The 57,671-nt window shown below is 65.6% G+C and carries 40 protein-coding genes and 2 tRNA genes (1 of these 42 running past the window's edge); 18 read left to right on the top strand and 24 right to left on the bottom strand.

Features of this window, described 5'->3' with window-relative positions; all coding sequences use genetic code 11:
• Positions 1-1,312 carry the 5' portion of a PD-(D/E)XK nuclease family protein gene (locus tag BMX57_RS18600; protein WP_092370909.1) on the bottom strand. 1,280 nt of this gene lie to the left of the window's left edge, so the window shows 1,312 of its 2,592 coding nt (coding positions 1-1,312); its start codon is at positions 1,310-1,312; the stop codon falls past the left edge of the window.
• A 72-nt stretch (positions 1,313-1,384) separates the two neighbouring features.
• On the bottom strand, positions 1,385-2,380 hold the full coding sequence (locus BMX57_RS18595; RefSeq protein WP_092370906.1) for a helix-turn-helix transcriptional regulator: 996 nt from the start codon (positions 2,378-2,380) through the stop codon (positions 1,385-1,387).
• 115 nt (positions 2,381-2,495) lie between these two features.
• Here BMX57_RS18595 and BMX57_RS18590 point away from each other — a divergent pair, with 115 nt between their 5' ends.
• The 5 genes from BMX57_RS18590 to BMX57_RS18565 all read left to right on the top strand — a co-directional run bounded on the left by BMX57_RS18590 (position 2,496) and on the right by BMX57_RS18565 (position 16,525).
• Positions 2,496-3,188 (top strand): hypothetical protein, encoded by a 693-nt coding sequence (locus tag BMX57_RS18590; RefSeq protein WP_143057951.1) that lies wholly within the window; start codon positions 2,496-2,498, stop codon positions 3,186-3,188.
• A gap of 716 nt (positions 3,189-3,904) precedes the next feature.
• Positions 3,905-8,983 (top strand): DEAD/DEAH box helicase, encoded by a 5,079-nt coding sequence (locus tag BMX57_RS18580; RefSeq protein ID WP_092370897.1) that lies wholly within the window; start codon positions 3,905-3,907, stop codon positions 8,981-8,983.
• Positions 8,980-11,745 (top strand): helicase-related protein, encoded by a 2,766-nt coding sequence (locus BMX57_RS18575; RefSeq protein WP_092370894.1) that lies wholly within the window; start codon positions 8,980-8,982, stop codon positions 11,743-11,745. The genes BMX57_RS18580 and BMX57_RS18575 overlap by 4 nt, the downstream gene beginning before the upstream one ends.
• The gene (locus BMX57_RS18570) at positions 11,745-15,722 is read left to right on the top strand and encodes an Eco57I restriction-modification methylase domain-containing protein (RefSeq protein ID WP_218142439.1); all 3,978 of its coding nucleotides are present in this window, start codon (positions 11,745-11,747) and stop codon (positions 15,720-15,722) included. Before BMX57_RS18575 ends, BMX57_RS18570 begins: the two co-directional genes overlap by 1 nt.
• Positions 15,719-16,525 (top strand): HNH endonuclease, encoded by an 807-nt coding sequence (locus BMX57_RS18565; RefSeq protein WP_229724291.1) that lies wholly within the window; start codon positions 15,719-15,721, stop codon positions 16,523-16,525. The genes BMX57_RS18570 and BMX57_RS18565 overlap by 4 nt, the downstream gene beginning before the upstream one ends.
• Positions 16,526-16,601: 76 nt before the next feature.
• On the opposite strand, the gene BMX57_RS18560 is transcribed toward BMX57_RS18565, so the two are convergent.
• Positions 16,602-17,204, bottom strand: a complete 603-nt coding sequence (locus BMX57_RS18560; RefSeq protein WP_092370891.1) for a kinetochore Spc7 family protein — start codon at positions 17,202-17,204, stop codon at positions 16,602-16,604.
• Between the two features lie 120 nt (positions 17,205-17,324).
• A complete protein-coding gene (locus BMX57_RS18555) occupies positions 17,325-19,502 on the bottom strand; it encodes a DEAD/DEAH box helicase family protein (RefSeq protein ID WP_092370888.1) in 2,178 nt (725 codons plus the stop codon).
• A 214-nt stretch (positions 19,503-19,716) separates the two neighbouring features.
• Between BMX57_RS18555 and BMX57_RS18550 the strand changes: the two genes are divergently transcribed.
• The 5 genes from BMX57_RS18550 to BMX57_RS18530 all read left to right on the top strand — a co-directional run bounded on the left by BMX57_RS18550 (position 19,717) and on the right by BMX57_RS18530 (position 25,009).
• Positions 19,717-20,085, top strand: coding sequence for a helix-turn-helix domain-containing protein (locus tag BMX57_RS18550; protein ID WP_092370885.1), 369 nt, complete (start codon positions 19,717-19,719; stop codon positions 20,083-20,085).
• Between the two features lie 268 nt (positions 20,086-20,353).
• The gene (locus BMX57_RS18545) at positions 20,354-22,279 is read left to right on the top strand and encodes a site-specific integrase (protein ID WP_229724292.1); all 1,926 of its coding nucleotides are present in this window, start codon (positions 20,354-20,356) and stop codon (positions 22,277-22,279) included.
• Position 22,280: 1 nt separating this feature from the next.
• Entirely contained in the window at positions 22,281-23,663 is a 1,383-nt protein-coding gene (locus BMX57_RS18540) for a hypothetical protein (RefSeq protein ID WP_092370879.1), read from the top strand.
• A 411-nt stretch (positions 23,664-24,074) separates the two neighbouring features.
• Complete coding sequence (locus tag BMX57_RS18535; RefSeq protein ID WP_092370876.1) at positions 24,075-24,485, top strand: hypothetical protein; 411 nt, start codon at positions 24,075-24,077, stop codon at positions 24,483-24,485.
• A gap of 80 nt (positions 24,486-24,565) precedes the next feature.
• On the top strand, positions 24,566-25,009 hold the full coding sequence (locus tag BMX57_RS18530; RefSeq protein WP_092370872.1) for a hypothetical protein: 444 nt from the start codon (positions 24,566-24,568) through the stop codon (positions 25,007-25,009).
• Between the two features lie 515 nt (positions 25,010-25,524).
• Here the strand turns inward: BMX57_RS18530 and BMX57_RS18525 are convergent.
• The 4 genes from BMX57_RS18525 to BMX57_RS18510 all read right to left on the bottom strand — a co-directional run bounded on the left by BMX57_RS18525 (position 25,525) and on the right by BMX57_RS18510 (position 30,411).
• Complete coding sequence (locus BMX57_RS18525) at positions 25,525-26,733, bottom strand: tyrosine-type recombinase/integrase (protein WP_177175499.1); 1,209 nt, start codon at positions 26,731-26,733, stop codon at positions 25,525-25,527.
• Between the two features lie 157 nt (positions 26,734-26,890).
• On the bottom strand, positions 26,891-29,164 hold the full coding sequence (locus BMX57_RS18520) for a site-specific integrase (RefSeq protein ID WP_143057949.1): 2,274 nt from the start codon (positions 29,162-29,164) through the stop codon (positions 26,891-26,893).
• 175 nt (positions 29,165-29,339) lie between these two features.
• Positions 29,340-29,414, bottom strand: a tRNA-Asn gene (locus tag BMX57_RS18515).
• Between the two features lie 79 nt (positions 29,415-29,493).
• The gene (locus BMX57_RS18510) at positions 29,494-30,411 is read right to left on the bottom strand and encodes an MBL fold metallo-hydrolase (RefSeq protein ID WP_092370864.1); all 918 of its coding nucleotides are present in this window, start codon (positions 30,409-30,411) and stop codon (positions 29,494-29,496) included.
• 41 nt (positions 30,412-30,452) lie between these two features.
• On the opposite strand from BMX57_RS18510, the gene BMX57_RS18505 reads away from it, so the two are divergent.
• Positions 30,453-31,772: an ATP-binding protein gene (locus BMX57_RS18505; RefSeq protein WP_092370861.1), complete on the top strand. Its 1,320-nt coding sequence runs from the start codon at positions 30,453-30,455 to the stop codon at positions 31,770-31,772.
• A gap of 23 nt (positions 31,773-31,795) precedes the next feature.
• On the opposite strand, the gene BMX57_RS18500 is transcribed toward BMX57_RS18505, so the two are convergent.
• Positions 31,796-31,871 (bottom strand) — tRNA-Ile (locus tag BMX57_RS18500).
• Between the two features lie 107 nt (positions 31,872-31,978).
• Between BMX57_RS18500 and purM the strand changes: the two genes are divergently transcribed.
• From purM to rnd, 3 genes are all read left to right on the top strand, one after another.
• Positions 31,979-33,025: a phosphoribosylformylglycinamidine cyclo-ligase gene (purM, locus tag BMX57_RS18495; protein WP_092370858.1), complete on the top strand. Its 1,047-nt coding sequence runs from the start codon at positions 31,979-31,981 to the stop codon at positions 33,023-33,025.
• Positions 33,022-33,618, top strand: coding sequence for a phosphoribosylglycinamide formyltransferase (gene purN / locus BMX57_RS18490; protein WP_092370855.1), 597 nt, complete (start codon positions 33,022-33,024; stop codon positions 33,616-33,618). The genes purM and purN overlap by 4 nt, the downstream gene beginning before the upstream one ends.
• A 108-nt stretch (positions 33,619-33,726) precedes the next feature.
• On the top strand, positions 33,727-34,887 hold the full coding sequence (gene rnd, locus BMX57_RS18485) for a ribonuclease D (RefSeq protein WP_092370852.1): 1,161 nt from the start codon (positions 33,727-33,729) through the stop codon (positions 34,885-34,887).
• 7 nt (positions 34,888-34,894) lie between these two features.
• Here the strand turns inward: rnd and BMX57_RS18480 are convergent, their stop codons facing one another.
• Positions 34,895-35,419 (bottom strand): hypothetical protein, encoded by a 525-nt coding sequence (locus BMX57_RS18480; protein WP_092370849.1) that lies wholly within the window; start codon positions 35,417-35,419, stop codon positions 34,895-34,897.
• Between the two features lie 145 nt (positions 35,420-35,564).
• On the opposite strand from BMX57_RS18480, the gene BMX57_RS18475 reads away from it, so the two are divergent.
• A complete protein-coding gene (locus BMX57_RS18475; RefSeq protein WP_092370846.1) occupies positions 35,565-35,975 on the top strand; it encodes a SufE family protein in 411 nt (136 codons plus the stop codon).
• Between the two features lie 49 nt (positions 35,976-36,024).
• Here BMX57_RS18475 and BMX57_RS18470 read toward each other — a convergent pair whose 3' ends face one another.
• Both BMX57_RS18470 and BMX57_RS18465 read right to left on the bottom strand, forming a co-directional pair.
• Positions 36,025-36,693, bottom strand: a complete 669-nt coding sequence (locus tag BMX57_RS18470) for a DUF1638 domain-containing protein (protein ID WP_092370843.1) — start codon at positions 36,691-36,693, stop codon at positions 36,025-36,027.
• 61 nt (positions 36,694-36,754) lie between these two features.
• Complete coding sequence (locus tag BMX57_RS18465) at positions 36,755-37,456, bottom strand: corrinoid protein (RefSeq protein ID WP_092370840.1); 702 nt, start codon at positions 37,454-37,456, stop codon at positions 36,755-36,757.
• Positions 37,457-37,669: 213 nt separating this feature from the next.
• On the opposite strand from BMX57_RS18465, the gene BMX57_RS18460 reads away from it, so the two are divergent.
• Positions 37,670-38,749 (top strand): PA0069 family radical SAM protein, encoded by a 1,080-nt coding sequence (locus BMX57_RS18460; protein ID WP_092370837.1) that lies wholly within the window; start codon positions 37,670-37,672, stop codon positions 38,747-38,749.
• Positions 38,750-38,807: 58 nt separating this feature from the next.
• Here BMX57_RS18460 and BMX57_RS18455 read toward each other — a convergent pair whose 3' ends face one another.
• The gene (locus tag BMX57_RS18455) at positions 38,808-40,103 is read right to left on the bottom strand and encodes a citrate synthase (RefSeq protein WP_092370834.1); all 1,296 of its coding nucleotides are present in this window, start codon (positions 40,101-40,103) and stop codon (positions 38,808-38,810) included.
• 106 nt (positions 40,104-40,209) lie between these two features.
• Positions 40,210-41,625 (bottom strand): glutamate--tRNA ligase, encoded by a 1,416-nt coding sequence (gene gltX, locus BMX57_RS18450; protein ID WP_092370831.1) that lies wholly within the window; start codon positions 41,623-41,625, stop codon positions 40,210-40,212.
• A gap of 79 nt (positions 41,626-41,704) precedes the next feature.
• On the opposite strand from gltX, the gene BMX57_RS18445 reads away from it, so the two are divergent.
• The gene (locus BMX57_RS18445; protein ID WP_092370828.1) at positions 41,705-43,735 is read left to right on the top strand and encodes a ComEC/Rec2 family competence protein; all 2,031 of its coding nucleotides are present in this window, start codon (positions 41,705-41,707) and stop codon (positions 43,733-43,735) included.
• On the opposite strand, the gene lexA is transcribed toward BMX57_RS18445, so the two are convergent.
• The 6 genes from lexA to BMX57_RS18415 all read right to left on the bottom strand — a co-directional run bounded on the left by lexA (position 43,729) and on the right by BMX57_RS18415 (position 48,554).
• Entirely contained in the window at positions 43,729-44,427 is a 699-nt protein-coding gene (gene lexA / locus BMX57_RS18440) for a transcriptional repressor LexA (RefSeq protein WP_092370825.1), read from the bottom strand. The two genes, BMX57_RS18445 and lexA, sit on opposite strands and share 7 nt — an antisense overlap.
• A gap of 78 nt (positions 44,428-44,505) precedes the next feature.
• On the bottom strand, positions 44,506-45,678 hold the full coding sequence (locus BMX57_RS18435) for a molybdopterin molybdotransferase MoeA (RefSeq protein ID WP_092370822.1): 1,173 nt from the start codon (positions 45,676-45,678) through the stop codon (positions 44,506-44,508).
• Positions 45,675-46,148 (bottom strand): cyclic pyranopterin monophosphate synthase MoaC, encoded by a 474-nt coding sequence (gene moaC, locus BMX57_RS18430; protein WP_092370819.1) that lies wholly within the window; start codon positions 46,146-46,148, stop codon positions 45,675-45,677. The genes BMX57_RS18435 and moaC overlap by 4 nt, the downstream gene beginning before the upstream one ends.
• Entirely contained in the window at positions 46,148-46,960 is an 813-nt protein-coding gene (gene trpC, locus BMX57_RS18425) for an indole-3-glycerol phosphate synthase TrpC (RefSeq protein WP_092370816.1), read from the bottom strand. The genes moaC and trpC overlap by 1 nt, the downstream gene beginning before the upstream one ends.
• A complete protein-coding gene (gene trpD / locus BMX57_RS18420) occupies positions 46,957-47,976 on the bottom strand; it encodes an anthranilate phosphoribosyltransferase (RefSeq protein WP_092370813.1) in 1,020 nt (339 codons plus the stop codon). Before trpD ends, trpC begins: the two co-directional genes overlap by 4 nt.
• On the bottom strand, positions 47,973-48,554 hold the full coding sequence (locus tag BMX57_RS18415) for an anthranilate synthase component II (RefSeq protein ID WP_092370944.1): 582 nt from the start codon (positions 48,552-48,554) through the stop codon (positions 47,973-47,975). Before BMX57_RS18415 ends, trpD begins: the two co-directional genes overlap by 4 nt.
• 147 nt (positions 48,555-48,701) lie before the next feature.
• Between BMX57_RS18415 and BMX57_RS18410 the strand changes: the two genes are divergently transcribed.
• Complete coding sequence (locus tag BMX57_RS18410; protein ID WP_092370810.1) at positions 48,702-50,090, top strand: divergent polysaccharide deacetylase family protein; 1,389 nt, start codon at positions 48,702-48,704, stop codon at positions 50,088-50,090.
• A 94-nt stretch (positions 50,091-50,184) separates the two neighbouring features.
• Here BMX57_RS18410 and BMX57_RS18405 read toward each other — a convergent pair whose 3' ends face one another.
• From BMX57_RS18405 to BMX57_RS18390, 4 genes are all read right to left on the bottom strand, one after another.
• On the bottom strand, positions 50,185-52,146 hold the full coding sequence (locus BMX57_RS18405) for a bifunctional 2',3'-cyclic-nucleotide 2'-phosphodiesterase/3'-nucleotidase (RefSeq protein ID WP_092370807.1): 1,962 nt from the start codon (positions 52,144-52,146) through the stop codon (positions 50,185-50,187).
• An 80-nt stretch (positions 52,147-52,226) separates the two neighbouring features.
• Positions 52,227-54,068 carry an adenylate/guanylate cyclase domain-containing protein gene (locus BMX57_RS18400; RefSeq protein WP_092370804.1) on the bottom strand — a complete coding sequence of 614 codons (1,842 nt, stop codon included), beginning with the start codon at positions 54,066-54,068 and terminating at the stop codon, positions 52,227-52,229.
• Between the two features lie 66 nt (positions 54,069-54,134).
• On the bottom strand, positions 54,135-55,646 hold the full coding sequence (trpE, locus tag BMX57_RS18395; RefSeq protein WP_092370801.1) for an anthranilate synthase component I: 1,512 nt from the start codon (positions 55,644-55,646) through the stop codon (positions 54,135-54,137).
• A 10-nt stretch (positions 55,647-55,656) separates the two neighbouring features.
• Positions 55,657-57,501, bottom strand: coding sequence for a peptidyl-prolyl cis-trans isomerase (locus BMX57_RS18390; protein ID WP_092370798.1), 1,845 nt, complete (start codon positions 57,499-57,501; stop codon positions 55,657-55,659).
• Positions 57,502-57,671 lie beyond the last annotated feature (170 nt).

The raw sequence follows: 57,671 nt of genomic DNA, 5'->3' as shown, positions 1-57,671 counted from the left end.
CGCCCTCGGTGAAGAACGGGGTCGATCCCGGCAGACGGGGCCAGTGCCCGCCGGCCATGCCCAGCACGATCAGCTGGCGGACCGGACGCCAGGGCAGGGCGCTTTCGGTAAAGAACGAGACACCTTCAACGAACCGGTCCCGCCCCTCGGCGGCTTGCGGCCCCGGCGCGGCGAGGCGGCGCAGCAGGGGCCAGTCGATGGTTTTGTCCGTGACCGTCTTCAGGGGCGCGATACGCGGGGCCAATTCCACCCCGGGTGCGGCGCGTGCAAAGGCCCCAAGCCGCCCGAACAATTGCTCGGGCGTGTCGCAGGGGCGCAGGGCATCCAGCAGGTCACGGGCCGGGCCGTCCAGTTCCGACGCCGTGCGCGATTTGCCCCGGTCGATCACCTCGCGCGCCATTCTGCGCCCGGTCTCGGGCGACCAGGGCATCCCCGGCGCGACGTAGAGTGAGGCCAGCGCGGTGCGCGGCGCCGGGCCTTGCAGGAGCACCAGCAGCAGCGGAAGAAGCTCCCCGGTTGTATCGCGCCGCGCGTCCTGTTCCGGCAGTCCGGAGAGAGGTAGCCCGACCCTGTCAAAGGCTTCCCGCAAAGACAGCGCATAGGCGGGCCCGTCGGGCACCAGAAGGCCGATCTCGGATGCACTCTCCACTCGGCCCGCCTCCAGCATGGACTGGGCGAGGGCGGCAGCGAACTCAGTCTCCTCGCGCGGGTCGCGCAGCCCGTGGCATGCGATGGAACCGTCCGGCGCTATCTCGTCCGACCGCCGCCCGAGATGATCCTGAATGTGCCGCAGCGCGCTGCCCTCCTTGTCGGAGGACGATGCCGGCGGTGCCTCTGCAGCTCCGTGATGCGCGCGCAAGGTTCCCGCAAGTGCGCCCTCGGCCGGGGTGGCGAAGGGGCAATCGGGGGTGGCCAGCGGCAGCGCCTCGAGCGCATCGCCGGCCTTGGCGTTCAGCACGTGGCGCCAGGTATCCAGTTGGCCCGGCAGGGCGCCGAGGTCGCGCCAGAGGTCGCGCAGCGCGGCCAGGTGGCTGCGGGCGCGGCCCTCGGGCAGCGCCTCAGGCGAAAGATAAGAAGGGTCGAGATACGGGGTTGCATGGGCTACGGCCAAGAGCCCTGCCTCGACCGCCCGCGCGGTTTCCTCGGGCGCCGCCTCGAAACTCTCGGACCAGGGCGCGCCGGGGCCGAGGTGATCGCCAAGGCGCAGTTCGGGCCGTTGCGGCGAAAGGTAGACCTCGGCCAGCAGGTCATTCGTGACGGGGCGCAACGCGCCGGATTCCGGAGAGCGGGTGAGCAGGGGATCGATGCGCATGAGGTATCTTTTCGAATCGTTAACGGTGGTCTGCTACAGGGTCGCGGCTTACGGTGGCAAAAGCTGTCAGGGTCAGGGGAGTGCCGGGAAATCGGCGCGGCGATGCCCGGCCACCATGTCGCGGAGCGCCTTGGGGGCCAGCACTTCGACGTCATTCCCCCATTGGTAGAGATGCCAGGCCATTTCGAGATGCCCTGAGGCTTCGAACCGCACGATCAACGATCCGTCCGATTCGTCGAGCATCTCCTGCGACGGGTGAAAGACGAACTGCCGTGCGACGGACGCGGCCTCTGGTGAAAACCGCCAGGCGACGGGGCCATATTCGGCGTCGGAATGGAACGAACCGAAAGCCTGCGATGCGAATTGGCCAAGGTCGAAGGCCGGGTCGCGGGCAAAACTCTTGCCGGTGATCCGCGCCTCGGCGATACGGTCGAGTCGAAAGCGCCGCATCTTGCCGTCGCCCGCGACGGGCCGGGCGACGAGATAGCGCCGGATGCCCAGTAACAACCCATAAGGTTCCAGCAACCGGTCGGACGTCCGGCCATCGGCCGAAGTATAGCTTATCTCGACGGTGAAGGGCGCGCGCAGCGCCTCGGTCAGCGCCCCCAGCAGGCTCAGGTCCGACACGACACGCGGCCCGGGGCGAGAAGCAAAGCCCTGCGCTTCGAGCAGCGCCTCGGCGTCGGCTTCGGCCCGGCGCGCCAGGCTGGACGGCATGGCGGCCAGAAGGCGATCTCGCAGAACTTGCAGTCTCTTCGCCTCGTCCGGGGCACCGTCGCGTTCGGCGCGTTTGATGGCCAGTTCCAGCGCGGCGAGTTCGCTGTCGCGGATGCCCTGTGCCTGCAGCCAGCGCGGGTCGTGCCGGGGCAGGTGCCAGCGGCGGCGGCGGTCCCCGTCCTCGCGGATATCGACTTGCGGAAAGACGGTCTCGAAGGATCGCATCATGCGCTGCGCGGTGCGGTGATCGCAGCCGAATTCCTCGGTTAGATCCTGGAGTGCGATCCCGTCAAAGCGGGACATGGCCATTTCGGCAACCCGCAGCAAATCGGCGGCCTTGGCGTAGGACATGTGGAAAACCCTCTTTGCCTCAATGGTTTGTCGCGCAAGAAATCGGTGACAGTTTTTGCCATGCTGGCCGGGCATTATCGATTTGTCAACGAATCCAAGACCTGGAGAGATCGGAATGCGTGTAGTGGATCTGGAACATGCCCGCGGCTCGCTCGCGCGCGGCCTGGCGGGGCAGGCGTTGGTGGATGCGGCGCAGGACAATGCCGACATGGCGCGGATCCTGATGGAATTGCACAGCATCGCGCCCAATCCCCGCAGCCGCCAGAGGTTCGCGGCCCGGCTGCGCGGGCGGCGTGGCGTGGTGTCGGCGCGGACTGTGGCGGATGGGCTTGTGATCTTGCTGCGCTCGGTGATGACGGTGGATCTGCGCAAGGACGGCGCGGCATGCTTCAGGGAAGACCGCATCGCCTGGACGCGCGTTCACGTCCGCAGCGGCAAGCGCGCGATCGGGTTCCAGATGGACGCGGTGCACGCGACGCGCCACGTGTTGCAGCGCCGGGTGGAGCGTTCCGATTGTCCGCTCGACGGCCTGCTGGGCGACATGGATGCGGCAATGGCGCGGGCGCTGACGCGGCTGGCCCAGGGCGGCGTCCTGACCGACCGTGAGGACGATTACCTGCTGGCGCAGCGCGGCGTCTGGGCCGGTGGCACCGAGGTCATGCCCGCCGATCCCGCCTGGGGCCCCGCCTTTCGCCATGGGGCGGCGTTGGAGGTCTTCGCGATCCGCACCTTCCTTGGCGAGGAGGAAATGCGCCCGACCGTCTGGCTGGGCTGGTCCGAGGCAACATCAGGGGCGCGGGCGGCGTGATTCGATCGTTAGGTGAACATCTCGGCCTTTCGGGCCCGACTTTTGACGAGCCTATAACATTCGCCATTCATTTCGAGGAAGTTGACGCTTTGGGTCAGCCTCGCGGACAGTATTGTGCGGATGGTCGTAGCTTACTGGGAAGGCCGTCTGGCGGTCACGTCCGTCAAGCTGGTCGAATTTCCACGGTGGCCTGAGGTCATGATCAGGCGGCTTGCGTTGACAGGCTGAGAATGGGGTCGGTCAGGGGACTCGCATTCTTTCAGTCGGTGTAGAATATCACGCTGCGGGTGCGATCCGAAAAGGTGAGATTCTCTCCAACACTGCGGTAGCGGCGATGGCACGGAAGAAGAGCCTCAGGATTTCAACCATGAGAGCCCTCAGAGGGACGAGGATCAGGTGGACTTTGTGACCGCAACCGCAGAGTGCCGTGTGTAGGGCATTGCCGAGCGAACCCTTCAGCAGGCTGCGGGCGAGCCGGCCCTCGGTTTTCATGTGTCCGATAGCGGGCTCGATTGCGCTGCAGTGCCGGAGGGCGCGCTTCAGCGCCGGGGTCATCCCGCAGTGCTATCGCGCATGAAACGGACTGCGTAGTGCCGGGGACGAGGGCGGGTGCGGACCTCACCTCTAATACGCATCAAAGCCCTCGAAAAGCCTACATTTTTCTGCAACAACTTGGCTAAGATGAGACCGACGGGGCGGGGTAAGAGTAAAGGCTGATGGACGTATTTTCACTTAACCAGAAGTCGATCGAGCGATATGAGAATTTCTCCCGCTCCTTTGCAAATATTCGATCGGAAGATCTCCAAGCAGCAATCGATAAAGCCTACAACGAGCGCCGATACGTCCGCGAGCCGCTCATAAGTCTGAATCCCCGGTTTAGACCTGGTGCGTCAGTGGATGAGAGAGCTGCTGACGGTACAGTCCTTCCGGATACAGCCAAGGTCTTTCGCCGCAAAGATGGCAGCCCCATCGATCTCTACGTCCACCAGGACCTGGCGCTTGGCATGGCGCAGTCCGGAAAGGGCTTCGTCGTCACCACCGGAACGGGTTCAGGCAAGTCGCTCTGTTTCTTTATTCCATTGATCGACGCTGCCATTCGGGCGCGTACGGCAGGAGAGAAGCGTCGCACCCGCGCAATCATCATTTATCCGATGAACGCACTCGCGAATTCTCAGCTCGAGGAAATCAACGGTTTTCTGCGTGACTCCGGTCTGGGCGATCCTCCTGTCGTCGAGAGATACACCGGTCAAGAATCTGAAGCTGACCGGGAGAGGATCGCCGCAAATCCCCCCGATATTCTGCTTACCAACTTCATGATGCTGGAGCTGCTGCTCACCCGCGCCGATCGAAAAGGGCGCCAGGTCCTGGCGAACGCTCGCGGCCTCGATTGGCTCGTTCTCGACGAGCTACACACCTATCGCGGGCGCCAGGGTGCCGACGTAGCGATGCTGGTTCGTCGTCTGCGAGATCGACTGTCGCCGGACCACCTTCGGTGCATCGGAACGTCCGCCACCATGGCCTCTTCGGATGCAGTCGCGGAAGACCCGGCAACAGTTGTGGCGAATACAGCGACGATGATCTTCGGTGACCGAATTGAACCTGAGGCCGTGATTGGCGAGACCCTGGTCCGGGCCACCGAAGGACATGTGGATCGAGCTGACTTGAAGAAGTCCATACGCACGCCGCTTGCGAATTTGTCGGATGACCGCCTGAAGACCGAACCGATCATCGTCTGGGCCGAAACTCGCATTGGCTTGACGGACGATCCGATACCGCAACGCCGTAAGCCCCGCACCCTCAGTGAGGCGGCATCCCAGCTCGCGGAAGAGTCAGGCGAGCCGGTGCTCGAGTGCGTCGCCGCGCTTCAGCGCGCGCTTTCCGTTGCCTCGATGCCCGAGACCCTGCGGCAAGGCTCATCGGATCGCGGCTTCCTGGCCTACAAGCTTCACCAGTATCTGTCCGGTCCGGACAGTCTGTATGCGACCTTGGGTCCGGAGCATGGACGGACGATCCGGTTCGACAAGCAGAAAACCGACCCGAAGGCAGAAGCGCGGCTGTTCGAGGTTCGTTTCTGCCGGAAGTGCGGGCAGGACTATCACCCTGTCCGCGCGTTTCTGGATGGTGCCGGACGTCGATACGTCCCTCGCTCGATCGACGAGGAACCGCTCAACGATGATGACGAGACAGGCTTTCTATGTCGCGCGGAAGGGCTGCCCTTTGAGGGAGATCAGGATCTTCCGTCGTCCTGGCTCGAGGAAACGGCAAACGGATCGACCCGTATCAAGAAAACCTATCGCGAACGCGTTCCATTCCAGGTTTCAGTAGATTCCCAAGGTGTCGAAGGCTCCGGCATCGATATGTGGTTCATGAAGGGAAAATTCTCGCTGTGTCTGCGCTGCGGAGACACGCCGCCGGGGCAAGGTCGGGATCGCAACAGGCTGTCGGGCCTCTCCGCCGAAGGTCGCTCCTCGGCGACAACGATACTTAACTCGGTAGCACTCGAGGGAATGGAAGCTGCGGAAGCCGGCCGCGGCAAGCTTCTGACCTTTACCGACAACCGCCAAGACGCGGCCTTGCAGGCAGGTCATTTCAACGACCACGTCTTCGTCACGAAGCTGCGCGCAGCCGTATTTGCGGCCGTTCGCGACGCTGGCAGCGGCGGGTTGGCCGGTCGCGATTTCGGAGACGCCGTCCGGAGGGCCCTGGGTTATGCTTGGTCGAACGAAGACAGTCACGAAGAATGGCTGCGGGACGATGTGCGTGGACGCAAAGCGACTGAGGCTGAGGTGCTGCTATCGCGGATCATTGCCCATCGCGTCTGGACGGATCAGCGCCGCGGCTGGCGCTTTACGAACCCCAATCTGGAGGACCTCGAACTTGTTCGGGTCGAATACGCGATGCTTTCGGAACTGGCCGAGGATGACGCCATCTTCGTCGGCGCTCCCGAGGTGTTGCGCGATACGACGTCTGATATCCGCTTGAAGGCATTGCGGATCCTTCTGGAACACATGCGAACCGGCCTCGCAATCGATGTAGAAGCTCTGGACCGGCAACGCTTCGAGGAGATTGCCGAGGAGTCGCGACGCTACCTCCAAGCGCCCTGGGCCATCCATGAGAAAGAACGCCCAAGGGAAGCCGCGTGGCTGATGCTCGAAGGCACATCGCGTGCAAACATCTCGCTTCGGGATGAAGGCATCGTGCTTCGCGGCAGCGCCCAGTCGGCTCTGGGCAAGGCCCTCGTCGATGAACGCCTCTGGGGTCGTCGGCTGCGGCGGGGTGAGGTGACCGAAGTCATCGAAGCGCTTCTCCAGGCGACGGCCCATGACGACTACGCCTATGTCCGGGCTCAGCGAACGCCCTTTGGCCCCATGGGCTGGAAACTTGACCCCGGCGCCCTGAAGCTCTGCGCCGCGAGAGAGCCCGTGGCCGAAGAAGGCGAAAAAGCTCCGCCGAACCCCTATTTTCGCGAACTCTACACAAGGGTTGCCGACAACATGTTGGCCAGGCGCGCACCGCTGCGGGGCCTGGAGGCAAGGGAACACACCGCACAGGTGGACAAGGACCTCCGCCAGCACCGGGAGCGCCGGTTCCGTTTCGAAGAAGACGACCGGAAGCAAATGCAGGAGATGCCGCATGACAACGAAACCTCCCGGCGTCTTCCCCTGCTAATTTGCTCGCCAACAATGGAGCTCGGGGTCGACATTTCCACACTCGAACATGTGCACCTTAGAAACGTGCCGCCGACGCCGGCCAACTACACGCAGCGGGCAGGGCGTGCAGGCCGCGCTGGACAGGCGGCGCTGATCACGACCTATTGCGCCGCACAGAGCCCCCATGATCAGTATTATTTCGCCGATCCAGGCCAGATGGTCGCGGGAACGGTGCAGCCGCCGCTTCTCGATCTCGGCAATGAGGAACTCGTCGTATCCCACTGTCACGCCATCTGGCTGGCGGAATCCGGAGTGGAACTTGCACCGGCGATCGCCGAAGTGCTGGACCTCACTCAAGGAGACGGCAAGTATCCACTCCGAGATGAAGTAGCGGCAGCTCTATCAGTCCCCGAACTCGCTCCTCGTGCGGCAGAGCGCATGGTGGCTGTCCTCAGCCAGATTGCCGGCCGACCCTTCGGACATGATCTCGCAGAAAGCACCGCGCGCGATGCCTTCGAGAGATTCGACCGGGCTTTCGACTCGTGGAGACGGCGGTTGAGCGCCGCCGAAGACCAGAGAGATCGCGGCTACCGGTTGTCGAAGAGCACCCAGGCAAGCGCCGAGGAACGACGGCAAGGGGACCGATCTTATAACAGCGCACGACGGCAGATCGAATTGCTCAAGAGCGGCAAGGATTCAAACTCCTCGGACTTCTTCACCTACCGCTATCTGGCAACGGAAGGCTTCTTGCCTGGATACAATTTTCCTCGCCTGCCGCTCACGGCTTTCGTTCCCGGTGCCGAACGACGTGGCCGTGGCGATTTCCTCTCGAGGGCGCGTTTCCTGGCAATTTCCGAGTTCGGGCCGGGGAGCATGATCTATCACGAAGGGCAGTCGTTCCGCGTGACGCGCGCCATGCTACCTCCACAAGTGCGCGCTGGCGACGGAGTCGGCCTCAACACCGATGTATTGCTTCTCTGCCCAAACTGCGGCTCGATCCAAGGTTCGGATGCTCCCGAGCGCTGTGATGCATGTGGGGCCGGACTGGCCGATCCTATTCGCCTCGACGGCGCATTTCGCGTCGAGAATGTCGAGGCCGCTCCGGCGGAACGAATTTCCGCCAATGACGAGGAGCGCCAGCGCCAGGGCTTCGATATACAGACCGCTTTTGCGTTCCAGGGCGAACCACAAAGGGTTCGGTTGCGCGATGGTGAAGGGAAAGACCTGGCAGCGATCTCCTACGGACCGCGCACCCGTATTGCCAGGATCAACAAGGGACTGCGGCGACGTCGAGACAAGGACCTCTACGGTTTCAAGATCGGAACCCATAGTGGTCGCTGGCGCGGTTCGGCAGGCGGTGATGATACCGACCCGGATTTACGCCCAAGCGCCGAGCCCGAGCAGACGGTCCTGCCGATGGTGGAGGATCGCAAGAATGCCATGCTTCTGGTTCCCTTGCGTCACTTGGAGGTCGAGGACGTCGCAACCTTGCAGAGCGCCCTTGCCCGCGGCCTCGAGCGGGTTTTCCGTCTTGAGGAAGGTGAAATTGCCGTGGATCCCGTTCCGGATCGGGATGCGCGCAACGGGCTTCTATTCTACGAGGCGTCCGAAGGTGGCGCGGGTGTGCTGTCGCGGATCTCGCGCCAGGAGGACCTGCAAGCGGTGGTCCGCGCCAGTCTCGAGATCATGCACCTGGAAGAGACTGACGGCGAATGGCGTGACCGCGACGACGCCCCCTGCGTCGAGGGCTGCTATCGCTGCATCCTTACCTATTTCAACCAGCCTGATCATGAGTTGATCGACCGGAGGCGGAGCGAGGTCCGGCGTTTCTTGGCTGACCTTCTATCGGCCAAGGTCGAGGTGGTCGCGCCGATTGAAAAGACGAGTCCAGTTCGCACACCGGCCTCGGAAGGGCCGTGGGCAGACGCGGCGCGCAGGTGGGGAATCGTACCGCCGGACGTGGACCCCATTGCACGGGGCGGCAAGGTCGCGCAGGCGTCGTGGAGCAAGTTCTACACCGCCGTGACCGAGGACGCAGGCCTTTCCGCCGAGCTGTCGAACGAAGGTTACATTATCCTCGGAGCGGCCGCGCCGCCCGATGAGATGCCGGAAGAACTCGCGCATATCGACAAGGTGACTTCATGACTTCGGCTACCAGCGCCCTTACAAGCCCAGGCAGCCTGATCCGTGCACGCGGCAGGGAATGGGTCGTCCTGCCCGGATCGGGACCCGACCGCCTGCGCCTGCGACCGCTATCGGGCACGGAGAGCGATTCCACGGTAGTTCTGCCGGCACTCGAGTCGGTTCCGCCCGAGCCGGCAATCTTCAAGGCGCCGGACGCATCGCGTATGGGCACTTCCTCGGAAGCGCGCTTGCTGTCGGACGCGTTGCGCCTCAGCCTTCGCCGAGGCGCGGGCCCGTTCCGCTCCTCCGGTCGGATCGCGTTCGAGCCGCGATCCTATCAGCTGGTCCCGTTGATCATGGCGCTGCGCCTCGACCCGATCCGGCTGCTGATCGCCGACGATGTGGGCATCGGTAAGACCATCGAGGCCGGCCTAATCCTCCGGGAGATGTGGGACCGAGGCGAGGCAACGCGAGCCTGCGTGCTGTGTCCGCCGCACCTGGTCGAGCAATGGGTCGATGAACTGCGCGAAAAATTCGATCTGCATGCGACCGCCGTGACCGCCACGACTGCGCCACGTCTCGAACGCGGGCTCGCATTGGACGAGAGTCCTTTCGACGCCCATCCGGTCACCGTTGTCAGCCTGGACTACATCAAGGCCGACCGCCGCCGGGCTGACTTCGCAAGGTCCTGCCCGAATTTCGTTATCGTGGACGAGGCGCATGCCTGTGTCGGCGGCGGACGCGGCACAACCCAGAGGCAGGTCCTGTTGAACGGTCTCGCAAAGGACCCGAACCGTCACATGGTTCTGCTCACCGCGACGCCGCATTCCGGTGACGCGGAAGCTTTCGACGACATTCTGGCGTTGCTTCGCCCGGACTTCTCTCATGGCGCCTTGTCCCGAGCTCGGGAAGAGCTCGCCCAGCATTTCGTCCAGAGGCGACGTATCGATGTCAGGGAAGAAGGCTGGGAAGTTCCCGGCGCGAAGCGGACCTTTCCCAAGCATGATGTCGGCGAGAGGGCGTTTCAGTTGACGCCCTCACACCTGGCGTTCCACGAGGCCGTCTTGGCGTGGTGCACCGAGCGCGCCGCGAAATCCGGACATGATGCGCGCCGGCGGCGGCTGGCGATCTGGGCTACCCTGGCCCTGATGCGATGTGTCGGTTCCTCGCCGGCCGCTGCGATTGCCACGCTGGAGGCCCGGCGCGGCCCGACCGACGATTCTGATCTGGAAGCCGCGATCTTTGACGAGGATGAGGGCCAGCTGACGGATGACGATCTGGAACCGGGGACAGCGGCAGAGGACATGGCTGGCCTCGACGACCTTCTGCGGATGGCACGAGATCTCGAAGCCAGACCCCAGGAGGACGCCAAGCTGTCACTCCTCAAGCGCGAACTGGCGGAGCTCTGTTCTCAGGGCCATCAGCCTGTCGTGTTCTGCCGCTACATTGCCACAGCCGAGGCCGTGGCCGGCGCGCTCAGGAAAGATAGGTCCTTCAAGGACCGGACGATCGAGGTCGTCACCGGCCGGCTTCCAGGCACGGAGCGGAGGGTTCGCGTCGAAGGCATGGCGGACGCGGAGCGTCGAATACTCGTTGCAACCGATTGCCTGTCAGAGGGTATCAACCTCCAGACCCTATTCGATGCTGTCGTGCACTACGATCTGTCCTGGAATCCGACGCGGCACCAACAGCGCGAAGGCCGGGTCGATCGGTTCGGGCAGCCGACCGATCAGGTGCGCTCCTTGACGATCTATGGCAGCAACTCGGCCATCGACGGGGCTGTTCTCGACGTCATCCTGAGAAAGGCTGCGGCCATCCGGAAAGCCACGAATGTCTCCGTCAGCATGCTGGATGATCGCGGGACGGTGTCCGAGGCAATGATGCATGCACTGGTATTGAAGTCCGGCGCAGCCTCGGGTCGTCAGGGCGACCTGTTTCGCGACCTTGATCCAGCGGCCGATCTCGAACGACTCTGGCGCGATGCGGAGGAGAACGAAAAGGCATCCCGGGCACGCTTTGCGCAAAGACGCCTGAAGCCCGAAGAAGTGATACCGGAATGGCAGCGCGTGCGCGACCTTTTGGGCGATACCGAGGATGTTCGGCGGTTCGTACGCCGTGCCCTGGACCGGGTCGGCATCACGTTCGACGGAAAATCCGTCCCGGTCGATGCGCTACCCGAAATGGTGCGCGAAGCTCTCTCCTCGCGGGGCATCCAAGGGCGAACCCGAGTTTCGTTCGACCCTGTCGCCCAGCCAGGAGTCGAGGTGTTGCATCGCACGCATCCCATAGTCGCAACGCTGTCCGACGCCCTTTCTGAAGGTGCCCTGGAAGACGCCCCGGACGCTCTATCGCGATCCGGCGCCTGGATCAGCCGAGCTGCCACCGTGATGCAAACGCTGGCACTTCTCCGGGTCCGCCACCGCATCCGACGCGCTTCGGCCGCGTCAGATGACTTCCTCCTGGCCGAAGAAATTGTGCCGGTTCTGTGGGAAGGCACAGCCACGGGGCACGCCGCCATCGGCCTCGATGCGCTAAAGGTGCTCGACGAGGAGGTCGGCGCGACCTTGCCCGAGCCGGTGCGGAGAACCCAGGTGCTGCGCGCCCGTGCCCGTATCAATGACTCTGACGCCCTCACCGCAATCGCCCAGTCTCGCGCCGAGACGTTGACGGCGGATCACGACCGTCTGCGTGTTGCCTCCTCCACGCGGGGTCGCACGATTGTCGAGCCGGTGCTGCCGCCGGACCTCATAGCCCTCCACGTAATCCTGCCGGAAGCGAGCTGATGCGCCACGAGACGATGCACCGCCCCGTCGAGATTGGCGCCGGCCTGATCCTGGAAGGAGGGCTGATCCCGTCAGATATGATCGCGAAGATCTCCCGCGGTCAGGCTACCGAACAGGCGGCGACGGACTATGGCGTGCCGAAGGGACTTACCCTCAACGACGAAATCGAGCGGGCATTTCGCATGGCCCGCGCCGCCAATGACGAGCCGCCGGCCGACGCTACCGCCCAGGTCCGTGCGATACTTCGGGCCTTCGGCTTCGACGACTTGAAGACCGGGCCTCTGATGGTCGGCGAACGCCACTTTCCAGTTGACCTGTTGACAGGGGATGGTCGTGTCCCGGTGGTCATCGCGCCGGAAGGGGGCCTTGACCGCGCGCGGCATGAGGGCGGAGCGGCCGGACGGTTCCGCTCGCCCGCGTTGCTCCTGCAGGATGCGCTCAACGCTTCGGATGACGCCCTTTGGGGGCTGGTGACCGACGGCAAGCGTATCCGGCTGATGCGCGACTCCGTTCGCCTCGGTCGTCCGGCGTTTCTCGAGGCAGACCTTGGCGCGATTCTCGATACCGACGATCTCGGCGCCTTTGCCGGTCTCTGGCGGCTGATCCACCGAACCCGCTTCGGACGCGGCGAGGCCGTGGAAGGCCCCCTGGAGCGCTGGAGCAAAGTCGCCGCCGAGCAGGGCGTTGCCGCCCGTGACAGGCTGCGTGACGGCGTCGAGGCGGCACTTCGAGCCCTTGGTGCTGGTGCACTGGCAGACTCGGCCACCCGGGCCCGGATCGAGGCCGAGGAAAACCCGGCGGAGGCGCTCCACGCCGAAGCCCTACGGGTCGTCTACCGGCTGATCTTCGTCCTCACCACCGAAGATCGTGGCCTCCTGCACGCTCCCGACGCCACAGACGAGGCGCGAGAGACATACTCCGAGGGCTACGCCCTCTCACGGCTCGCCCTGCGTGCCCGTAGGCGGGCCAGTCGCGATAGGCATCACGACGCGTGGGAAGGCGTGAAGGTGCTGTTCCGTGCGCTTCAGAAAGGCGAGCCGCTCCTGGGCCTTCCCGCCCTCGGCGGCCTGTTCCGGGAAGGACTGACGCCGATCCTCGACGCGGCCACATTGCCCAACCACCATTTCCTCGACGCGCTGTTCCACCTCGCCTGGATCCGCGACGGCCATGCCCTTGCCCGGATCAACTGGCGCGACATGCAGACCGAGGAACTGGGCTCGGTCTATGAATCTCTCCTCGAACTCGTGCCACGTCTCGCAGAGAACCATACGCTCCTGGACTATGCCGGCGGGGCAGAGACGCGGGGCAACCAGCGCAAGACCACCGGATCCTACTACACGCCCGACAGCCTCGTGCAGGCGCTGCTCGACAGCGCGCTCGACCCGGTGATCGCAGACCGCCGACGTGGCATCGGCACGCCGAACGGCGAGACCGGCGCCGAGGGTATCCTGACCATGACCGTCTGCGACCCGGCTTGCGGGTCGGGCCACTTCCTGCTCGCCGCGGCGCGGCGCATGGCGGACGCTGTGGCCCGGACGCGCGCCGAGGCCGAGGGCGAGACCTTCGACCCCGCCGCGTTCCGCCATGCGCTGCGCGAGGTGGTGGCGCGCTGCATCTTCGGAGTGGACCGCAACGACTTCGCCGTCGAACTCGCCCGTGTCGCGCTTTGGATCGAAAGTGTGGAGCCCGGGCGGCCCCTGGGCTTTCTCGACGCCAACATCCGGCATGGCGACGCGTTGCTGGGTCTGTCAGACCTGCGCCTGCTGACCGAGGGAATACCCGATGCGGCCTACAAGGCACTAACCGGCGACGACAAGGGCATCGCCTCGGACCTGCGCAAGCGCAACAAGGCCGAGCGCGAGGGCCAGGGCGATCTGGGTCTCGATGGCCCCGGAGGCCTCCCGCCTGCGCTGGTGGCCTTCGACGAGCGGCTCCATGCCGCAAGCCAGGACACGCTGGAGGAGGTCGAGCGGCTAAGAGCAAGCTTCGAGGCACGGGGTGCCGATGCCGAGCGTCTACGACTTCGGCGGGCGGCCGATGCCTGGGTGGCGGCCTTCCTGCTACCGAAAAAGCCGAATGTTCAGGTGCCGACCACGGCGGATATCGGTCGCATCCTGGCCCGCGAAGGCGATCCGGTGCTGGTGCAAGGCGTGGCCGACACCGCGGCCGAGGCGCATGTGCTGCACTGGCCGATCGCCTTTCCCGCGATCTGGGCGCATGGTGGCTTCGACGTGATGCTGGGCAACCCGCCATGGGAGCGGATCAAGCTCCAGGAACAGGAATTCTTCGCGTCCCGCGCGCCCGATATCGCCCAGGCGCCTAATACGGCGGCGCGTCGGCGGATGATCAAGGCGCTGGCCGAGGCCGATCCGGGCACACCAGAGCAGCAGCTTTTCCTCGCCTTCGAACATTCCCGGCGCACCGCCGAGGCAGCGAGTGAGTTCGCTCGGGCCGAGGGCGGCCGCTATCCGTTGACTGGGCGGGGTGACGTGAACACCTACGCCCTTTTTTCCGAGCTTTTCGCATCCGGAGTGAACCGGCAGGGTAGAGCAGGTCTGATTGTTCCAACTGGAATTGCCACGGATAATAATACCGCATCGTTCTTTTCGGAGATCGTTACCCAAGAACGACTGATCTCTCTGCTTTCCTTCTACGAGGTAAGGCAAGTATTCAAGCAGACGGATGACCGGAAATCATTCTGTCTTATAACAATGGGATGGGATGCAGGCACTGCCGAGTTTTCATTTGATGCACGTGACACCAGAGACTTTCTGGACGCGAGGAGGCGTTTCGAATTAACCCCTGAACAGATCATCGAGATCAATCCGAATACCAAGACCGCCCCTGTGTTCCGCTCGCGCCGAGACGCCGAGCTTACGGCGAAGATCTATGGCGCCGCGCCCGTGCTGATCGAGGAAGACCGTGCCGATGGAAACCCATGGGACATTAGCTTTGCCCGTTTATTCGACATGTCCAACGATTCCGGTCTATTCCATACTTTCGCTCAACTGACAGATGAGGGCTGGCGGCGCGACGGCGCCGACTGGACACGCCCGCGCATCCATGCTTCGCGCCCCGGGGCCACCCGGCCCGCGCAGGCGGCGATGGACCTCGACGGCAGCGATACCATTTCCCTGTCTCTTTCCCGCGCCGAAGAACGGATGGTGCCGCTCTACGAGGCGAAGATGATCCACCAGATGGACCACCGCTGGGCCACCTACGACGGAGACAGCGCTCGCGACGCGACCTCGACAGAAAAGGCCAATCCGGACTGGGAGCCGATGCCGCGCTACTGGGTGTCGGCAGAGGAGGTTGCTGCCAGGCTTGCCGCCAAGGGCTGGCGGCGCGACTGGATGATGGGTTGGCGCGACATCACAAGCTCAAGCACGGAAAGAACAACCGTCGCCGCGGCAATCCCGAGGGTGGCTCCTGGCCACGTATTGCCACTCTTCTTCGTGAATGCAGAGCCGCGCAAATGGGCAGCGTTACTTGCCAACTTGTCATCACTGACATTGGATTTCGTGGCTCGACAAAAGGTGGGAGGACTTCACCTAACATATGGGTATTTGAAGCAATTTCCTGTTCTACCGCCGACCTTCTACGCAGAACCACATCTCGTCTTCATCGTTCCTCGCGTCCTCGAACTCACCTACACCTCGCACGCGCTGGCCGCCTTCGCCCGCGACCTCGGCCATGACGGCCTGCCCTTCGCCTGGGACGAGGGCCGCCGCGCGCTGCTCCGCGCCGAGCTCGACGCCTTCTACGCCCGCGCCTATGGCCTGACGCGGGACGAGCTGCGCTACATCCTCGATCCGGCCAGCGTCATGGGCTCCGACTACCCTTCAGAAACCTTCCGAGTGCTGAAGCAGAAGGAAGAGCGGCTCTACGGCGAATACCGCACCGAACGGCTGGTGCTGGAAGCCTGGGATCGGCTCTCGGCCGACTGGAGCGCCGTTGGACTCGGTGAGGGCGCGTGAGCTTCGACCTCGCCCCCTCCGGCCCGGCGCGGTTGATCCTCCAGAAGGCGGGCTACGACAGCGGCTGGACGCTGCAACCCGAAGGAACGATCCCCGCCGCGCTCGACGATCCACCTTGGATGACGCTCCGCTCGCAGAACGCCCCCGGCCAGATCGCGCTGGCCATCGCGCCTCCCGGCTACGCCCTGCGCACCACGCCCCGCGTTCTCCGCCGGCTGGCCGAGGAGGAGCTGGGCAACCCCGAGGCCGACCATCTACGGTTCGAGACCCTCGGCGAACTCCGCGCCGCCTGCCTGCGCGCCTGGCACCTGTTCCGCGCCCTCCCGGACGCTCCCGGGGCCGCCTTCGAGGCCGACTTGAAGCGTGAAGGACAGACCTGGTCGGGCCCGGATTCCCAGGACCTCGACCCGACCTGCGCCACTACCCGCGAGGCCCAGGTTCGCCTCCGCGTCGGCCAGAACACCTTCCGCGCGGCCCTCGACGACTATTGGGGTGGCCGCTGCCCACTGACCGGCATCACGGACCGCGCCCTGCTGCGCGCCAGCCACATCGTCCCTTGGGCCGAGTGCAAGAGTGACGGCCAGCGCCTCGACGTCTTCAACGGCCTGCTGCTGGCCGCCCACTGGGACGCCGCGTTCGACGCCTTCCTGGTCAGCTTCGACGGAGAGGGCCGGGCGGTTCCGTCACCCAAGTTGTCGGAGGCCGCCGCGCTGGCCCTGGGTCTCGCCGACGTTCCGCAACTGATCTTGGCCGCGGACCATATCGGTCCCCTCGCATGGCATCGCGAGCGCCTGCTCACGTAGGTGTAGTCATCGACACACGTAGCAGACGGGAGATTTCGAAAGCCTCGGTGAAAGAGCCGGGTGCGACCAACTTTCGCTATGCCTTTTCGGTCTTCGGCGCCAGCGCGTCCTTCATGAAAGCGAGCATTTCCTCCTTGAAATTTTCCTTCTTTTCCAGCTCGGTGATATGCGTCTTCAACGCCGCATTCTGTTCTTTTGCCGCATTGAGCTGGTCATTCAGAATTCGTTTCTCGTCTTCGAGGCCCGCCATCTCTTCTGCCTGATCATCGAGCTTCATCAGCAGGTCCCGGATTTGCGCACGCTGGTTCGCCAGGTCCATGTCCTTCTGCGTGACCTTCTGTTCATTGATACGTCGGAGTTCATCATGTTCGCGGCCGAGGTGCAGCAGGATCGCGGACTCCACGGCTTGGCTGATCTCTCGGACTGCATTCCGGCTTGTTTCAGGCAAGGCCTCGATCAGACGCGCGGATTGCTGCCGTTCCCGCTCCACGAGAAGCCGCTGGACCTCCTTGTCGAGGCTCTGGGCGTTGATCCCAGGCGGCACGTCGAGGTGGACACACATCGCTTTCTTCACAGCCTCGCCGGTCGGGGTATCGCCGTGTTCCTCGACGATCCCGATGCCTTCGAGAACTTGCGCCTCGGTGTACTTCGGCGGACGGCCCGTCTTCTTCTCGGTCATTGTCTTTCCTCGTTGGTTTCGCAAAGTCTTTGCGAAAGGGTGTTTGTCAAAGGCGCCGCTGGTGGCTGAAAAGGATATTGGTTCGTCCGGCGCGTCGAAAAAGAAAATCTGAGGCAGATATCATGCGCCGCATGTCGCGTGCAGATCTGGCCACAGACGCTTTGCCTGTTGCAGCGCATTTTCCGGTGGCGCGAGCATGATCGCCGGAATTTCATGGCCACCTCCGGGTTTTTGGAGGGCAATCAGAGTGATCGGCCAGCCATTCCTTTTAGAAACCCGTCTGCAAAGCGCGACGAGGTGATCGGTGGACCTGCCGCGTCGAAATCGCTTCGCTGCCTCGTCTGTCTTGAAATCGCGCGGAAGGTCAGCGGCCAGTCCGCCAGCCGACAGGCGCGTGCCGCAAACAGGCCGCCGACGTAACGCCCTCAGGGACGCTTCCATCCGGATGAAGCCTGCCGGATCAGGCTCGTGTTCGAGTCCGCGGGCGAGTTGATCGAACGCGACAAGCCGGGTGACAGGAAAGCCTGGCAGAGGCAGGCTGCTCAGAATCACGACCCGTTTGCTCCGCACCGGGGCAACGAGGCGCAGTCGCGCGATCGCTTGCAGCGTCCCGCACTCGCGTGTCTGCGCGATGACGGCGTGGACTCGGGGATCGGGGTGCGTGTGGCATTTTGCCGGAGGATCTGAGCCGTCGCTCATAAGGTGGAAGGATTTCAGCGCCGGGAGGGGACCACCGTCATGCGAGGCGATAGGAAGGAGATCCTTTCCGAAAATTGCACGAGCGGAAGCTTCCACATCGGAAATATGGGGTTGCAAGCGACCGACCACGACGATTGCGGCGAAATCCTCGAAGTCGTTGACCCCTTGTGTTCGCGGCCCGAACCATCGAGGCACTGCACCGAGGAGCGGTTGTTTCAGCCCGGCCTCATCCGTCGGAGTGACACCGGAGGCGTCTGTATGGAGCGCCCCGAGAACCGCTTTCGTGGCGACAACGAGCACGCCTGCTCCCGCGGCCCGGCTGACTTCACGTTTGATTATTTTCAGCACGGCAGCGCGCCGCCCCGCGCCCTTTTCTTCGTCGAGCATCCACGTGTTGGAGAGTGTAAGATCCTTGATCTGGACTATGTCCGCATCCGGGGGAGACTCGATGGCGATCACCTCCGCTCCCGGGACAACCCGTTCTGTCATCTCCCGGTCTGCGTCGGCATCGAGCAGCAGCATCGGCGCGTCGCGGGGGACGTCCTCGGTGGTGAATATTTCGATCGACTGCCTTGATGCGCCATCGACGGTAGTCTCCGCCAGCCGCAGGATGTTGCAGCGCCCGACGTCCTTTTCTGACAACAGCGAAAAGATGCGCTGCCGGCGCCGGGAGACCAGGAAAGCCCTGCTATCAAAAGTGGTAATCCGGAACTTCTTCGACGCCATATCCTGTGCCGGGCTGAGCTCCAGATGCTTCCGCGACTTGCGCTCCATGTCGGCGAGACTGCTGATGCTGTCGGTTGTGAGTCCGTCTCGCCGTAGATGTTCGTAGAGCGGCAGATCTCGTTGGAGACCGTCGACCACGAGGCCCTTGGCCCTGGATAGGGCATTGAGGAGCTCCTCCTCGACACCTGCGGGCGGAGCGCGCATGAAATCCTCGACGGAAATGTGGGATATCCGTGTCAGGGTCGGCCAGACCTTTTCATCCACGACCCGCAGCACGACCGGGAAGTCGTCGTCGATCGGGGGGTGCACTGTCAGATATGCGTGCGAAAGGAAGACGACATGCGGTCCGCTGACATCTTTTTGCGCAAGATACGGACACTCCGATGCGCAGGACGACTGGACGAAATTTCCATCGGCATCCACTCCGCGACACAGTGCTTGCGTCACGGACGGGACGAAACCGGCAATCTTTTTTGCCAGATCGGCATTTTCGCACATTTGCTTTGATTTGTCGTGGGGGCGAAGGGCCTCACGGCCGCGGATTACACGGCTCGGAATATCGGGTGCCAGTCTCAAGAACTCGCTGTGGGCCCGCTCCGCGAGATCGAGGGTCGGGACGTAGAAGAGCACGTGACCGCGCGCGAGCAGCGCCTCCCCATGGCGGGCGATCAGGCGAAGCGTTGTTGCCGTCTTGCCGAGACCAGCCGTCACCTTGAGGGCGAGTGCTGCACATTCCCTTTCAGGCGTTTTCGAAACGGACGTGGCCGCCGCAACGAACCCGCCGATGATCTGGTCGAGCTTTTCGCGCGCTTCGGCGGGGCGGTGCCATAGCGGGACGGTTCCCATCACTTCCAGGGTCTTGTTTTCTTTCATCTGCTGCCTCCGTTTCGGAGGAACTGGGCGCAGGCGTTGTCTCGCAGAAATGCGTTCGGTCACAGCTGCGTGAGGACTGGCGCGACAGCAATGGTGTCGCCGGCCAATTGATCGTTCTAATTGACGCATGACACCATTGGGGTTGTCTCCGTGCGTTTCAGAACAAAGAACGCGGGGACTAATTCCTCTTCAGGAACAACCTGATGAGGAAAAAATGCTGTCAGTTGAAGAAGTTGCCAACCATTTCGGCCTGCGACCTGACACGGTCCGGCGCAAGATCCGGGCGGGTGAGATCGAAGCGACCCGCATCGGTCGCGTCTATCGCATGGCTTGGCCGGATGTCTGGGCTTGCGAGGACGGACCGATGCCGAAGCGTGCGCTGATCCGACGCTACCAAGACAATTTGCTTGGCAAGAAGGTCATAGCCGGAGCCCTCCGGGTCAGCGTGCGCACCGTCGAGCGGTGGATCGATGACGGGATGCCCACGCGCAACGTCTTCGGGGCCGTCCGCTTCAACCCGCATGACGTGACCGATTGGCTGCAGCTGCGGGGTGTCGATCTTCCTCACGGCTGGTGGAAATGACACCCCGTCCGCGTCGCACAAGTGCGACCGGGACCATTCCGACACGAGCGGGATGGCTCCGCCCGTCGCACATCCGTCCCCGAACATAAATCGGCGTTATGCTCGGGGGCGATCCTGCGAAACGCGGGAAAATCACGACAGATTGTGCGAGACGCCGCGCCGGGCGCGATCTCCTGAAGGGACCGAATGAGGTCCGTGGCCTGGGCCGCACGAGCCGCCTTTCCGCGTGAAGGCGGCCCGCGAGGCCCCAACCCTGGAGATCGAAAAGATGAAACACGACAGAACATTGACCAACGCCGCCCCCCCGATGTTCCCGAACTTTCTGGAGTGGGCGAAGGAGACCGGCGAGAGCCGCGACACGATCTATGAGATCGAGAAGGTCGCCACCCGGCTCGACCTTACCGAAGAGGAGTTGGATCTCGTCCCGGCTGACCTCGGCTACTTCGAGAAGGTGATCGCCGCATCCGCCTATGGGGCCGTCTCCCGCTCGAAGAATCTCGACACGGCGCGCAAGCGCGGGAATTCCCGTGTCCGCTCCGCTCTACAGCGATTTCTTGTGGCGCACGGACATGACACCCCGGACACGGGCGCCCGCGCGAGCTACGACAAGGCCATCAAGTTCATCGTCGAGAACGAGGGGTTCGTCGACAGCGGCGCGCTTTTCACCACCAGCACCCACAGGCCGTTTCTCCTGGTTCGGGCACGGGCTCGCCTTGCCTTGCCGGACCTCGACCAGGCAGAATTCGACCGGCTCTGGCACGACGCGACGCCGGATGGTCGCAAGTCGCTACGGAAGTTTGCGCAGCGCATTGTCGAGCTGCGACGCGGACACAATCGCTGGCCGGAGCTTGCGGGCCTGCTGCCACGCCAGGATTTCGTCGTGCCGGCCGCCTCCGACCGGGCGCGCCGCATTCCCTGGGAGTCGCTGCCCGCCGATTTCCGTGCAGATGCGGAGGAGGTGTTCCGCCAGACCCTGCGCCAGCCAGCCGACATGAGAGAATGGGCCAAGGAGCAGATGCGACTTGGCCGGTCGGCCATCGAGATCGATGCGGAGATCGCTGCGCGCGTCGGTGACAAGAAGAAAAAGCTGCCCAAGAACATCGAGACCGCGCTGGCTGGCTACCGGCAGGCCACGACCTGGCTCCTGCGCGAGAGCCATGCGCCGGAGACCGGGTTCGCGGGCCTCGGGACGTTGCGCGACGCGTTCACCACCGACGCGCTGGAAGCGGCCTGCGCCGCGCAGATTGCGCGGAGCGCGGCGTCTCCCACGCTGAAGGATGCGGACGAAAGCTCGACGCTGTGGTCTCGGTTCACGAACCTAACGACGATCGCGCGGCACGGTCTGCGCGATCCCGAGATCCTCGCGCGGATCCGCCTCGTGCGGCTGTTCCATGCGGACTACGTGTTGTCGCCGATCGAAATGACCGCAGACGCGGAGGCCATCTGCAACCGTCTGCGAAAGTCCCCGCATCTCGCGGCGGCCTTCGTGAACGCCCCCGCTCGGCTCGGCGACATCTCGACCAAGGAACTCGCGGCGGCATCGACCGACTTTGCAAAGGATCGTGCACTCCGGCTGTCGGCTTGCGCCGCTGCCTACGCGATCCAGGTCAGCCGGGCGCTGCGGCCGGCCAACCTGTTCATGACCCGTCGCCGGGCGACACCGGGATGCCCGCGCAACCTGACATGGATCGCGGACCGGGAGCATGCCGAGATCCGGTTTTCCGGAGGCGAGGTCAAGAACGGGGAAACTTTGGTCGTCAACGTGCTCGGAGACGACGCCAAGGTGCTCTGGCAGTGGGACAAGGTCGACCGGCCCAAGCTGATGAAGCTCCGCGGCCTCGATGACTCGCCCTACCTTTTTCCGGGCACCGCCGCACCACGGTTGCGGAAATCGGCCCTGAACCTGCCCGGTGGTTGCATGTCCGTCGCATCGATCCTGGAGTTGTGGGATCTCGGCGACCGCCAGCTCGGGCTCGGGCTGACGCCGCACCAGTGCCGGCACGCGCTTGCCACGCTGTTGCTCGCTGTCAAACCCGGTGCGTTCGGAACCGTCGCTTCGGTTCTCGCGAACACGGAACAAGTCGCGAAACGGCATTACGGGAAGGACAGCGGTGAAGCGGCGGCCGTGGCCGTGCGCGCCGCTCTGCTTGAGCGGCACCCGGATATTTTTTCGCGCATGCAACGGAGAACATGACATGAAGAGCAGGCCCGACGAGATACTGAAAGATGTGCCGGCCGCGATCCGCCGTGCCATGCTGGAAGACGCGCCGCAACTCGAGCCGGGTGCGGCGCAGGTGATGGGTCGTTTCTGGTCGGCGGTCCGGGCAGGCAAGGGCAGTCTCGCCATGCCGCCCACCGAGGCATACCGGGACGCGGCCGCTTCGGAATCGACATTTCGGTGTCTGCTGCGCGCGCTCTCGCGATACGCGCCGCATGTGTCGACTGCCTTGGCCAAGGTCGTCAGCGAGGAATGGTATGCCCGGCGACCGAAGCGGACCGCGAAGGTCGCGCCGACCGTTGAGACGACCATCGGCGCGGCCTGGCCCGAGACGTGGCGGCGGATGAAGCCAGACCTCGACGACGCACCTATCAAGGCCAGCACCAGGCAGCGGTACATCGCCAGCATCGATCGGTGCGCCACGATCGTCGCGGAAGGTCTCGCGTCCGAGGCGCATGGCTTCGTCGCGGCGTGCGAACTGTCGGATGCTTTCCTGTTCCACCCCGACCCGGAACGGCGCGTGAAGCCCGTCACGGCCGCGAACTACCTCGAGGGCCTGATTGCCTTGGGCGCCAAATGTGGCGTCGCGCAAGAGAGCCTGACTGCGATGCGGGTCATCTCGCGCGATCTGCGGGATCAGGCCGAGCTGGCTGCGAAGAACAAGTATGAACGGCTGGCGGGCCTCACGGAACGCGGCGGATATGCTCATGTCGCCGACAGGATCCGCGAACTCAGGGAACGCGCTCATGACCTGCCGGCACATAGCTCAGCGCGACGCCGCTGCATGCAGCAGGCGGTCGTCTGCGCGGTCATCATGCACAAGCCGCCGCGGAAGGGCGATCTCGTATCCTGGCGCTTCGGCCATCAGATCGTCCGTGAGGTCGACGGAACCTGGCGCGCCGAATGGCAGCAGCAGAAGACCCGGGCCGAGACGGAAACGGGTGCGATCTGGCCCGAGATCTGCGAAATCCTCGACGAGTGGATCCTCGACGGGCGGCCCGATCGCCTCGTCCATATCCGCCACCAGGAGCTTGTCGGCTGCAACTGGTTGTCGCTCGTTCACAGCCAGCCCTACCGGAATCTTCCGACCGAACTGACCAAGGCCGCGATTGGTGTCCCTTCGCATGATCTGAGGACCCTTGCCGCGGACTACATGCGTCGTCACGACCCGGTACGCGCGGCCGATGTCATTGCGACCCACCTGGGACATGGCACGCGAAGAGCCGGCAAGGCGTATCGTGCCGAGTGCGAAGGAGCGGCGGGGGAAGCCATCTGGCAAAGGGCGCGAAAGGCCATTGCGGCGCAGTCGGAAAAAACAACCGCCCATCACAAGACTCGGAACCGCGCGACGCATCTGTAGCTTCGCCATGGTGTCTGCCTGACAGCAAGCGCGGAAGAATTGGAAGAGCGGATCGTCCCCGATCGATCGCGGCCATCCGGGTGAGGCCGCGATCGACGAGGCCGAGCTGATCGGCATGAAAGGTGCAGCACGAGACGCGATACGAATAGTCTCGGTTGGCAGTCCCGCAGGATCCGTGAGCGACAATACGCAGCAAGATATTCGTGCACGAGCCTTCGGTCGGCGCGCCCCTCTGCGTGAGGGCGCGCCGCCTGCGCCTCGCGCGCCAACACAGAAGGAACGGGTTCGATACTACTGTCACTCTCCTGGCTGCTACCGAAGAGAGTCGAGCCCCGCATCCCGCCCCGAAGAAAGGAGAAATCAGGGCGCTTGAAGCGGACACGGACTGTCCGTGACAGAAGGAACTCACCCATGCCCAACATCACCCCCTCCCGGTCTGCAGGTGCAATTGCCCTTAGGTCAATACGGAGCTTTGTCGCCGAGCACTTCGCAGGCCTCTCGGAGGCATCATTGCTGCTCGGCGGGCAGGCAGCGCAGCGCCGATTTCTGCGCCTGGTCTCGCGGCTTCGACAGGCGTCCCACCTCGGGCCCCACCTGCGGCGCGAGATCCGCTGGTTTCATGGGTTGCTGACCCTCGAGCTGGTCGGCGATCCGGATGCGACCGATCCTGGCCACTTCTGCGACCTCCATCCCGCCAATCTCGTAGTCACCGGAATCTGCCGTCTTGCGGACGCGATGACCGAGGTTCTATGTGCTCTGCCGGACGCGTCGGCGCCTGCGGACACGCCGGCGGCCGCGAGGCCAGCTCGCGACGCGGCCTGATCTCTCCCGCCGGCCCTCTGGGCCGGCTCTTGAAGGCGCCGTGTGGTGCGGCGCCAGAGAATGATTTCTGGAGAGACTGGATGAACGACATACAACTCCATGTGATGCCAATCGAAGAGCTTGCCGCGCGAACAATCGTTGCTTGCAGGGCTCTTGCCGAGGACCTGCCCGTCAACCTTCTGTCGGCAGATGCACATCAGCACCGTCATATCCGCGGCCTGCTGAACGACATCTCTGGCGATGATCCCGCTGGTCCGCGTGCGCTGCAGTCCGTCGATCTGCTCGCGGATATTCTCCGGGCGGAACGCGAGACGGAGACGCTCTGCTACGAGGACGTGTTCGAGGGTAAGAATGACCCTGACTACGGAGCAACTGGTGCAGTCTACAAGCGCCGGATTCTCTCGGAGCGCGGGGAAGCGATCGAGCTTTGGTCCAACAAGCTTCTTTACCTCGCGCGGATGATGCGGATGTTCGACGCGCGTCTCTGTGGCGAGCGAGTGGTCAATCGCAGGTTCGCGGGCTGATGCACAGCGGTGACAGCACGACAGCGCGTCGCCGCGTTCCTATCGCCTCGGGCTTTGGCGAGAGCTCCCATGGTGAGTAGGAATGACCCGTTCACCGGAGACCGCGGCAGGATTGCCGACGACCTCGGCATGGCCTGGGCATGGTGTGAACATGTTCATCGCGATCTCAGGCCATTCACTCTCGTCGCAGGTGTTTTCGATCTCCGGAATGGTCGATTTGGGGTCGAACCGGGCATCGAGGAAACCGAGTGGTATTTCGAGTGCGGTGTCGTTCGGGTGACGGCGCTCGAAGCGCTCGGCACGCTCGGTTATCTCGAAGCGCCGGCAAGATGGTATGCGCACTATCCAACCGCTTTCATATTTGCGCGGCGACTTTCCGCACATGAGACCCTGCGCGCGTTGGCCTGTCTTCGGAGCAGGGGGCTCGTCGCGCCAAGGAGTTGCCGAAGACGAGAATGATGCGGAATCATGCAGAAGGCCCGGGGCATGTACCCGGGCCTCCCCCTCGCTATGGTTCAGCGGTTCGGTCCGACGATATCCGGAAGGCCCGCGCCAGCCTCGGATAGCGCCTGCTGGACGGTTTGAAGCAGGCTGTCGTCGAGAAACTTGCCCGACGTATCCCGCGACATCTGACCCATTGCGCTTCTGACCACGTGCTCCGGGCATTCCTGTTCGAGCAGTGCATGATGCAAGGCTCTCCGGAAATCGTGAGCGTGGAGCGTCGAAGCATCCATCCCGTGCGTCTCGCAGTAGCGAATGAAATCCTTCCGGAACCGCGCGCTGCCCGACCCGGGCCGAACTTCCGCAAGTTGCGGGAACAGCAGTGTCTCTTTCTGGTCGCGCCGCAGCTCGAACAGATCGACGAAGCCAAGGTCCTGAAGCCGCTGAGAGACAGGGATCTCCCGGAAGGACTTGGAGGCCTTCGCATCGCGATCGATGCAGAGGACCGGCATACCGTCACGATATTGCAGATCCTGGATCGTGACGTGGACGGCTTCGTCGAGCCGCAGGCCCCCGAGACGCATCAAGAGCGGGATCCAGAACAGCGGATCCCCGGCGTCCCTCATGGCACCCTTGAACATCGGCGAGGACAGGTAGCACTTGACTGCCTCAGACCAGTCACGGGTCCCGGATGGGCGCGCCTGCTGCCGCAGACGGGCCTCCTCGGCCGTCGACCAGTAACAGATCTCGAACGGGTTCGCGTCTTTGAGATTCAGTTCGACCAGCAGATCGCCAACCTGGCGTGCCGTCCGCCCGAACTTCAGGAATGTCGAGATCCCGATGCGGTCGGGAGCGGAAGTTTCTTTTCCCAGCCCACTTTCATGATTGGCGCCATTGCTGCAGCGTTTCCCGTGGTATTTCGGCAAATTCCGGATCTTTTCCAACGCGAGGATGATATCTTCCCGCTCGATATCGGAAAAGAACGGATTCCCGAGAGCCCGCGTCCATACACGCTTCGCACTCTGCGTATTCGCACCGCTGATCCGGCGCCAGTGTTCACCACGAGCGGCATCGAGCCGCAGGGCACCAGGCCGATATCCCAGCGACCTTGCGTCGATGAAGAGCTCGAAGGCCGTCTCGAGGCGGATTTGCAGTTCCCCGTCGAGGACGGCGCGTGATTGTTCAGTGATATTGGCGGCCTCGAGAAGGGATCGAGGTGACTGCCAGGTGGTGGTTTCCTGAGGCATTTCCGTGTCAATTCGGGTGGCGAGGATATCGCGCATTTCCTGTATCTCCGTGGGTGTTGGAATGCCGCCCCTATGCCCCGGATTCGCGGGAAACAGTTGATCTGAGTCAAAATTTCGGATCGTTATCTTCCATGATGCATCACGCCTTCGTGAGGTCGAATGACTCCGCGGTGGGCAGTGCCGACTCGGAATTTCAGGCCGGCCGGCGACGAAACCCGACGACATTGCCGTGATCGCCCTGAATCTGGGTTGGCACGGTCTCGGGAGCTGCGGACTCGGACGCGGCGAACGGGCTCTTGATCCTCGAGATATCCAGGTCGATCCGGCTGATGACCTCGTGGAGCGTCTTCACCCAGATCTCGCGCGTGTAGGATCCGTCACCCTCGTCCACCGGTTTCTCGTGCCCCATGATGCGCCGACGCACCATGTCGGGACAGAGCAGGTTGCCGAGGTCGTTGTGGAAGGTCGTGCGGAACGCATGGAAGTCGAGCCCGGGCCAGTAGCAATCGTTTGTCTTGCGGTAGTAGCCGAAGGTCTTGCTGTAGAGCTCGGAGAACGTGTCCTTGGTCTTGCCGCGGTTGAGGTCCGGAAACAGGCGCGATTGCTTCTGCCGCCGGCGCATCTCCACAAACTGGAGAAGACCCAGCTCCACGAGCTTCGGGTGCACGGCGATGCGACGTTCCCCAGCGGTGGATTTCACGTGGTTGCCGGTCACGTTCCGCACCGTGAAATACGCGATGCCGTTCTCCGAGCCGAAATCCTCCGGTGCGAGTTGCAGGATTTCCTCGGCGCGACAGCCGGCAAGGCGCGCGATGAGGGGGCCCCAGAACAGCGGGTAGTCCTTCTCCTCGCATTGTCCCTGGTAGACCGGAGAGGCGAAGAGCTTCTGGATCTTGTCGTCCCAGAGCATGCGCGAGCGGTCGTCCTCGTTAGCCTTCAGCGCCTTCTCCTCGTCGTTGGTCCAGGAACAGATCTCGAAGGGATTCTCGTCGATCAGCTTCATTGCTTCCAACATCTTGCCAACCCGGTTTGCCATGCGGCCATGGCGGAGGAAGGTGGCGACACGAAGCCGCGGGATCTTCGCATCGACGTCCGCGCGTTCGAGATCCGCGGGTTTGGCTATGCCCTTGGCGGCGAGTTCTTCCCTCGCGGCCGTCGCCGCTGCCAGTTCCTGCTCGTCGGCACGCTCGACGAGATCGCGGAAACCCTTCAAATTGAGAAGGTTCTTTTTCTTGCCGTGGTATTTGGGGATGCGTCGAATGACATTCAGGACGCCGTCGATCTCGGTCCAGTCGATCTGGTGGAACGGTTGGTTGCCCAAGACATCGACCCAGATATCGCGGGCTTTCCTGGCATTGCCCCTCGATGACCGAACCCAGTTCCGACCCTTGTCCGGGAATCGTTTCTGCCGGGCCTTGAAGAGATCTCCATATCCGAGCTCCTTGAGTTCGAAATAGAGATCGAAGGCCTCGCGAAGCTCAATGTTGGGCCCTTTCGCCAGGGCGGCGCGCGCTTCGTCCGAGAGGAGCGATTGATCGATCAGGATCTGGGGCTCCTCCCGTGACATTGCGGAGCGCATCGGCGCCGTCTCCTGCGCCTTGGCGGCGGGAACGGGCGCGCGTTCCTGGGAAGAGGGCGCATGGGAGCTATTGTTCTCGACAATGGGCGCTGCGGTTTCGGGCGCGACGCCGGTAGTCTCGACCTGGTTCTGAACGGGACAGGCCAACTGTGGTTCGGCGGCCGTGGTGGCAGCCGGCATGGCCGGCACAGCCACGGGACTCACGGCCGGGGCGGTCGCCGCCGGGACGGCCAGGGCCGGGGCCGGCGCCTGTGCCAGGACCACGGGCGAGCCGGCGGCTGGGGAGACCGACCGGCTTGCCATGACCGACCGGAAGATCGGGGTCGCTTCCTCGTAGGTTCCCACCTCGCGCCGTTCCCGCTCGCGCGACACGTCCAGCATGACCCGCAGAGCCTCGAACGCGAGCGCGCGCCAGTCCGAGCTGGTCTCGTCGAGGGTCACGCCGAACTGCCTCGCCATCTCGCGCAAGGGGTCCGTGACCGGTGACCGATCACCGAGCGCCAGAGCCCGGCGCAGCATGTCCTGGGTCGCGCGCTCGGCCTGCGCCGCAAAGTTCGCCGCCGCTTCCGAACGCGGCTCGGCCGACGCTCGCAGGGCCTCGTGGGCGGCGATCTGGCAGCGTGCCAGCTCGGTCAGCAATGTCACGTGCTCGGCGCTCAGGTGGTTCACCGGTCTCTCCGTCGTCAGCGCGACGGCCAGGTCCGTGAGTGCCGTGAGGGCGCGGACGCGGCATGTCGCTTCGGAGAGGACGTCGGTCCGAAGGCTGAGACAGATGGCCGAACTTTGACCAGGGTTCGATATCTCGACCCAGGCCTTCGGCAGACGGCGCCGGAAGAAGTAGCCCGAGGGGCGTTTTTCGAGGTGGGGTGTGTGTGCGACTCCGGCCATGGCAGGTGCTCCGAAACGGGTTCCAGGGCATCCGGGAGTCGGGATCCGTGCACCGGTTCGGGCACGCGTTTGTGCACCTATTTGTGCACGTGCACAGGTGGCTCCGACTCTGGTCGGAGGTCACCTCGTGGGAAACCCAATGAAATAAGGCGTTTCGCCTATATCTGAGGGATTTTGGCTCCGGCGGTAGGGATCGAACCTACGACCAATTGATTAACAGTCAACTGCTCTACCGCTGAGCTACGCCGGAACGGTGAGGGCGATATAGCAATCCGGATTCGCGAGGTCCAGAGGGTATTGCAAAAAATCTGCCCGCTGGGGGAAGGGTATCAGGTCAGCCGCCGGAACTGCGCGTCGGCGGTCAGGTCATCGGTTGGCACAACACGGTTTTTCATCTTAAGATCAACTAGATGCGCGATGACGTTGCGTCGGGCGGCGGGCAGGAGGGCGGCGGGGGTCTCGGTGTAGATCCGCGCGGTCAGCGTGGCCGCGTCCGCCGGGCCATCGGCCAGCGCCTCGAGGATGGCGGCCTCGCGACTCAGGCGGTGCCCGATCAGCCAGTCGAGCCGGGCGGCAGCGTCGGTCACCGGGGCGCCGTGGCCGGGGTGGAACACCCGCCAATCGCGCGCCCGCAGGCGGCGGCAGGAGGCCATGAAATCGGTCAGGTCTCCATCGGGCGGCGAGACCAGGGAACTGGCCCAGCCCATCACGTGATCGCCGGAAAAGCAGGCCCCCTCCCAGGCCAGGGCGATGTGGTTGCCCAGATGTCCCGGCGTGTGCAGAACCTCGAGCGTCCAGCCGTCACCGTCGATGTCGTCGCCGTCCGCCACCGTGGCATCGGGGGCAAAGCCGAGGTCGACGCCTTCGCCGCCGCCGCTCAGCCCGGTGGCCGCCAGCCTGCGCATCACGGCGCTGCGTCCGGCCTCGGGGCCGCCAAAGGCCAGCACCTGCGCACCGGTTCGCGCCGCCAAGGGCCGCGCCAGTGGCGAATGGTCGAGATGGCTGTGCGTCACGATGATATGAGAGACGCTCTGACCCGGCTCCAGCGCGGACAGGATCGCCGCCAGATGCGCGGGGTCCTCGGGGCCGGGGTCGATCACCGCCAGGTCGCGGTCGCCGACGAGATAGGTGTTGGTGCCGCGAAAGGTCATCGGCGACGGGTTCGGCGCCAGAATCCGGCGCAGGCGCGGCTCCAGGCGCACAGGCTGCCCCACGGGCGGATCGAAGGCGTCAAGGCTCTGGTTCATCGGCTCTTTCTCTCGTTCCTGCGGCCCGCTAGGTTTAGCCCATGTTATTTGCCTGGCTCAAACGATACATGCCGCGCAGCCTGTATGGCCGGGCCGCCCTGATCCTGGTGATGCCGGTGGTCACATTGCTGCTCATCGCCTCGGTCGTGTTCCTCCAGCGCCATCTCGAAGACGTGACGCGGCAGATGACGCTGGCGGTTTCGCGCGAGATCGACCTGGTTGTGGACAGGGCCGAGCGGGTCGAGACGCAACAGCAGCTTCTGGCCGAGATGCGCCCGCTGCTGGATGCGCTGGCCACGCGGATGCGCTTTCCCGCGCCCGACGACGTGCCCGACGGGGACATATTGCGCGGGTTCGACCTGACCGGCGGGGTCGTGACCGAGACCATCCGGGCGCGGATCCCCGAACTCAGGGCGATCGAGCTTCTGGACAACCGCAACTCGCGCTTCTACCTCGACACGCGGCTGGGGCCGATCGAACTGATCTTCGACCGGCGGCGGCTGACGCCGGCAGCGCCGCATCAGCTTCTGGTGACGATGCTGTTCTTCGGCATCCTGATGACCGCCATCTCGTTTCTCTACATGCGCAACCAGTTGCGCCCGATTACCCGGCTGGCCCGCGCGGCGCAGGCCTTCGGGCATGGCCGCACGGTTGACTATACGCCCTCGGGCGCGACCGAGGTGCGCGCGGCGGGCCAGGCCTTTCTGGACATGCGTGCCCGGATCGAGCGGCAGATCGAGCAGAGGACGATGATGCTGTCCGGCGTCAGCCATGATCTGCGCACGCCGCTCACTCGGCTGAGGCTGAGCCTGTCGCTACTCGACGAGGAGGAGGCCGCGCCGATGCGCCGCGACGTCGACGAGATGCAACGGCTTCTGGACGCCTTCCTGGAGTTTTCCCGCGGTGTCGCCGAGAGCGGGTTCGAAAGCCTGGATCCGGCGGAACTGCTGCGCGAGGTGGTGGATGACCAGCGCCGGGCGGGTCTGGATGTCGAACTGGTGGAGTGCGAGGGGCAGGGCGAGATGACCCTGCGCCCGATGGCGATCCGCCGGGCTGCGGAGAACCTGATCGCCAACGCGATGCGCTATGGCACGCGGGCCGAGGTCTCGGTGTCGCTGACGCCGAAATCCCTGCGGATCCGGGTCGAGGATGACGGGCCGGGGATCGCGGCGGACCAGCGCGGCGAGGCGATCAAGCCCTTTGTCCGGCTGGACCCGGCGCGCAACCAGGACAAGGGCACGGGCGTGGGGCTGGGCCTGGCCATCGTCGCCGACATCGCCCGCGCGCATGGCGGCACGTTGCGTCTGGGCGAAAGCGGGCGGCTGGGCGGGCTCTGCGCGGATATCGTGATCGGTCGCTGAGCGGCGCGTCGGTCGCGGATGACTGGTAGGCCCGGCAGGATTCGAACCTGCAACCAAAGCGTTATGAGCGCTCTGCTCTAACCGTTGAGCTACAGGCCCGCCAGCGCGACATGCCTAGCAGGATCGCCCTCTGCGTCAAGTGACACGTTGCAAGCCCGCGCGCTTTGCACTAACCCGCGCGCAGGCGCACGGATGAGGGTTTCGGCATGACGACGGGCAAGAACGGCATGACCTATGCCGAGGCGGGTGTGGATATCGACGCGGGCAATGCCCTGGTCGACCGGATCAAGCCCGCGGCCAGGCGCACGGCACGCCCCGGCGTGATGAGCGGACTGGGCGGGTTCGGCGCGCTGTTCGACCTCAAGGGGGCGGGATATGACGATCCGGTTCTGGTGGCCGCGACGGACGGGGTGGGGACCAAGCTGCGCATCGCCATCGACACCGGCCATGTGGACGGGGTCGGCATCGACCTGGTGGCCATGTGCGTCAACGACCTGGTCTGCCAGGGCGCCGAGCCCCTGTTCTTCCTGGACTATTTCGCCACCGGCAAGCTGGACACCGAAAGCGCGGCGCAGGTGATCGAGGGCATCGCCGAGGGCTGCGCGCGCTCGGGCTGCGCTCTGATCGGCGGCGAGACGGCCGAGATGCCCGGCATGTACCCGGACGGCGATTTCGACCTGGCGGGTTTTGCCGTGGGCGCGATGGAGCGCGGCGCAGCATTGCCCGAGAGTGTGAGCGAGGGCGACGTGCTGCTGGGCCTGGCCTCGGATGGCGTGCATTCCAACGGCTATTCGCTGGTGCGCCGGCTGGTCGAGGTCTCGGGGCTGGGCTGGGACGCCGATTGCCCCTGGGGTGACGGCGGCCTGGGCGCCGCGTTGCTGACGCCCACACGGCTTTACGTGAAGCCGGCGCTGGCGGCGATCCGCGAAGGCGGCGTGCACGGGCTTGCGCATATCACCGGCGGCGGTCTGACCGAGAACCTGCCGCGCGTGTTGCCCGAGGGGCTGGGCGCCGCGATCGACCTGAACGCCTGGGATCTGCCGGGGGTGTTTCGCTGGATGGCCGAAACCGGCGGCATCGCCGAGGCCGAGATGCTCAAGACGTTCAACTGCGGCATCGGCATGGTGGTGGTCTGCGCGGCCGACCGGGCCGAGGATCTGGCCGTGCTGCTGGCCGGGCAGGGCGAGACGGTGGCCCGGCTGGGCCATGTCACCGGCCAGCCGGGCGTGGCCTATTCCGGCACGCATTCGTGAGCCACAAGCGGGTTGCGATACTGATTTCGGGCGGCGGCTCGAACATGGTGGCCCTGGCCGACAGCATGACCGGCGACCATCCGGCCCGGCCCTGCCTGGTCCTGTCGAACGACCCTGAGGCCGGCGGGCTGCGGGCGGCCGAGGCGCGGGGCATCCCCACGGCGGCGGTCGACCACCGGCCCTTTGCCGGAGACCGCGCTGCATTCGAGGCGGAACTGCTGAAGCCATTGCAGGACGCCGCACCGGACATCGTCTGCCTTGCCGGGTTCATGCGTGTCCTCACGGGCGGTTTCGTGGCGCGGTTTGCCGGGCGGATGCTGAACATCCATCCCTCGCTGCTGCCCAAGTATCGCGGGCTCGACACCCACGCGCGCGCGCTGGACGCGGGTGAGCGCGCGCATGGCTGCACTGTGCACGAGGTGACGGCAGAGCTGGATGACGGGCCGATCCTGGGCCAGGCCGTGGTCGCGGTGCGGCCCGAGGAAACGCCGGCCAGCCTTGCCGCGCGGGTGCTGGAACAGGAACATCGCCTCTATCCGGCGGTCCTGCGCCGGTTTGCGCAGGGCGATACGCGCCCGGTGCACCTGCCGTGACACGGGGTCTGGCGGCTGGGGCGCGTTCGGCCTATGGTTGCCCCGACAGCCGCACGCGGGGGCCGGGCGGGCAGTAACACGAACAAGAAAAAGATACAGCCGATCCAGATGAAGACCCTGACAACAACACAAGAGCTGGCCGAGTTCTGCTCGGCCGCCGCACGCCACCCCTATGTGACCGTCGATACCGAGTTCCTGCGCGAGCGGACCTATTATTCCAAGCTGTGCCTGGTGCAGCTGGCCCATCCCGGCGGCGACGATGACGGTAGCGCGGTGCTGATCGACCCGCTGGCCGACGGCATCTCGCTGGAGCCGCTGCACGAACTGTTCCGCCACCGTGACGTGGTCAAGGTGTTCCACGCCGCCCGTCAGGATCTGGAGATCTTCTGGATCGACGCCGGGGTGTTTCCCGAACCGCTCTTCGACACGCAGGTGGCGGCGATGGTCTGCGGCTTCGGCGAGCAGGTGGGATACGAGACGCTGGTACGCAAGATCTGCAAGCAGGGGGTCGACAAGACCTCGCGCTTCACCGACTGGTCGCGCCGCCCGCTGACCGAGGCGCAGAAGGCCTATGCCCTGGCGGACGTGACGCATCTGCGGGGGATCTATGAATACCTGGCGGCCGAGCTGGAGAAGACCGGGCGCAGCCACTGGGTCGCCGAAGAGCTGAAGATCCTCACCAACCCGGCCACCTACGACATCCAGCCCGAAGAGGCCTGGCGCCGGGTCAAGACCCGCACCAACTCGGCCCGGTTCCTGGCCATCGTGCGGGAGCTGGCGCGGTTCCGCGAGATCCACGCGCAGCAGAACAACGTGCCGCGCAACCGGGTCTACAAGGATGACGCGCTGATCGAACTGGCCTCGGCGAAGCCGCGCACCCATTCCGATCTGGGCGGGTTGCGCCTGCTGCTGCGCGAGGCCCGCAAGGGCGCAATCGCGGACGGCATCCTGGCCGCCGTCGAGCGCGGGATCAGCTGCCCGCCCGACCAGCTGCCCGAAATCGACCGCAGCCGTGACAAGCTGCAGGTCAACCCGGCCCTGGCCGACCTGCTGCGCGTGCTGCTGAAATCCAAGACCGAAAGCGCCGGCGTCGCCGCCAAGCTGATTGCGCCCAGTGCCGATCTGGACCTGATCGCCGCGGGCGAGCGGGATGTTCCGGCTCTGTCGGGCTGGCGGTTCGAGGTGTTCGGCGAGGATGCGCTGCGCCTGTGCGAGGGCAAGATCGCGCTGGCCGCCAAGGGCCAGAACGTGCGGGTCGTCCCGCTCTGACTGTCGCTCAGCGGCGGCGGGCCTCGCGTGCGTTGGTCTCGCCCACCACCCGGATCAGCCGGATCCCCTCGAGGGTTTCGTTCGAGACCGAGGCGGCCTCGTGCACGCGGCGGGTCTGCTCGGGCCCCTGAGGCGTCGGATCGACCGGATAGACCACGCGGAAGGAATAGGTCAGGATGCCGGCCTCCGCATCCGCCTCGGACCGTTCGCGCCGCAGCCGCGTGGCATAGGCGCCCTGACGGTTGGCGACCCCGCTGGCATAGATGATGGCGCCGGTATTCGTGGGCTCGACGCGCAGGTCCGTCACGGCGGTGATCGGCACGCTGATATCCACCGAGTCGGGCCGGTCGAACATGCCGATGCTGTCCTCCTGCGGCAGCAGCGGATTGACCGTGCCGTCGGCATCCACATTGGCCACCGATCCGCGGTCGCGGCCGAACCAGTTCGACGGGTTCACCCGCGAGTCCCGCCAGCCGCTGCATGCGCTCAGCGTGATGCCGGCCACCAGTAGAAGAAGAATTGATCTGCGCATCGCACCCGCCCCGGATCGGTATTCCCTTGCCCGCAACCCGGTTAGCGCATCGCGCGCCGCTTGAAAAGCCATTGCCGGGGCTGGACAGGCCGCAGGTGGCGGCTTAGGTCACAGGCTGCAGAGCGCAACCACGAAGGACCGAGAGATGGCCAGCCCCGCCTTTGAGGAGATTGTCGAGGATTTCGAGTTTCTCGACGACTGGGAGGACCGCTATCGCCACGTGATCGACCTGGGCCGGGCGATGGAGCCGCTTCCGGACGCGCTCAAGGTGCCGGCCACCAAGGTCGATGGCTGCGCCAGCCAGGTCTGGCTGCACCCGGTGATCGAGACGGGGCGGTTCCACTTCGACGGTGACAGCGACGCGATGATCGTGCGCGGCCTGATCGCGGTGCTGCGCGCGCTCTACAACGACCTGGAGGTTGTCGAGGTGCCCCAGGTGGACGCGCGGGCCGAGATGGCGCGGCTGGGTCTGCACGAACACCTGTCGTCGCAACGCTCGAACGGGCTTAGGGCGATGATCGAGCGGATCCGTTCCGTCGCCGCCGAGCACGCCTGACCCCGTCGCGCGGGCGAGGGGCCAGCCCCTCGCGCTCCCCCAGGTGTTTTCAGCCAGATGAAGGGCCAGATCCGGCCCAGTCGGCCAGCGTGCGCTCCAGGTCGCCATAGCCGGTGAAGCGGCGCTCGAAAGCAAGCCCCAGCCGCTCGGCGCAAGCGCGGGCGCGGGCGGTCAGGGCGGAATCGTCCGACTGCGCCTGGTAGACCAGCTTGGTGTAATTGCCGAAATACATCTCGCGCAATTCCGGGTGGCGGTCCAGGCCGAGCGGCTTCCACACGAAGGCGTCGAACTGGCGGGCCAGGAAATCGGTGAGGTAGAAGGCTGTGACCTCGTCGTCATGCGCGGCAAAGGCCGCGTTGCCCTCGTAGAAGCTGTAGCAATGCGGGCCCTTTATCATCTCGACGCCGAGGCGGGCGCAGGTGTCCTGAAGCCGGCCGCCAGTGCCGCAATCGGCATAGACGACATAGACCTTCTGGTAGGCGTCGCGCCGCGCGGTGACCGTGGCCTCGACCGCGTCGGCGATGCGTTCGGGGTGGTTGTGCAGGATGGCCGGCAGGCAGGTGAGGTCGATATGGTCCCAGCCGTTGCGGTCGCGCAGCGCGACGATCTCGCGCGCCAGCGCGCCGCAGGCCACCAGCAGGATGCGCCCGCCTTGCGCCAGGCTGACCCCGTCGCGGGTCAGCTGCGTGTCGTCGGGCAGGTCGGCGGGCCGGGTCATGCGGGCCGGTCTCCTCGGTCTGGCGAGCGGGTCGGCGCGGGGAGGGATCGTCGCGCGGCGCTCAGGCGCTCAGGCTGTTGTGCTTGCGGCTGACGAAATCCTTGGCGGTCTCGACGGCCACGGCGGCATCCCGGCAATAGGCATCTGCGCCGATCGCCTTGCCGAATTCCTCGTTCAGGGGCGCGCCGCCCACCAGCACAATATAGTCGTCGCGCAGGCCCTGTTCGATCATCGTGTCGATCACCACCTTCATGTAGGGCATGGTGGTGGTCAGCAGGGCGGACATGCCCAGGATGTCGGGCTTGTGCTCTTCCAGCGCAGCCAGATAGTTCTCGACCGGGTTGTTGATGCCCAGGTCGACCACCTCGAAACCCGCGCCTTCCATCATCATCGACACCAGGTTCTTGCCGATGTCGTGAATGTCGCCCTTGACCGTTCCGATCACCATGGTGCCCATCCGCGGTGCGCCGGTCTCGGCCAGCAGTGGCTTGAGGATGGCCATGCCGCCCTTCATCGCGTTGGCGGCCAGAAGAACCTCGGGGACGAACAGGATGCCGTCGCGGAAATCGGCGCCGACGATGGTCATGCCGCCCACAAGCGCCTTGGTGAGGATGTCGTAGGGGGCCCAGCCGCGGTCGAGCAGGATGGTCACGCCCTCTTCGATCTCTTCCTTGAGACCGTCATAGAGGTCGTCGAACATCTGCTGGACAAGTTCCTCATCGTCCAGTTCCGACAGGATGATCTCGTCTTCTTCTTCCGACATTGGCGCGTTTCCTCGGTTCTGTGGGGCCGCCGCCCCGGGTGTGACGGATTGACCCGTTTCTTGCGCTTTGCGCGGTTCGGGACTGCGACGATTGCGACACCGGCGGCTCCGCAACCGACTTCTACGGGGAAATCTGCGGCTTGTGTAATGAGAATTTCGCAGAAAGATGTTGGGTTTGTTGCATGTGTTCATTCTTTGTTCCATAAGTCTGGGATGCAGGATCTCTCTTCAGTCCCGGCGGAGCGCCGAAAGGGGCGTGGCGCCGCAAGCAACGCGGCCGGCCGCTTCGATCTGGCCCGCGAAGAGGTGTGGGACGGCTGGGACATTCCCGAGGAGCGGGGCTCGTTCCGAACCGAAATTCGCGAGGAGACCGCGCGCAGCCTGATCACCTATAACCGGTCGCCGGACCTGCCGTTCGACCGCTCGATCAACCCGTATCGGGGCTGCGAGCACGGCTGCGCCTATTGCTTTGCACGACCCAGCCACGCCTATCTGGGCCTTTCGCCGGGGCTGGACTTCGAGACAATACTGATCGCCCGCCCGAACGCGCCCGAGGTGTTGCGCCACGAGCTGGCGGCCGCGCGCTACAGGGTGGCGCCGATTGCCCTGGGCACCAATACCGACCCGTATCAGCCGGTCGAGCGCGACCGCGGCATCACGCGGGCCTGCCTGCAGACCCTGGCCGCGTTCAACCACCCGGTGGCGATCGTCACCAAGGGCGCGCTGGTCGAACGCGATCTGGATATCCTGGCACCGATGGCGGCGCTTGGCCTGGTGCGCGTGGGGGTCTCTCTGACCACGCTGGATGCCGACCTTGCACGGCGGATGGAGCCGCGCGCGCCGTCACCGGCCCGGCGGCTGGAGAGCATCCGGCGGCTGACCGGGGCCGGGGTTCCGGTCCGGGTCATGACCTCGCCGCTGGTGCCGGGGCTGACCGATCACGAGCTTGAGGCCCTGCTGACCGCCGCCCGCGACGCCGGCGCCGATGCGGCCAGCTGGATCATGCTGCGGCTGCCGCGCGAGGTCTCGGCGCTCTGGCAGGAGTGGCTGGCCGAACACGCGCCGGGCCGGGCCGCCAAGGTGATGGGGCTGCTGCGCGAGATGCATGGCGGGCGCGACTATGACCCGCGCTGGGGCAAACGGATGCGGGGCGAGGGGGCCTATGCCCGGCTGGTCGGCGCCCGGTTCCGGACAGCGTGCCGAAGGCTTGGGCTTGCGACGGACTCGCAGCCCCTGCGTTGCGACCTCTTCGCGCGCCCGCCGCAGCCGGGCGACCAGCTGAGCCTTCTGTGACCACGAAAAAACGCCCCGGGCCTTGGGGACCGGGGCGGGACACGCGCTGCGCCTTTCCTCAGCGTTTTTCGATATCCACGTAGTCGCGCAGGATCTCGCCCTGATACAGCTGGCGGGGCCGGCCGATCTTGAGCTGCGGGTCGGCCAGCTGTTCCTTCCACTGCGACACCCAGCCGACGGTCCGCGACACTGCGAAGATCGGCGTGAACATCGAGGTGGGAAAACCCATCGCCTCGAGGATGATGCCCGAATAGAAATCCACGTTGGGAAACAGCTTCTTCTCGGCGAAGTAATCGTCGTTGACGGCCTGTTTCTCCAGTTCCTTGGCGACCTTGAGGACCGGATTGTTCTCGACTCCGAGAAGATCCAGCACTTCGTCGGCAGATTGTTTCATCACCTTGGCGCGCGGATCGAAGTTCTTGTAGACGCGGTGACCGAACCCCATCAGGCGGAACGGATCGTCCTTGTCCTTGGCGCGGGCGATGTATTCGGGGATCCGGTCGACCGATCCGATCTCCTTGAGCATCTCCAGACAGGCCTGGTTCGCGCCGCCATGCGACGGCCCCCAGAGGCAGGCGATGCCGGCGGCGATGCAGGCAAACGGGTTGGCGCCCGAGGACGAGGCCAGCCGCACGGTCGAGGTCGATGCGTTCTGCTCGTGATCGGCATGCAGCGTCAGGATCCGGTCCATCGCGCGGGCCAGGATCGGGTCGATGTGATAATCCTCGGCCGGCACCGCAAAGCACATGTGCAGGAAGTTGGCCGCGTAATCCAGATCGTTGCGCGGATAGACGAAGGGCTGGCCGATGGAATACTTGTAGGCCATCGCCGCGATGGTCGGCATCTTGGCGATCAGGCGATGGGTGGCGATCTCGCGCTGGCGCTCGTCATTGATGTCGGTCGAGTCGTGGTAGAAGGCCGACATCGCGCCGACCACGCCCACCATCGTCGCCATCGGATGCGCGTCGCGGCGGAACCCGCGGAAGAAATAGTGCATCTGCTCGTGGATCATCGTGTGGCGCGTGATCGTCGTTTCGAAGGTCTCCAGCTCGGAGGCCGACGGCAGGTAGCCGTAAAGCAGCAGGAAGCAGACCTCGAGATAATGCGATTTCTCCGCCAGCTGGTCGATCGGGTAGCCACGGTGCAGCAGCTCGCCCTTGTTGCCATCGATATAGGTGATCGTGCTGTCGCAGCTGGCGGTCGAGGTGAAGCCGGGATCGTAGGTGAAGACGCCGGCCGTGCCGTAGAGCTTGCGTATGTCGATCACGTCCGGGCCGGCGGTCGGCGAAAAGACCGGCAGGTCGTAGCTTTCGCCATCAAGGGTCAGCGTTGCTGTTTTCTGGCTGTCTGTCATCTGAAATCCCTTCCTCTTGCGGGCACGGGTCTTGCGACGGGTCCACCGTGCGGTCGGCACCCGCGCAGCCGCGCGAGCCCGGTCGTGTCGGGGCAGCGAGACCGGCTCAGGTGACCGGTGACAGGTTCGCTGCATCCTCAAGTCGGGCCAGGGTCTCGTCGCGCCCCAGCACCAGCATCATGTCATAGACCGAAGGCGTAACCGCCCGACCGGCCAGCGCCGCGCGCAGCGGGCCGGCCAACTTGCCGAACTTGGTGTCCTTCGCCGCGGCAAAGGACGCCATGACCTCCTCCAGACTGTCTCGCGTCCAGCTAGCATTTTGCAACTGCGGCGTCAATTCGTCCAGTATACCGTCGGATACCGATTGCAGGGCCTTCTGCGCCTTCTCATCCGGCCGGATCGGACGCTCTGTCAGAACAAACTCCGCTTTTTCAAGGAGTTCCGGAAAGGTTCGCGCCCGGTCCTTGAGGCAATACATCGCACGCTCGATGTCGTCCCCCTGGGTTTCGGTCAGGGCAGGCTGGCCGGCGGCGGCCAGATAGGCCTGCAGTTCATGCCGCAGCGCGGCATCATCGCCGATCGCGATATGCTGCCCGCTCAGATTCTCCAGCTTCTTCAGGTCGAACCGCGCCGGGGACTTGCCGATCCCGTCCAGGTCGAACCAGGCACGCGCCTGCGCGTCGGTAAAGAACTCGTCGTCGCCGTGGCTCCAGCCCAGCCGTGCCAGGTAGTTGCGCATGCCCGCGGCGGGATAACCCATCGCCTGGTATTCCTGCGCCCCCAGCGCGCCGTGGCGCTTGGAGAGTTTCTTGCCGTCCGGCCCGTGGATCAGCGGAATATGCGCCCAGACCGGCACGTCCCAGCCCATCGCGTCATAGATCATCATCTGCCGGGCGGCGTTGTTGAGGTGATCGTCGCCGCGGATCACATGAGTCACACCCATGTCGCGATCGTCGACCACCACCGCCAGCATGTAGACCGGCGTGCCGTCCGAGCGCAGCAGCACCATGTCGTCGAGCTGATCGTTGCGGATCGTCACGTCGCCCTGCACCCGGTCACGGATCACCGTCTCGCCCCCCTGCGGTGCCTTGATGCGGATTGCATAGGGCGCGTCGGGGTGGTCGGCCGGATCGGCGTCGCGCCACGGGCTGCGGAACAGGGTCGAGCGGCCCTCGGCGCGGGCCTGCTCGCGGAAGGTGGCGATCTCGTCCTGGGTCGAGAAACACTTGTAGGCCTTGCCGTCGGCCAGCAACTGGCGCGCGACCTCGGCGTGCCGGTTGGCGCGGGCGGCCTGGCTCACCGGTTCGCCGTCCCAGTCCAGCCCCAGCCAGCGCAGCCCCTGCAGGATGGCCGTGGTCGCCTCGGGGGTCGAGCGTTCGCGGTCGGTATCCTCTATCCGCAGCAGGAATCTGCCGCCGCGGCCGCGGGCATAGAGCCAGTTGAACAGCGCCGTGCGCGCGCCGCCGATATGCAGGAACCCGGTGGGCGAGGGGGCAAAACGGGTAACGACCATTTCGGACATGGGGGCCTTTTACCTTCTGGTAACCGTGAGGGAGATAGGGTTGTCGCCTGTCTAACGAGCCGCGCCGACAGGAGCAAGCATGCGCGTTCTGCACCGGGTCGAGCATACGCTGTTGCGCCAGCGCGGCCATCTCTTTCCCTGGGCGCCGGTGTGCCTGGGCGTGGGGATCGGCCTTTACTTCGCCTGGCCGGTCGAGCCTGGCGCCGGGGTCTATGCCGCCGCCATGATGGTCCTGGCTGCGGGGACGCGTCTGGCGTGGCGCGGGGCCGGGTCCTGGTCGCCGCTCGGCGCGGCGCTGGCGCTGGTCGCGCTGGGGATCATGCTGGCCGGGGCGCGTGCGCATCGGGTCGCCGGGCCGGTGCTGGATTTCCGCTATTACGGCCCGATCGAGGGGCGTGTGGTGGCTTTGGACCGCTCCGCCTCGGATGCGCTGCGGGTGACGCTGGACCGCGTACGCCTGCGCGAAACGGCTCCCCATCGTACCCCGAACAGGGTGCGGGTCTCGTTCCACGGCCCGGCACCCGAGCCGCAGCCCGGGGCCCGGATCATGACCACCGGGCACCTGTCGCCGCCCGGCGGGCCGGTGGAGCCCGGCGGGTACGATTTCCGCCGGCATGCGTGGTTCAACGGGCTGGGCGCGGTGGGATACACGCGCACTCCGGTCCTGCTGGCCGCCCCCCCGGGTGACGGGCGGGCCGGGCTGCGGATCGAGGCGATCCGCATGGCGGCCTCGGCCCGGGTGCGCCAGGTATTACCGGGCGATGTCGGCGGGTTCGCCGCCGCCGTGACAACCGGCGACCGGAGCGGCGTGGGGCAGGCCACGCTCGAGGCGCTGCGGGCCAGCAACCTCGCGCATCTCCTGGCGATTTCGGGGCTGCATATGGGTCTGCTTGCGGGATTCGTCTTCGGGGGGCTGCGCATGGCGCTGGCGCTGCTGCCTGTGCTCGCGCTGCGCTGGCCGGTCCGCAAGATCGCGGCCTGCGGTGCATTGGTGGCGGCCGCCGGCTACCTGGCACTGTCGGGCGGCAACGTGGCCACCGAACGGGCCTTTGTCATGGTGGCGGTCATGCTGGGCGCGTTGCTGGTCGACCGGCGGGCGATTTCATTGCGGGCGGTGGCGGTCGCGGCGCTGATCGTGCTGGCGTTGCGGCCCGAGGCGCTGCTGGGGCCGGGGTTCCAGATGTCTTTTGCCGCCACGACCGCGCTGGTCGCTGTGTTCGGCTGGATGCGGCGCATCGAGGTCAGGCCGGGTCCGCGCTGGTTGGCCCCGGTGCTGGGCGTCGCGATCTCTTCCGCGGTGGCCGGGTTGGCCACCGCGCCGATCGGGGCGGCGCATTTCAACACGCTGTCGCATTACGGGCTGGCCGCGAACCTGGTCTCGGTGCCGCTGATGGGGACGCTCGTCATTCCGGCCGCCGTGCTCGCGGCCTGTCTGGCGCCGCTGGGTCTGGAGTGGATCGGATTGAAGCTGATGGGGCTCGGGCTCCGCTGGATCCTTGCGGTGGCGGAGTGGATATCGGGCCTTGACGGGGCGCAGGGCCACGTGGCCAGCCCGCCGCCCGCTGTTCTGCCGCTGATCGCCCTGGGATTCCTGTTGCTGATCCTGTGGCAGGGGCGGAGCCGGTTGGCGGGGATCCTGCCTGTGCTGGCCGCCTTCACGCTCTGGGCCGGGGCCGACAGGCCGGCCATCCTTGTCGCTGAATCCGGAACCCTGGTCGGCGTGATGACCACAGACGGCCGCGCGCTGAGCAAGGCGAGGGGCGCGGGGTTCGTCGCCGGGGTCTGGCTGGAAAATGACGGCGACGGCGCAGAGCAGCAAACGGCCGCCGGGCGCGGGGCAATGCCGCAGCGCGGATTGCCGTGGCGGATGCGGGCAGGTTCGGTCGAGGTGATCCACGTGTCGGGCAAACGGGCCGCGGCGCGGATGGACAGCTGTTCAAAGGGTCAGCTCATCGTGTCCTCGGTGCCGCTGAAATTGACGGGCGGCTGCGAAGTGTTCGATCCACAGCGCCTGCGCCGCACCGGAAGCCTGTCGCTGGGAGCAAAGGGCCTGCGCCAAGCCGCCGACCACGGCGGGCGGCGGCTCTGGAGCGCGGTCCGGGATCAATAGCTTCGGATCAGCCCCACCAGCCGGCCCTGTACGCGCACCTTGTCCTCGGGCAGGACGCGGGTTTCATAGGCCGGGTTCGCCGCCTCGAGCGCGATCGCGTTGCCGCGCCGGTAGAACCGCTTGAGCGTGGCCTCGTGGTCCTCGACCAGCGCCACGACGATGTCGCCATTGTCGGCCACGGCGGTTTCCCGGATCACCACGATGTCGCCGTCATTGATACCCGCCTCGATCATCGAGTCGCCCTTGACCTCGAGCGCATAATGCTCACCGGCGCCGACCACCATAGAGCCGGGCACTGCCACGTTGTGCGACACCTGGCTGATCGCCTCGATCGGCACACCGGCGGCGATCCGGCCCATGACCGGCAGTTCCAGCGCGTGAACCTCGACCCGCTCGCTGTTCGCGGGCCGCGGCGCAGCCGGCCGGTCGCCGTCGATCACGCGCGGCTGGAATCCGGGCGAGGGATCGCCGCCCAGGCTTTCGGGCAGCTTAACGATCTCGATCGCCCGCGCGCGGTGTGCCAGTCGTCGGATGAAGCCGCGCTCCTCCAGCGCGGTGATCAGCCGGTGGATGCCCGACTTGGACCGCAGGTCCAGCGCATCCTTCATCTCGTCGAAACTGGGCGGAACACCGTCCGACTGCATCCGCCTGTGAATAAATTCCAGCAAATCCAGTTGCTTCTTGGTCAACATCGCTCGTACCTCATGCCCATGCGTTTCATTTTGTTCTACGCATGTTCCTGTTTTGTGTCAACCGTTTGGAAGCCGGGGTCAGATGGCCAGGTAGCTGACCATGTCGCCCGCCGCCCGCGCGGGATCGTCGGGCGGACGCACAACCAGCGCGTTGGACGCTGCAAGAACGCTCAGTAACGAGCTGTCCTGATTGTCAAAAATCGTGATGCGCCCATCTTGGACATGGGCACGCATGTAATGCTCGCGCGCACCGTTCCCGCCGATCGGTGCCGCCAGGGCCGCATTCTTCGGCGGCGGCGGACCCGGGTCGAGGCCGAGCATTCGGCGCACCATCGGCCGCAGGAACAGGTGCCCGCAGACAAGCGCCGAGACCGGGTTGCCCGGCAGTCCGACCATGGCGGCGTCCCCCATGCGCCCGGCCATCAAAGGTTTGCCCGGGCGCATCCGGATCTTGTAGAAGGACCGCTCCAACCCCAGTGCCTCGGCCACCGGCGCCACCAGGTCGTGGTCGCCCACCGAGGCACCGCCGACGGTTACCACCAGATCCGCCCCCGCAGCCAGCCCGAAGGCGGTGCGCAGCGAGGCCTCGGTGTCGCGTGCGATGGGCAGCATCCGCACCTCGGCCCCGTCGGCCTGGAGCATCGCCCGGAGGCCGAACGTGTTGGAGGCGATGATCTGCTCCGGGCCGGGATCCTCGCCGGGCATGACCAGTTCGTCGCCGGTGGCGATCAGGGCGACCACCGGTTTCCGGGTCACCGGCACCTGCGCGATGTTCATCGCCGCAAGCAAGGCGATATCTGCGGGCATCAACAATCGGGGCGCGGACAGCTTTGTTCCGACGGTGAAATCGACGCCCGCAGGTCGAACGTTGCTTTTGGTGCCGGGAGTTTCGGTTATCGTGATGACATCACCCTTGCGGCTCACATCCTCCTGGATCACCACGAAATCCGCCCCGGCGGGCATCGGTGCACCGGTGAAGATGCGCACCGCCTGACCTGGCTGAACAGATCCGGAAAACCTTTTCCCTGCAGCGGCTTCACCAATGATCTTGAACATCGCGTGCCGCTCGACTTCGTCGGAGTGGACCGCGTAGCCGTCCATCGAGGACGCGGCAAAAGGCGGCTGGTCCCGTGTGGCGGTCACATCCGCGCCCAGCACACGTCCGGCGGCCTGGGCCACCGGCACCTTTTCGACCGGGCCGCGCGTGACCAGCTGCAACAGCCGGGCGCGCGCCTCGTCTACCGTGATCATGTCGCCTCGTAACGCCCGGACTTTCCGCCATCTTTCAGCAGAACCCGGATGCCGCCGATCTCCATCGTCCTGTCCGCGGCCTTGACCATGTCATAGACCGTGAGCGCAGCGGTGGACACGGCGGTCAGCGCCTCCATCTCGACGCCGGTCTGGCCGGTGGTCTTGACCGTGGCCTCGATCCGCACGCCGGGCAGGTCGGGGTCCAGCGTCAACTCGACCGCCACCTTGGTCACCGGCAGCGGATGGCACAGCGGGATCAGCTCGGGCGTCTTCTTGGCGCCCATGATGCCCGCCAGCCGCGCCACCGACAGGACGTCACCCTTCTTGGCGCGACCTTCGGCAACAAGATCAAAGGTTTCTCGGGCCATGCTGATGTGCCCGGCGGCGACTGCGACCCGCGCTGTCGACGGCTTGTCCGAAACATCGACCATATGCGCATCGCCCTTGGCGTCGAAATGGGTCAGGGCCATCACATCGCTCCGGGTGTGAGGGGGTTGGCCAGCAAATCGCGGGTCGCCTGGGCCGCGTCGTCCTGCCGCATCAGGCTTTCGCCGATCAGAAAGCACCGGGCGCCGTAGCGCGCCAGTTCGGCCAGGTCGTCGGAGCTGCGCAAACCGCTTTCGCTGACGATGGTGCGGTCCACCGGCACCCGCTTGATCAGCTTGCGAGTGGTGTCGAGGCTGGTCTCGAAACTGTGCAGATCCCGGTTGTTGATGCCGATCAACCGGCTCTTGAGCGCCTCGGCCCGGGCCAGTTCATCGGCGTCATGCACCTCGATGAGGACATCCATCCCCCAATCCGACGCGGCTGCCTCCAACTCGGCGGCCTGGCCATCGTCGACCGAGGCCATGATGATCAGGATGCAGTCGGCCCCCAGCGCGCGGGCCTCGGCGACCTGGTAGGTGTCATACATGAAATCCTTGCGCAAAACCGGAAGGTTGCAGGCGGATCTTGCAGCACCAAGATAGGATTTGTCGCCTTGGAAACTCGGCGTGTCGGTCAACACGCTCAGGCAGGTCGCGCCGCCGTCCTCATAGGCCTGGGCCAGGGCGGCCGGGTCGAAATCGGCGCGGATCAATCCCTTGGACGGGCTGGCCTTCTTGATTTCGGCGATCAGGCCATAATCCTCGCGCGACGCCTGGTGCAACGCCTCGGCAAAGGGCCGGACCGGTGGGGCGTCATTGGCTTCGGCCTCCACCGCCTCCAGCGGTTTTGCGGCCTTGTCAGCGGCGATTTCTTCCAGCTTGTAGGCCTTGATCTTGTCGAGGATCGTCTCGGTCATGCGGGTCCCTGTGTTGCCTGTGCCAGCGCCTCGATCTTCTGCCGGGCGCGGCCGCTGTCGATGCTTTCGGCGGCCATCTTGACCCCGTCGCGCAGATCGCCGGCCGCCTCTGCCACCACCAGCGCCGCGGCGGAATTCAGCAGCACCGCGTCGCGATAGGCCGACGGTGCGCCGTCCAGAAGGGCGCGGAAGGCGGTCGCGTTGTCTTCGGGCGACCCACCGATGATGTCCTCGAACGGGTGCACGGGCAGGCCGGCATCCTCGGGATGCAGCTCGATCTCCTTGATCCCGCCATCCTCGAGCGCGGCAATCCAGCTCACGCCGGAAATCGCCAGCTCGTCGGTGCCGTCAGATCCATGCACCAGCCACGCCCGGTCCGAGCCCAGCTGCGCCAGCGTCTCGGCCATCGGCCGGATCAGGTCGCGGCTGAACGCGCCGGTGAGTTGCCGCTTGACGCCGGCCGGGTTGGTCAGCGGGCCCAGGATGTTGAAGATCGTGCGCGTCCCCAGCTCCGACCGGGTGGGCATCACATGCGCGATCGCAGGGTGGTGCATGGGCGCCATCATGAAGCAGATTCCGGTGGAACCCAATGCCTTTTCAACCTGTTGCGGGCCGATCATCACGTTCACACCCATCTGCCCAAGCGCATCCGCCGCGCCGGATTTCGAGCTGAGGTTGCGGTTGCCGTGCTTGGCCACGCAGACCCCGGCGCCGGCCACCACAAAGGCCGTGGCGGTCGAGATGTTCAGCGTGCCCTTGCCGTCGCCGCCGGTGCCGACAATGTCCATCGCGCCCTCGGGCGCGCGCACCGCGTTGCACTTGGCACGCATCACCGCGGCGGCGGCGGCATATTCATCCACCGTCTCTCCGCGCGTCCTGAGCGCCATCAGGAACCCGCCGATCTGGCTGGGCGTCGCCTCGCCCTCGAACAGGATGGCAAAGGCGGTTTCCGCCTCGGCGCGCGTCAGCGGACGGTCGGCGGCGGCCCCGATCAGCGGTTTCAGAGCGTCACTCACGCGGGGACCTTCATCTCGGCGAGGAAATTCCGCAGCAAGGCATGCCCGTGCTGCGAGGCGATGGATTCGGGGTGGAACTGCACGCCGTGGATCGGCAGCTCGCGGTGCTGCAGCGCCATGATCGTGCCATCCTCCAGATCGGCAGTGATCTCCAGGCTGTCGGGCAGGCTGTCGCGCTCGACCACCAGCGAATGGTAGCGCGTCGCCTCGAAGAGCGAGGGCAGACCGGCGAACAGGCCTGTGCCGCCGTGCCGGATATGGCCCATCTTGCCATGCACGATTTCGTGGCAGCGAACGACGCGCCCGCCGAAAACCTGCCCGATCACCTGGTGGCCCAGGCAAACGCCGAGCAGCGGGGTGCGCGTTTCGGCCGCCGCCCGGGTCAGCGCCAGGCAGATACCGGCGCGGTCGGGGTCGCAGGGGCCGGGGCTCAGCAGGATGCCTGCGGGCTTCATCGCCATCGCCTCCTGCACATCCAGCGAGTCGTTCCGGCGCACGACCATCTCGGCGCCAAGCTCGCCAAGGTAGTGGACGAGGTTGTAGGTGAACGAGTCGTAGTTATCTATCAGCAGCAGCATCTTGGCCCGCGTCATTAGGGGCTGGCGAGGCACCGTCCAGCCGCGATATAGTGGTGTCGGATCCTACATGCTCAGGGAAGGGCGGCAGCGTCAAGGGCGCATGGGTCCGACAGGCGCAAGTGACCCAGATAAAGAGGCAGTCGAGCTATGAGCGGATTTTTCGGGGGAATGGTCGTGGGTGCGGTCGTGGTCGTCGGGGGCGCCGCATTCGTCTCGCTCAGCTTTCCGGTTGCGCGGCAACCGGATGTCAGCGACGAGGCGCCGGCAAATGCCGATCCGGCCCCGGTATCCGAGGCTGCGGGCGTGGACGCGCCGGGCCGCGATGCGGACCTGGTCGAACTGGCCCCGCGGGCACCGGCCGATCCGGCCGATGGCGGCGGTACCGTGGCCGCCGACGACGAGGCGACTGCCCCGGCAGCCAAGCCCGAGGTGACTGTCGATGCGGCAACCCCGTCGCAGCCCGGGGAAAGCGATCCGGCCACGCTCGACGTGACCGGTGACGTGCCGCCGGCCAGAACGGCGCCGACCGTCGAAGCCCCCAAGGCGCCGGCGGCCGAAAGCGGCGTGGTCGCCTCGACCGAGCGTCCCGCCCAGCCGCGTGCGCCCGAGGCGCCGGACGCAGCCGAGGCAGAAGACGCACCGATCGTCGCGTCCGAGCCCGATGCCCCCCCGGCGCAGGAACCGGAGGCCGCCCCGGAGGATCCTGCGGCCGAGGATGAGGGCACGGAGCAGGCCATCGCGCTGCCGCAGATCGGCGGCGACAGCCCGGTGGTGAACCGGCCGACCGCCGGAACCCCGGTGATTCCGCTGACCGAACGGGACGAGGCCGAGGAGCCGGCGGCGGATGCGGGCGGGAAGCCGCCGATCAAGGCCCATGCGGTACCGTTCGAGAACCCAGACGCCAAGCCGCTGTTGTCGATTGTGCTGATCGACGGCCCGGATGCGCTCGGAGCCGAGGCGTTGGCCGAGTTTCCCTACCCGGTGACCTTCGCATTGGACCCCACCGATCCGGAGGCCTCAGAGAAGATGGCCCGCCACCGGGCGGCCGGATTCGAAGTGGTGATGCTGGCCGATCTTCCGCCTTCGGCTACTGCCCGCGATGCCGAGGTGTCGATGGAGGTCTGGCTGTCCAAGGTGCCTGAAAGCGTCGCAATCCTGGAGGGGACGGAAACCGGAATCCAGGGCAACCGCGAATTGTCCGATCAGGTGACTGACATCACCCAGTCCACCGGCCGCGGGCTGATTACCCAGGACAAGGGGCTGAACACCGTGCAGAAACTGGCAGCGCGCGACGGGGTGCCCGCCGCGGTGGTGTTCCGCGATTTCGACGGGGCTGGCCAGTCCTCCGATGTGATCCGGCGTTTCCTGGACCAGGCGGCATTTCGTGCCGGGCAGGAGGGGGCGGTGATCATGCTGGGCCGGGTGCGGCCTGACACGATTTCCTCGCTGCTGCTCTGGGGGTTGCAGGACCGGGCCAGCCGGGTGGCGCTGGCGCCGGTCTCGGCGGTGCTGACGCGGCAGGTGCCGGGCCAGTGAACCGCGCCTTGCGGCGCGGTGCCTCCGGCGGGGATATTTCCGGCAAGAGGAAGCGGGGCGTTGCTCATCCGCCCCGGCAGTGCCGCGATCCCTCTCAGAGCGTGATGCGGAACCGGGCGAAGCCATCCGGCCCGTCGCCGGCCTCTTCGATTTCGACCCCCGGCACGTCGCCGGCATAGTCCACGGCCTTGGGGCCGGTGTCGAACAGGACCGAGGTGTCGGGCAGCGGCGCAAAGCTCCAGTTGCCGTCGGCGCTGGGGCTGATCGTGCCCTTCTCGACGATGTAGCGCACGATCACGTCGCGGTTGGTGTCCGGCCCTTCGAAGATCGTGGTGTCGCCCATTGCGCCGGGGAACTTGCCGCCGCCGCCGGCGCGGTAGTTGTTGGTGGCGATGATGAATTCCGCCTGCGGATCAATGGGTTCCCCGTTGAAGGTCAGGTCGGTGATGCGGTTGGCATCGGGGTTGATCAACTCTCCCTTGGGGTCGAATTTCGACGGCTGGCTGAGGTCGATGCGGTATTCAACCCCGTCGATCACGTCGAAATTGTAGCTGGGGAAGTCGGGGTTGAGCAGCACCTGGTCGGCCTGGCCCGGGGTGACCTGGTTGAAGATCCCGGCCGAGCGTTCCAGCCAGTCCTTGACCTGCGCCCCGGTCACTCGGACCGCGCGCACCGTGTTGGGATAGAGGTAGAGGTCGGCCACGTTCCGGATCGCCACGTCGCCCGCGGGGACATCCGTGTAATAGTCCGGCCCGCCGCGTCCGCCGGCCTTGAAGGGGGCGGCGGTGCTGAGGATCGGCAGGCCCTCGTGCTCGGTGCCCTTCATCATCTGTTCGATATACCAAAGCTGGGCAATCGACACGATCTGCACCGAGGGATCGTCGGCCACCAGCGCGAAATAGGAATGCAGCGGCGCGTCTGTCTTGCCCACCGGGCGGCGCACATATTCCAGCGTGGCGTCATGCTCGGCCTGCACGCTGTCCAGCACCTCCTGCCGGCTCTCGACCAGTGGAGTGATCGAGCGATCCTCGTTGCGCTTCGAGATCGGCCGCGCCTCGGTCGCGTGGCTCACGATGCGCCACTCGTTGCCCGAGCGTTCCAGCATCAGGTCGATCACCCCCAGATGCGAGCCCCAGAACCCGCCCATCGCGGCGGGTTTGCCGTGGATGGTGCCGGCGGCGACATCGACCCCGTCGATACCGTCGTAATCCGAGGACGGGAACACTCGGTGATGGTGCCCGGTCAGGACCGCGTCGATCCCCTCGACTGCGGCCAGCGGCACGCTGGCGTTTTCCATCCCGTCGCTATGGGTCGCGGGCCCGATGCCCGAATGGCTCAGCGCGATGATGATCTCGGCGCCCTGTTCCTTCATCTGCGGCACATAGGCCTTGGCGGTGGCCACGATGTCGCGGGCCTGCACGTTGCCCTCGAGATGGCGGCGGTCCCAGTTCATGATCTGCGGCGGCACGAAGCCGATGAGGCCGATGCGGATCGGGTGGGTCTGGCCGTCGCCATCGGTCAGCATCCGGTCGAGCAGCAGATAGGGCTGCACCAGCGTGGAGTCCTTGGTGGGATCCGAGGACATCTCCTTGACGACGTTTGCGCTGGTGATCGGGAATTCGGCCCCGGCGAGCGATTTCATCAGGAAATCGAGCCCATAGTTGAACTCGTGATTGCCCAGCGTCGAGGCGTCGAACCCGACGGCGTTCATGGCGGTGATCACGGGGTGCGTGTCGCCCTCCTTCATGCCGCGCTCATAGGCGATGTAGTCGCCCATCGGGTTGCCCTGCAGGAAGTCGCCGTTGTCGATCAGCATGGAATTGGTCGCCTCGGCCCGGATATCGGCGATGATCGAGGCGGTGCGGGCCAGGCCCACGGTGTCGCGCGGCTTGTCGGCGTAGTAGTCATAGGGAAAGACATGCACATGCAGGTCGGTCGTCTCCATGATCCGCAGATGCGCCTGTCCGGTCGCCGCGCGGGCCGAGAACGGGTGCAGGGCGATGAACCCCGCGGTGGTGCCCAGGAAATGGCGGCGGGTGAGCGGAAATCGTGACATGCGTCTTCTCCCAATGTCGGACGGTCTGTGTGTGAGTGCGCCAGACAACGGTAGCATGATTCCGTGACGGGCGGATCAGGCTATTCGGGCAGTCCGGCCTTGCGCAGGCCATCGTCGAGAAGGGCTTGCATCGCGGGGTCGCGAATCTGCACGAAATTGCTGGAAATCGTCCAGCCGGGCGCCTTTTCCAACAGGCGGGCGGCAATCCGTTCCGCGGTTTCCTGGTTTCCGACCTGCGCATGTGCGGCGGCCCGCCAGACCATGTTGCCGATGAACCCGGGATTGAGCCGGGCCGCCTCGTCGAATTTCTCGACCGCCTCGGGGAAACGGCCCTGTTCGTAATAGGCCATGGCAAGGAAATTCACAGGCGCCCAGTCATAGAGCGGATTGATCCGCATCGCCGTCAGCAGCCGCGCCTCGGCCTCATCGGGGCGTCCAAGGAACAACAACGGCAGCGCTGACCGGATAAGGGTGCTGTCGGAGGAGGGCGCCAGGCCGATGGCGACGTCGAAGGCCGCGACCGCATCCTCGTAGGCACGGACATTCATCAGCGAAAAGCCCAGCATTTCGTGGACATACCAGTCATCCGGGGCCAGTCGAACGGCGTTGCGCGCCTTCTCCAGGCCCTTCCGCATCGCGCCCTGCCGGTCATCCACGAAACCGAAATACCCGTTCTGCGTGTCGATATAGGCCAGCACGGCCAGAGCGCGGCCAAACTCGGGGTCGATTGCCAGCGCACTTTCCGCAAGCGCCTTCGCGAAACTGAAACCGCTCTTGCTGGGGGCCTTGCCGATCTCGCGCGAGGCGCGGTACCACAGGGTATAGGCCTCGTCGCTGAACGTGGATCGGCCCGGCGCGCTGCTGCGGGCGATGTTCTGGGCCAGTATGCGCGCGATCGAGTGCGAGATGTCCTCCTTGAGCTTGAAGGAATCGCTGCCCGATTGCTGGAATTCCTCACGCCAGATCGTCGCGCCGTTCACGCCATCGACGATTTCGACCGCGACCCTGAAGTCGCCGCCGGTTCCGCGCACCGTGCCCTGCACGATGTTGCGCACGCCGAGTTCGCGCGAAACCTGCTGCGGCGTGGCCGTGGATTCCTTGTAGCTGAAGGTCGAACTGCTGGAGATCACGAACAGGCCGGACACAAGGCTCAGGCTGTCGGTGACGTCTCGCGCGATCACGTCGGCGGCCAGTTCACCGGGCTCGCCGGCCTGATTGCGAAAGGGCATGACGGCGACAGAGGGTTTGCTTGGCAGCGGCAGTTCCATCGCGGCAATGGCCCGCGCCTCGCTGAGCCTGATCCAGGGTTGCAGCCAGACGAGTGCAACCGCCAGAAGGACGGCCGCGGCGGCCGCGAGGGGCCATCGTCGCCTCGCCACCGGCGCCGGTTCCCGGTTGTGGCCGATCTTGAAGGCGCGAACCGGCCGCGCGATGTTCTTGACTTCGATTTCGCCCAGATCATCGAGCGGGATGTCGATCTTGTCCCGCACCTGGTCGCGCGCCGCGCGGGACAGGACAATTCCGCCGGGATCGGCCAGGGACTCCAGGCGGGAGGCCACGTTCACGCCGTCGCCATGAATGTCGTCCCCCTCGACGATCACGTCGCCCAGGTTGACGCCGATGCGAAAGACCAGTTGCGGGACATCCGTGTCCGCCGCGTTGGACCGGGCCACTTCGTGCTGCCACGCGGTCGCGCAATCCACGGCATCGACCACGCTTGCGAACTCGACCAACAGCCCATCGCCCAGCAGCTTGACGATCCGCCCGCCGAACCTGGCGACAGCCGGACGGATGACGCTGTCCATCAGGGCGTTGAACCGGGATCTCGTCGCCAACTCGTCCCGGCCCATGTGGCGGGAATATCCGACGATGTCCGCGGCCAGAACGGCCGCCAGACGGCGCGTTGCCCGGGATTCGGTCATGGCAGCCCCTGTCCTGAGTAGAATACCCTAGGGCCGAGATCACCTGCGCGTCAACGCAACGTGGCGCTAGCGGTTGCCGCCGCCGGTGAACCGGGCGGCGTCGGCCGCCGCGCGGCGGATGGCGTTGGATTTGTGCACCGTCTCCTGGTACTCGGCCTGCGGGTCGCTGTCATAGACCACACCGCCGCCGGCCTGGATATAGAGCTTGTGGTCCTTCACGATGGCGGTGCGCAGGGCGATGCACATGTCCATGTCGCCGCCGGCGCTGAAATAGCCGACGCCGCCGCCATAGATGCCGCGCTTCTCGGGTTCCAGCTCGTCGATGATCTCCATCGCGCGCACTTTGGGCGCACCGCTCACCGTGCCCGCGGGCATGCCGGCAAAGAAGGCATCCAGCGCGTCCTTGCCCTCGGCCAGTTCGCCCACCACGTTCGAGACGATGTGCATCACATGGCTGTAGCGTTCGATGATGAACTCTTCGGTGGGGCGCACGGTGCCGATCCGGGCCACCCGCCCGCAATCGTTGCGGCCCAGGTCCAGCAGCATCAGGTGCTCGGCCAGTTCCTTCTTGTCAGCCAGCAGATCGGCCTCGAGCGCGCGGTCCTCCTCGGGCGTCGCACCGCGGGGGCGGGTGCCGGCGATGGGGCGGATCGTCACCTCGCGGCCGAAGACCCGCACCAGGATCTCGGGGCTGGCGCCGATGACCTGGAAGCCGCCGAAATTGAAATAGAACATGAAGGGCGAGGGGTTGGTGCGCCGGAGCGAGCGGTAGAGCGCAAAGGGCGGCAGCGGGAATTCCTGCGTCCAGCGCTGCGCCGGGACCACCTGGAAGATGTCACCGGCGCGGATGTAGTCCTTGGCGCGCTCGACCGCCTGCATATAGCCGGATTCAGTGAAATTGCTGACCGGCGGCGCGATTTCCGACGCATCGCCCAGGTCGCGGGTCTCGGAGGGCATCGCGCGCTCCAGGTCGCGCACCGCGTCCATCACCCGCTCGGCGGCCTGGGCATAGGCGGCCTTGGCCGATTGCCCGTCGCTGGCCCAGGCGGGCGAGACCACCGTGACCTCGCCCTTGACCCCGTCCAGCACCGCCACCACCGACGGACGCATCATCAGCGCGTCAGGCAGGCCCAGCGGGTCGGGGTTCACATCCGGAAGATGCTCGACCAGCCGCACCATGTCATAGCCCAGATAGCCGAACAGACCGGCGGCGGCCTGTGGCAGATCGTCGGGCAGGGCGATGCGGCTTTCGGCCAGCAGGGCGCGCAGGTTGGCCATCGGGTCGCCCGTCTGCGGCTCGAACGCATCCGCGTCGAACCGGGCCGAGCGGTTCAGCTCGGACGCCGCGCCCCGGCAGCGCCAGACCAGGTCCGGCTTCATGCCGATGATCGAATAGCGCCCACGCACCTCGCCGCCGGTGACCGATTCCAGCATGAACGCGTCCTTCTGGGCGCCGGTCAGCTTGAGCATCAGCGAGACCGGCGTGTCCAGGTCGGCGGCCAGCCTGGCATAGACGACCTGGTTCTCGCCCGCCTCGTAGGCGCGGGCGAAGGTCTCGTATTCCGGGGTCAGGGCCATCAGCGCGCGACTACTGGAAATTCGCCTGCACGGCGGTCAGCGCCTGCTGGTCAATCGTAAGCTCGGCCCGCGCGCGGGCGGCTTGCACGAAGGCATCGAACAGGTTCTGCGCCAGCGCCTGGTCCATCCGGTCGGCCATCGCCTGGCGCATCTGGGTCAGCTCATCAGTCTCGGCCGGCGGCAGGATCTCGTCCAGCCGCACCAGCAGCGCATTGCCGTCACCCGAAACGACGCGCCAGTCGCCGACCTCCATGTCGAACACCTCGCCCATGAACCCGTCGGGCGCATAGTCCAGGAAGGCGGTGCGGGTCAGGCCGTTCTCGACCTTGATCTGCAACCCGGCCTCCTGCAGGTCGCCGCCGGCCTCGATCTCGGCCAGGACATCATCGGCGCGCGCCTCCAGCGCGTCCGTAATCGCCTGGGCAGTCCAGGCCTCGACCACCTTGTCGCGGGCACTCTCGAAGGGTTCGGGTCGGGGCGGCAGTTCCTCGTCCAGCCGCAGCGCGAAGATCGCGCCATCCTCCAGGAACTGGACCTCGGGGAAATCCTCGGCCTTGACCGCCTGCGCGGCGCTGCGGAACTCGGCATAGGCGGCCACGCCGTCCGAGGTTTCGGGGGTCCAGTCGATCTGGCCCAGCTCCAGGTCGGTTTCCTGCGCCAGCTCCTCGAGCGTGGCGCCACCGGCCAGCAGGTCGTCGATATTCTCGGCCCGCGCCTCGATCAGGCGGCGGGCACGGCTGGCGGCCAGTTCGTCGCGCAGCTCGGCCTCGACATCCTCGAAGGACGTGGTGCGCGCGTCGAAGCTGCCGTTGACGCGGAACAGGGCGGGGCCCAGATCTGTGGCCAGCGGTCCGACGACTTCGCCGACATCGGCTTCGAAGACCGGCCCGGCGGCCTCTCCCAGATCCCCGGCGGCGACATCGCCCATGTCGATATCCGACAGGGCCAGCCCGCGCTCATCGACCAGGTTTTCGAATGTGGTCCCGCCCACCTCGATCTGCGCCAGAGCGTCCTCGGCGGCCCGTTCATCGGAAAAGATGAGGCGTTCGACCAGCCGCCGCTCGGGTTGATTGTACTGGTTCTCGCGTTGCTCGTAGAGGCGGCGCACCGAATCCTCGTCGATCTCGACCTCATCGAGCAGCATGGCCGGCGTCAGCAGCGCATAGGTCAGCTTTTTGGTGCGCAGCAGCGTGAACTGGTCGGGATTGGCCTCGTAATATTTGGTGAGCTGGGCATCGGACGGCGGCGGCACCAGGGTTTCCAGCTTGTCGGGCGTGACGATGGCGGCGGTGAAGCTGCGGCGGGCGGCCACGAAATCAGCCAGCGTGTCCGTCAGCGTCTCCGGCATCTGCACGCCGCCGACGATCGCCCCCTGCACCAGCGTGCGGGCGGTCTCCTTGCGCAGATCGGCCTCGAACTCGGCCTCGTTCAACCCCGCCTGTTCCAGCGCAAAGCGATAGGATTCGCGGTCGAACCCGCCATCGGCGCCCTGAAAGGCGGAAATCTCCAGGATCTCGCGCTGCAGGTTCTCGTCGCCGATCGAAACGCCCAGCTGCCCGACCTCGTTGTCGACGGCGGCCAGCGCCACCAGCCGCGTCAGCACACGGCGGTCGATCCCTATCTCGCGTGCCTGCGACATCGGCAGGGGCTGGCCGGTCTGGGCCTCGACGGCCCGGATCTCGCGCTGCAACTCGCGGGCATATTCGTCAACGCTCACGGTCTCGTCGCCCACAGTCGCGACGGTGCGCACGGTGCCCGACAGGTTCACCGCCCCGAAGCCCGCAAGCCCCAGGAGCAGCAGGCCCATCAGGATCCAGACGAATATCTTTGAAAAGCTCTTGACGCCTGCGGCCATGGTGCTCCCTCGAGGTTCGGTCGGTGGTTTCTGTCGCTTCGCGGCCCTGTCTACGCTGGCCGGGAACGGGGGGCAATGTATGAACTGCCTTCCCCTGCAAGTGATTTTTCGATGCGCCGCTGACCCTGCTTCTATGTATTCGGTCTTTCTTTGGAACCATTTGATTTGCC

The organism is Cribrihabitans marinus (assembly GCF_900109035.1).
Lineage (GTDB): Bacteria > Pseudomonadota > Alphaproteobacteria > Rhodobacterales > Rhodobacteraceae > Cribrihabitans > Cribrihabitans marinus.
Note: the sequence above shows the minus strand (reverse complement) of the source record. Positions and strands in the feature narration are given on the sequence as shown.

What these genes read in the sequence shown, in the direction of transcription:
- BMX57_RS18595 (WP_092370906.1), bottom strand. Translation starts at nt 2,380, where the DNA reads ATGTCCTACGCCAAGGCCGCCGATTTGCTGCGGGTTGCCGAAATGGCC.
- BMX57_RS18590 (WP_143057951.1), top strand. Translation starts at nt 2,496, where the DNA reads ATGCGTGTAGTGGATCTGGAACATGCCCGCGGCTCGCTCGCGCGCGGC.
- BMX57_RS18580 (WP_092370897.1), top strand. Translation starts at nt 3,905, where the DNA reads ATGGACGTATTTTCACTTAACCAGAAGTCGATCGAGCGATATGAGAAT.
- BMX57_RS18575 (WP_092370894.1), top strand. Translation starts at nt 8,980, where the DNA reads ATGACTTCGGCTACCAGCGCCCTTACAAGCCCAGGCAGCCTGATCCGT.
- BMX57_RS18570 (WP_218142439.1), top strand. Translation starts at nt 11,745, where the DNA reads ATGCGCCACGAGACGATGCACCGCCCCGTCGAGATTGGCGCCGGCCTG.
- BMX57_RS18560 (WP_092370891.1), bottom strand. Translation starts at nt 17,204, where the DNA reads ATGACCGAGAAGAAGACGGGCCGTCCGCCGAAGTACACCGAGGCGCAA.
- BMX57_RS18555 (WP_092370888.1), bottom strand. Translation starts at nt 19,502, where the DNA reads ATGAAAGAAAACAAGACCCTGGAAGTGATGGGAACCGTCCCGCTATGG.
- BMX57_RS18550 (WP_092370885.1), top strand. Translation starts at nt 19,717, where the DNA reads ATGCTGTCAGTTGAAGAAGTTGCCAACCATTTCGGCCTGCGACCTGAC.
- BMX57_RS18545 (WP_229724292.1), top strand. Translation starts at nt 20,354, where the DNA reads ATGAAACACGACAGAACATTGACCAACGCCGCCCCCCCGATGTTCCCG.
- BMX57_RS18540 (WP_092370879.1), top strand. Translation starts at nt 22,281, where the DNA reads ATGAAGAGCAGGCCCGACGAGATACTGAAAGATGTGCCGGCCGCGATC.
- BMX57_RS18535 (WP_092370876.1), top strand. Translation starts at nt 24,075, where the DNA reads ATGCCCAACATCACCCCCTCCCGGTCTGCAGGTGCAATTGCCCTTAGG.
- BMX57_RS18530 (WP_092370872.1), top strand. Translation starts at nt 24,566, where the DNA reads ATGAACGACATACAACTCCATGTGATGCCAATCGAAGAGCTTGCCGCG.
- BMX57_RS18525 (WP_177175499.1), bottom strand. Translation starts at nt 26,733, where the DNA reads ATGCGCGATATCCTCGCCACCCGAATTGACACGGAAATGCCTCAGGAA.
- BMX57_RS18520 (WP_143057949.1), bottom strand. Translation starts at nt 29,164, where the DNA reads ATGGCCGGAGTCGCACACACACCCCACCTCGAAAAACGCCCCTCGGGC.
- BMX57_RS18510 (WP_092370864.1), bottom strand. Translation starts at nt 30,411, where the DNA reads ATGAACCAGAGCCTTGACGCCTTCGATCCGCCCGTGGGGCAGCCTGTG.
- BMX57_RS18505 (WP_092370861.1), top strand. Translation starts at nt 30,453, where the DNA reads ATGTTATTTGCCTGGCTCAAACGATACATGCCGCGCAGCCTGTATGGC.
- purM (WP_092370858.1), top strand. Translation starts at nt 31,979, where the DNA reads ATGACGACGGGCAAGAACGGCATGACCTATGCCGAGGCGGGTGTGGAT.
- rnd (WP_092370852.1), top strand. Translation starts at nt 33,727, where the DNA reads ATGAAGACCCTGACAACAACACAAGAGCTGGCCGAGTTCTGCTCGGCC.
- BMX57_RS18480 (WP_092370849.1), bottom strand. Translation starts at nt 35,419, where the DNA reads ATGCGCAGATCAATTCTTCTTCTACTGGTGGCCGGCATCACGCTGAGC.
- BMX57_RS18475 (WP_092370846.1), top strand. Translation starts at nt 35,565, where the DNA reads ATGGCCAGCCCCGCCTTTGAGGAGATTGTCGAGGATTTCGAGTTTCTC.
- BMX57_RS18470 (WP_092370843.1), bottom strand. Translation starts at nt 36,693, where the DNA reads ATGACCCGGCCCGCCGACCTGCCCGACGACACGCAGCTGACCCGCGAC.
- BMX57_RS18465 (WP_092370840.1), bottom strand. Translation starts at nt 37,456, where the DNA reads ATGTCGGAAGAAGAAGACGAGATCATCCTGTCGGAACTGGACGATGAG.
- BMX57_RS18460 (WP_092370837.1), top strand. Translation starts at nt 37,670, where the DNA reads ATGCAGGATCTCTCTTCAGTCCCGGCGGAGCGCCGAAAGGGGCGTGGC.
- BMX57_RS18455 (WP_092370834.1), bottom strand. Translation starts at nt 40,103, where the DNA reads ATGACAGACAGCCAGAAAACAGCAACGCTGACCCTTGATGGCGAAAGC.
- gltX (WP_092370831.1), bottom strand. Translation starts at nt 41,625, where the DNA reads ATGTCCGAAATGGTCGTTACCCGTTTTGCCCCCTCGCCCACCGGGTTC.
- BMX57_RS18445 (WP_092370828.1), top strand. Translation starts at nt 41,705, where the DNA reads ATGCGCGTTCTGCACCGGGTCGAGCATACGCTGTTGCGCCAGCGCGGC.
- lexA (WP_092370825.1), bottom strand. Translation starts at nt 44,427, where the DNA reads ATGTTGACCAAGAAGCAACTGGATTTGCTGGAATTTATTCACAGGCGG.
- BMX57_RS18435 (WP_092370822.1), bottom strand. Translation starts at nt 45,678, where the DNA reads ATGATCACGGTAGACGAGGCGCGCGCCCGGCTGTTGCAGCTGGTCACG.
- moaC (WP_092370819.1), bottom strand. Translation starts at nt 46,148, where the DNA reads ATGGCCCTGACCCATTTCGACGCCAAGGGCGATGCGCATATGGTCGAT.
- trpC (WP_092370816.1), bottom strand. Translation starts at nt 46,960, where the DNA reads ATGACCGAGACGATCCTCGACAAGATCAAGGCCTACAAGCTGGAAGAA.
- BMX57_RS18415 (WP_092370944.1), bottom strand. Translation starts at nt 48,554, where the DNA reads ATGCTGCTGCTGATAGATAACTACGACTCGTTCACCTACAACCTCGTC.
- BMX57_RS18410 (WP_092370810.1), top strand. Translation starts at nt 48,702, where the DNA reads ATGAGCGGATTTTTCGGGGGAATGGTCGTGGGTGCGGTCGTGGTCGTC.
- BMX57_RS18405 (WP_092370807.1), bottom strand. Translation starts at nt 52,146, where the DNA reads ATGTCACGATTTCCGCTCACCCGCCGCCATTTCCTGGGCACCACCGCG.
- BMX57_RS18400 (WP_092370804.1), bottom strand. Translation starts at nt 54,068, where the DNA reads ATGACCGAATCCCGGGCAACGCGCCGTCTGGCGGCCGTTCTGGCCGCG.
- trpE (WP_092370801.1), bottom strand. Translation starts at nt 55,646, where the DNA reads ATGGCCCTGACCCCGGAATACGAGACCTTCGCCCGCGCCTACGAGGCG.
- BMX57_RS18390 (WP_092370798.1), bottom strand. Translation starts at nt 57,501, where the DNA reads ATGGCCGCAGGCGTCAAGAGCTTTTCAAAGATATTCGTCTGGATCCTG.